At 41.3% G+C, this 57,671-nt stretch carries 57 protein-coding genes, 1 tRNA gene and 1 pseudogene (1 of these 59 cut by a window edge); 29 read left to right on the top strand and 30 right to left on the bottom strand.

The features are described 5' to 3' along the window. Positions 1-250 precede the first annotated feature (250 nt). Both SY85_RS25980 and SY85_RS15985 read left to right on the top strand, forming a co-directional pair. Complete coding sequence (locus SY85_RS25980) at positions 251-559, top strand: chromate transporter (RefSeq protein WP_226998852.1); 309 nt, start codon at positions 251-253, stop codon at positions 557-559. Beyond that, positions 502-1,488, top strand: coding sequence for a chromate transporter (locus tag SY85_RS15985; RefSeq protein WP_226998853.1), 987 nt, complete (start codon positions 502-504; stop codon positions 1,486-1,488). Before SY85_RS25980 ends, SY85_RS15985 begins: the two co-directional genes overlap by 58 nt. Here SY85_RS15985 and nadD read toward each other — a convergent pair. Both nadD and SY85_RS15995 read right to left on the bottom strand, forming a co-directional pair. Further along, positions 1,476-2,060 (bottom strand): nicotinate (nicotinamide) nucleotide adenylyltransferase, encoded by a 585-nt coding sequence (gene nadD, locus SY85_RS15990; RefSeq protein ID WP_066405894.1) that lies wholly within the window; start codon positions 2,058-2,060, stop codon positions 1,476-1,478. The two genes, SY85_RS15985 and nadD, sit on opposite strands and share 13 nt — an antisense overlap. Before the next feature lie 21 nt (positions 2,061-2,081). Then, positions 2,082-2,300, bottom strand: a complete 219-nt coding sequence (locus SY85_RS15995; protein ID WP_066405895.1) for a FeoA family protein — start codon at positions 2,298-2,300, stop codon at positions 2,082-2,084. A 60-nt stretch (positions 2,301-2,360) separates the two neighbouring features. On the opposite strand from SY85_RS15995, the gene ybeY reads away from it, so the two are divergent. Together ybeY and mnmG are read left to right on the top strand one after the other, a co-directional pair. After that, positions 2,361-2,813, top strand: a complete 453-nt coding sequence (gene ybeY / locus SY85_RS16000) for an rRNA maturation RNase YbeY (protein ID WP_066405896.1) — start codon at positions 2,361-2,363, stop codon at positions 2,811-2,813. A gap of 110 nt (positions 2,814-2,923) precedes the next feature. Continuing rightward, a complete protein-coding gene (gene mnmG, locus SY85_RS16005) occupies positions 2,924-4,786 on the top strand; it encodes a tRNA uridine-5-carboxymethylaminomethyl(34) synthesis enzyme MnmG (protein WP_066405897.1) in 1,863 nt (620 codons plus the stop codon). 358 nt (positions 4,787-5,144) lie between these two features. Here the strand turns inward: mnmG and SY85_RS16010 are convergent, their stop codons facing one another. The 4 genes from SY85_RS16010 to recQ form a co-directional block, all read right to left on the bottom strand. Further along, a complete protein-coding gene (locus SY85_RS16010; protein WP_082886505.1) occupies positions 5,145-7,376 on the bottom strand; it encodes a helix-turn-helix domain-containing protein in 2,232 nt (743 codons plus the stop codon). A gap of 140 nt (positions 7,377-7,516) precedes the next feature. Then, on the bottom strand, positions 7,517-8,386 hold the full coding sequence (locus SY85_RS16015; RefSeq protein WP_066405898.1) for an OmpA/MotB family protein: 870 nt from the start codon (positions 8,384-8,386) through the stop codon (positions 7,517-7,519). 204 nt (positions 8,387-8,590) lie between these two features. After that, positions 8,591-8,663 (bottom strand) — tRNA-Phe (locus tag SY85_RS16020). 106 nt (positions 8,664-8,769) lie between these two features. Further along, on the bottom strand, positions 8,770-11,037 hold the full coding sequence (gene recQ, locus SY85_RS16025; RefSeq protein ID WP_082886507.1) for a DNA helicase RecQ: 2,268 nt from the start codon (positions 11,035-11,037) through the stop codon (positions 8,770-8,772). A 233-nt stretch (positions 11,038-11,270) separates the two neighbouring features. Between recQ and SY85_RS16030 the strand changes: the two genes are divergently transcribed. From SY85_RS16030 to SY85_RS26085, 6 genes are all read left to right on the top strand, one after another. Then, positions 11,271-12,239: a KpsF/GutQ family sugar-phosphate isomerase gene (locus SY85_RS16030; RefSeq protein ID WP_066409876.1), complete on the top strand. Its 969-nt coding sequence runs from the start codon at positions 11,271-11,273 to the stop codon at positions 12,237-12,239. A gap of 8 nt (positions 12,240-12,247) precedes the next feature. Next, positions 12,248-13,351 carry a mannose-1-phosphate guanylyltransferase gene (locus SY85_RS16035; protein WP_066405899.1) on the top strand — a complete coding sequence of 368 codons (1,104 nt, stop codon included), beginning with the start codon at positions 12,248-12,250 and terminating at the stop codon, positions 13,349-13,351. A gap of 223 nt (positions 13,352-13,574) precedes the next feature. Continuing rightward, positions 13,575-14,303: a 3'-5' exonuclease gene (locus SY85_RS16040; protein WP_066405900.1), complete on the top strand. Its 729-nt coding sequence runs from the start codon at positions 13,575-13,577 to the stop codon at positions 14,301-14,303. Next, positions 14,284-14,682, top strand: a complete 399-nt coding sequence (locus SY85_RS16045) for a RidA family protein (protein WP_066405901.1) — start codon at positions 14,284-14,286, stop codon at positions 14,680-14,682. Before SY85_RS16040 ends, SY85_RS16045 begins: the two co-directional genes overlap by 20 nt. Before the next feature lie 72 nt (positions 14,683-14,754). Further along, positions 14,755-15,558, top strand: coding sequence for an aminotransferase class I/II-fold pyridoxal phosphate-dependent enzyme (locus tag SY85_RS16050; RefSeq protein WP_250647445.1), 804 nt, complete (start codon positions 14,755-14,757; stop codon positions 15,556-15,558). Then, complete coding sequence (locus SY85_RS26085; RefSeq protein ID WP_250647446.1) at positions 15,549-15,845, top strand: aminotransferase class I/II-fold pyridoxal phosphate-dependent enzyme; 297 nt, start codon at positions 15,549-15,551, stop codon at positions 15,843-15,845. Before SY85_RS16050 ends, SY85_RS26085 begins: the two co-directional genes overlap by 10 nt. Before the next feature lie 504 nt (positions 15,846-16,349). On the opposite strand, the gene nadA is transcribed toward SY85_RS26085, so the two are convergent. After that, positions 16,350-17,363 carry a quinolinate synthase NadA gene (gene nadA / locus SY85_RS16055; protein ID WP_066405902.1) on the bottom strand — a complete coding sequence of 338 codons (1,014 nt, stop codon included), beginning with the start codon at positions 17,361-17,363 and terminating at the stop codon, positions 16,350-16,352. Between the two features lie 565 nt (positions 17,364-17,928). On the opposite strand from nadA, the gene SY85_RS16060 reads away from it, so the two are divergent. The 3 genes from SY85_RS16060 to SY85_RS16070 all read left to right on the top strand — a co-directional run bounded on the left by SY85_RS16060 (position 17,929) and on the right by SY85_RS16070 (position 21,459). Further along, positions 17,929-20,058, top strand: a complete 2,130-nt coding sequence (locus tag SY85_RS16060) for a peptidylprolyl isomerase (protein ID WP_066405903.1) — start codon at positions 17,929-17,931, stop codon at positions 20,056-20,058. A 219-nt stretch (positions 20,059-20,277) separates the two neighbouring features. Further along, the gene (locus tag SY85_RS16065) at positions 20,278-20,784 is read left to right on the top strand and encodes a DUF2480 family protein (RefSeq protein ID WP_066409877.1); all 507 of its coding nucleotides are present in this window, start codon (positions 20,278-20,280) and stop codon (positions 20,782-20,784) included. Continuing rightward, on the top strand, positions 20,785-21,459 hold the full coding sequence (locus SY85_RS16070; RefSeq protein ID WP_066405904.1) for a hypothetical protein: 675 nt from the start codon (positions 20,785-20,787) through the stop codon (positions 21,457-21,459). It begins immediately after the preceding gene. Here the strand turns inward: SY85_RS16070 and corA are convergent. Beyond that, positions 21,437-22,543 carry a magnesium/cobalt transporter CorA gene (corA, locus tag SY85_RS16075; protein ID WP_066405905.1) on the bottom strand — a complete coding sequence of 369 codons (1,107 nt, stop codon included), beginning with the start codon at positions 22,541-22,543 and terminating at the stop codon, positions 21,437-21,439. The genes SY85_RS16070 and corA overlap by 23 nt on opposite strands. A gap of 97 nt (positions 22,544-22,640) precedes the next feature. Between corA and SY85_RS16080 the strand changes: the two genes are divergently transcribed. After that, entirely contained in the window at positions 22,641-24,071 is a 1,431-nt protein-coding gene (locus SY85_RS16080) for a rhomboid family intramembrane serine protease (RefSeq protein WP_066405906.1), read from the top strand. Between the two features lie 78 nt (positions 24,072-24,149). On the opposite strand, the gene SY85_RS16085 is transcribed toward SY85_RS16080, so the two are convergent. The 8 genes from SY85_RS16085 to dnaN form a co-directional block, all read right to left on the bottom strand. Next, positions 24,150-24,851 (bottom strand): hypothetical protein, encoded by a 702-nt coding sequence (locus SY85_RS16085; RefSeq protein WP_066405907.1) that lies wholly within the window; start codon positions 24,849-24,851, stop codon positions 24,150-24,152. A gap of 77 nt (positions 24,852-24,928) precedes the next feature. Beyond that, the gene (gene kdsB, locus SY85_RS16090) at positions 24,929-25,645 is read right to left on the bottom strand and encodes a 3-deoxy-manno-octulosonate cytidylyltransferase (RefSeq protein WP_066405908.1); all 717 of its coding nucleotides are present in this window, start codon (positions 25,643-25,645) and stop codon (positions 24,929-24,931) included. A gap of 20 nt (positions 25,646-25,665) precedes the next feature. Further along, a complete protein-coding gene (locus tag SY85_RS16095) occupies positions 25,666-26,421 on the bottom strand; it encodes an SH3 domain-containing protein (RefSeq protein ID WP_066405909.1) in 756 nt (251 codons plus the stop codon). 65 nt (positions 26,422-26,486) lie between these two features. Continuing rightward, positions 26,487-27,311 (bottom strand): sterol desaturase family protein, encoded by an 825-nt coding sequence (locus SY85_RS16100; protein ID WP_066405910.1) that lies wholly within the window; start codon positions 27,309-27,311, stop codon positions 26,487-26,489. A 330-nt stretch (positions 27,312-27,641) separates the two neighbouring features. Beyond that, positions 27,642-28,049 carry a putative signal transducing protein gene (locus tag SY85_RS16105; RefSeq protein ID WP_066405911.1) on the bottom strand — a complete coding sequence of 136 codons (408 nt, stop codon included), beginning with the start codon at positions 28,047-28,049 and terminating at the stop codon, positions 27,642-27,644. A 107-nt stretch (positions 28,050-28,156) separates the two neighbouring features. Then, positions 28,157-28,474, bottom strand: coding sequence for a hypothetical protein (locus tag SY85_RS16110; protein WP_066405912.1), 318 nt, complete (start codon positions 28,472-28,474; stop codon positions 28,157-28,159). Beyond that, on the bottom strand, positions 28,395-28,616 hold the full coding sequence (locus SY85_RS26235; RefSeq protein WP_071891014.1) for a putative signal transducing protein: 222 nt from the start codon (positions 28,614-28,616) through the stop codon (positions 28,395-28,397). The genes SY85_RS16110 and SY85_RS26235 overlap by 80 nt, the downstream gene beginning before the upstream one ends. A gap of 53 nt (positions 28,617-28,669) precedes the next feature. Next, positions 28,670-29,785: a DNA polymerase III subunit beta gene (gene dnaN, locus SY85_RS16115; protein WP_066405913.1), complete on the bottom strand. Its 1,116-nt coding sequence runs from the start codon at positions 29,783-29,785 to the stop codon at positions 28,670-28,672. A gap of 224 nt (positions 29,786-30,009) precedes the next feature. Here dnaN and SY85_RS16120 point away from each other — a divergent pair, with 224 nt between their 5' ends. The 7 genes from SY85_RS16120 (at position 30,010) to SY85_RS16150 (ending at position 36,896) form a co-directional block, all read left to right on the top strand. Continuing rightward, the gene (locus tag SY85_RS16120; protein ID WP_066405914.1) at positions 30,010-31,335 is read left to right on the top strand and encodes a type III secretion system chaperone family protein; all 1,326 of its coding nucleotides are present in this window, start codon (positions 30,010-30,012) and stop codon (positions 31,333-31,335) included. A gap of 62 nt (positions 31,336-31,397) precedes the next feature. Then, positions 31,398-32,498, top strand: coding sequence for a trypsin-like peptidase domain-containing protein (locus tag SY85_RS16125; RefSeq protein WP_066405915.1), 1,101 nt, complete (start codon positions 31,398-31,400; stop codon positions 32,496-32,498). A gap of 155 nt (positions 32,499-32,653) precedes the next feature. After that, positions 32,654-33,148 (top strand): regulatory protein RecX, encoded by a 495-nt coding sequence (locus SY85_RS16130; protein ID WP_066405916.1) that lies wholly within the window; start codon positions 32,654-32,656, stop codon positions 33,146-33,148. Positions 33,149-33,279: 131 nt separating this feature from the next. Further along, entirely contained in the window at positions 33,280-33,837 is a 558-nt protein-coding gene (locus tag SY85_RS16135; protein WP_066405917.1) for a hypothetical protein, read from the top strand. Positions 33,838-34,002: 165 nt separating this feature from the next. Next, positions 34,003-34,392 (top strand): hypothetical protein, encoded by a 390-nt coding sequence (locus SY85_RS16140; RefSeq protein ID WP_066405918.1) that lies wholly within the window; start codon positions 34,003-34,005, stop codon positions 34,390-34,392. Positions 34,393-34,622: 230 nt separating this feature from the next. Further along, the gene (locus SY85_RS16145) at positions 34,623-35,411 is read left to right on the top strand and encodes a DUF3108 domain-containing protein (protein WP_066405919.1); all 789 of its coding nucleotides are present in this window, start codon (positions 34,623-34,625) and stop codon (positions 35,409-35,411) included. 168 nt (positions 35,412-35,579) lie between these two features. After that, a complete protein-coding gene (locus SY85_RS16150; protein ID WP_066405920.1) occupies positions 35,580-36,896 on the top strand; it encodes a S41 family peptidase in 1,317 nt (438 codons plus the stop codon). A 71-nt stretch (positions 36,897-36,967) separates the two neighbouring features. On the opposite strand, the gene SY85_RS16155 is transcribed toward SY85_RS16150, so the two are convergent. Continuing rightward, positions 36,968-38,041 carry a tetratricopeptide repeat protein gene (locus tag SY85_RS16155; RefSeq protein ID WP_158512987.1) on the bottom strand — a complete coding sequence of 358 codons (1,074 nt, stop codon included), beginning with the start codon at positions 38,039-38,041 and terminating at the stop codon, positions 36,968-36,970. A gap of 525 nt (positions 38,042-38,566) precedes the next feature. Between SY85_RS16155 and SY85_RS16160 the strand changes: the two genes are divergently transcribed. After that, positions 38,567-39,487: a bestrophin family protein gene (locus tag SY85_RS16160; RefSeq protein ID WP_066405922.1), complete on the top strand. Its 921-nt coding sequence runs from the start codon at positions 38,567-38,569 to the stop codon at positions 39,485-39,487. A gap of 26 nt (positions 39,488-39,513) precedes the next feature. Here the strand turns inward: SY85_RS16160 and SY85_RS16165 are convergent, their stop codons facing one another. From SY85_RS16165 to SY85_RS16185, 5 genes are all read right to left on the bottom strand, one after another. Continuing rightward, positions 39,514-39,888, bottom strand: coding sequence for a hypothetical protein (locus SY85_RS16165; RefSeq protein ID WP_066405923.1), 375 nt, complete (start codon positions 39,886-39,888; stop codon positions 39,514-39,516). A 33-nt stretch (positions 39,889-39,921) separates the two neighbouring features. Then, positions 39,922-40,428 (bottom strand): hypothetical protein, encoded by a 507-nt coding sequence (locus tag SY85_RS16170; RefSeq protein WP_066405924.1) that lies wholly within the window; start codon positions 40,426-40,428, stop codon positions 39,922-39,924. Between the two features lie 300 nt (positions 40,429-40,728). Then, positions 40,729-41,550 (bottom strand): cysteine peptidase family C39 domain-containing protein, encoded by an 822-nt coding sequence (locus tag SY85_RS16175; protein ID WP_066405925.1) that lies wholly within the window; start codon positions 41,548-41,550, stop codon positions 40,729-40,731. Positions 41,551-41,805: 255 nt separating this feature from the next. Next, a complete protein-coding gene (locus SY85_RS16180) occupies positions 41,806-42,327 on the bottom strand; it encodes a hypothetical protein (protein ID WP_066405926.1) in 522 nt (173 codons plus the stop codon). A gap of 81 nt (positions 42,328-42,408) precedes the next feature. Then, positions 42,409-43,221, bottom strand: a complete 813-nt coding sequence (locus tag SY85_RS16185) for a class I SAM-dependent methyltransferase (RefSeq protein ID WP_066405927.1) — start codon at positions 43,219-43,221, stop codon at positions 42,409-42,411. A gap of 156 nt (positions 43,222-43,377) precedes the next feature. Here SY85_RS16185 and SY85_RS16190 point away from each other — a divergent pair, with 156 nt between their 5' ends. Further along, positions 43,378-43,812 carry a response regulator gene (locus tag SY85_RS16190; RefSeq protein ID WP_066405928.1) on the top strand — a complete coding sequence of 145 codons (435 nt, stop codon included), beginning with the start codon at positions 43,378-43,380 and terminating at the stop codon, positions 43,810-43,812. Positions 43,813-43,828: 16 nt separating this feature from the next. Here the strand turns inward: SY85_RS16190 and SY85_RS16195 are convergent, their stop codons facing one another. Next, positions 43,829-44,890, bottom strand: coding sequence for a sensor histidine kinase (locus SY85_RS16195; protein ID WP_066405929.1), 1,062 nt, complete (start codon positions 44,888-44,890; stop codon positions 43,829-43,831). Between the two features lie 269 nt (positions 44,891-45,159). Between SY85_RS16195 and SY85_RS16200 the strand changes: the two genes are divergently transcribed. Beyond that, positions 45,160-45,813: a response regulator gene (locus SY85_RS16200; RefSeq protein ID WP_082886511.1), complete on the top strand. Its 654-nt coding sequence runs from the start codon at positions 45,160-45,162 to the stop codon at positions 45,811-45,813. A gap of 58 nt (positions 45,814-45,871) precedes the next feature. On the opposite strand, the gene SY85_RS16205 is transcribed toward SY85_RS16200, so the two are convergent. Beyond that, positions 45,872-46,342: a hypothetical protein gene (locus SY85_RS16205; RefSeq protein WP_148661219.1), complete on the bottom strand. Its 471-nt coding sequence runs from the start codon at positions 46,340-46,342 to the stop codon at positions 45,872-45,874. A 157-nt stretch (positions 46,343-46,499) separates the two neighbouring features. Further along, complete coding sequence (locus tag SY85_RS16210; RefSeq protein WP_066405931.1) at positions 46,500-46,988, bottom strand: GNAT family N-acetyltransferase; 489 nt, start codon at positions 46,986-46,988, stop codon at positions 46,500-46,502. Between the two features lie 725 nt (positions 46,989-47,713). Between SY85_RS16210 and SY85_RS16215 the strand changes: the two genes are divergently transcribed. After that, positions 47,714-48,505, top strand: coding sequence for an amidohydrolase (locus SY85_RS16215; protein ID WP_066405932.1), 792 nt, complete (start codon positions 47,714-47,716; stop codon positions 48,503-48,505). Here the strand turns inward: SY85_RS16215 and SY85_RS16220 are convergent, their stop codons facing one another. The 5 genes and pseudogenes from SY85_RS16220 to SY85_RS16240 form a co-directional block, all read right to left on the bottom strand. Beyond that, positions 48,506-48,826 (bottom strand): hypothetical protein, encoded by a 321-nt coding sequence (locus tag SY85_RS16220; RefSeq protein WP_066405933.1) that lies wholly within the window; start codon positions 48,824-48,826, stop codon positions 48,506-48,508. It abuts the gene before it with no gap. A gap of 66 nt (positions 48,827-48,892) precedes the next feature. Next, entirely contained in the window at positions 48,893-50,311 is a 1,419-nt protein-coding gene (locus SY85_RS16225; protein ID WP_158512988.1) for a S41 family peptidase, read from the bottom strand. 90 nt (positions 50,312-50,401) lie between these two features. Then, a complete protein-coding gene (gene thiL, locus SY85_RS16230; RefSeq protein ID WP_066405935.1) occupies positions 50,402-51,436 on the bottom strand; it encodes a thiamine-phosphate kinase in 1,035 nt (344 codons plus the stop codon). 32 nt (positions 51,437-51,468) lie between these two features. Then, positions 51,469-51,752, bottom strand: a pseudogene (locus SY85_RS26240) (four helix bundle protein). Between the two features lie 114 nt (positions 51,753-51,866). Next, positions 51,867-52,649: an inositol monophosphatase family protein gene (locus SY85_RS16240; protein ID WP_066405936.1), complete on the bottom strand. Its 783-nt coding sequence runs from the start codon at positions 52,647-52,649 to the stop codon at positions 51,867-51,869. A 378-nt stretch (positions 52,650-53,027) separates the two neighbouring features. On the opposite strand from SY85_RS16240, the gene SY85_RS16245 reads away from it, so the two are divergent. The 4 genes from SY85_RS16245 to mtgA form a co-directional block, all read left to right on the top strand. Next, positions 53,028-54,971, top strand: coding sequence for a glycosyltransferase family 2 protein (locus tag SY85_RS16245; RefSeq protein ID WP_066405937.1), 1,944 nt, complete (start codon positions 53,028-53,030; stop codon positions 54,969-54,971). 60 nt (positions 54,972-55,031) lie between these two features. Further along, complete coding sequence (locus SY85_RS16250) at positions 55,032-56,579, top strand: GH3 family acyl-acid amido synthetase (protein ID WP_226998854.1); 1,548 nt, start codon at positions 55,032-55,034, stop codon at positions 56,577-56,579. A gap of 65 nt (positions 56,580-56,644) precedes the next feature. Next, the gene (locus tag SY85_RS16255; protein WP_066405938.1) at positions 56,645-57,280 is read left to right on the top strand and encodes a LysE family translocator; all 636 of its coding nucleotides are present in this window, start codon (positions 56,645-56,647) and stop codon (positions 57,278-57,280) included. Next, positions 57,281-57,671 carry the 5' portion of a monofunctional biosynthetic peptidoglycan transglycosylase gene (gene mtgA, locus SY85_RS16260; protein ID WP_071891017.1) on the top strand. 386 nt of this gene lie beyond the right edge of the window, so only the first 391 of its 777 coding nucleotides appear in the window; its start codon is at positions 57,281-57,283; the stop codon falls past the right edge of the window.

Consider the following 57,671-nt stretch of genomic DNA (forward strand, 5'->3'; position numbering starts at 1 on the left):
TAAAGCCCATTCACAGAGCAATACAAATTCTCTTGAAGACACTCCATGCCTTTGTATACCATAAATAATTTGAAAGGAAAAGGAAAGACTTATAGACTATTGATGGAACAATGAATGTGTTCAATTGAATGAATTTATTAGCAAGACCCTATTTCTTTCTTCCATTAAGAATTGCATTGTTCATGTTGTAGGACCTTCTAACCAGTCTCTAATTAGTGCCTTTATTCTTTTTGAGTAAATTTAAGCCGCTATGATGCTGCGTCACATTCCATTCCTCAAAAACGTATTTCTGTACAGCATTACAGCATTTGGTGGTCCGCAGGCACACATGGCTATGATGCTTAAAAACTTTGTGCATCAAACGCCTTATGTAACAGAAGAAGAATTACTGGAATACAATGCGTTTTGCAATTTATTGCCAGGCGCTTCCTCCACACAGACCGTTACATTAATTGGTTATAAAAGGGGTGGTATTTGGTTGGCCATCTTTACTTTATTGGTTTGGATCTTACCAGGGTGCTTTTTAATGGGCGCCTTTTCTTTTTACTTTCTTATATAGATCAGAAGACCCTGCATACTGACATCTTTAAATTCATTCCGTCACTGGCGGTAGGCTTTTTGGCGTATGCATCGGTGGCGGCCTTTCGTATCTCTATTAAGAATACAATCACCTGGTGTATCATGGCGTTTTGTGTGTTTGCTACTTATGCTGCCTTCCGATCGCCATGGATCTTTCCCTCTTTGATTGTATTAGGCGGTGCCATCACCAACCTAAGTAAGAAGCGCATCCCGCAAAAAGAGGTAGTATCAAAAAAGATAAAGTGGGGTAATATCTGGCTCTTTGCTGCTTTATTCTTAATAGCCGGGGTAACCAGTGAGGTAGCCCGTAAAAATGACTGGCCCAACCGAAAGCCCATTAACCTGTTTGAAAACATGTACCGGATGGGTAGCCTGGTATTTGGCGGTGGCCACGTATTGATGCCCATGATGTATGAACAGTTTTCAGTACGTCCGGAGGTAGTTAAACAAAAGAACCCGAATGTGGTTTCAATAAATAAAGAGGATATGACCACAGGGATGGGTATTGTTCGAGCTATGCCTGGGCCGGTATTTTCCATTGCTTCCTTTACAGGAGGCATGGCTTTAAAGAATCAAGGGCCAACTATGCAGGTCATAGGTTGTATCATTGGCACTATTGCCATCTTTTTACCCAGCGCATTATTGGTACTTTTTTTCTTTCCTATTTGGCATAACCTGAAACGCTATGCAGTGATCTACCGCTCATTGGAAGGGATTAATGCAGCAGTGGTAGGGATTGTGATTGCCTCTACCTTATATATCATGAAGGATATTACGCTGATTGACGGGAGCATTAACAGCTTGATTAATGTAGCAGTAATCCTGGCTACTTTCGGATTGCTACAGTTTACCCGCATTGCTTCACCCATTATAGTTGCTGTTTGCCTGCTTTTAGGCTACTTACTTTGAAGCTTTTTAAAGAAGCGATTAGTTACAATCTCACTTTCTACACTTTCTGGAACCAGGTACTTAATAGACTTGCCCTGCTGTATAGCTTCACGGATATGAGTAGCAGATATCTCCAACAAGGGAGCATTCATTACTTGTACAGATGCCCCCAAGGTATTTTCTACAGGAAAACCAGGGCGTTCATATACCAAGATAGGGTAGTGATTAATAACAGCTTCGGCATTCTTCCACTTTCCAAGGTTCTGAAAACTATCGCTTCCCATGATAATACTAAACTCATAAGCCGGATGCTTTTCTTTCAAATAAGCCAAGGTATGGGAAGTATAAGAAGGTTTAGGGAGAGAAAACTCGATATCAGAAGCCTTTAAACGATCATCTCCCTCTACTGCTTTTTGCACCAAATGAAGACGATCGAACTCGTTTAACAGGGTAGCCGAATGCTTAAAAGGGTTCTGGGGAGAAAGCACAAACCAAACTTTTTGAAGGTTGGTTTCATTAAGAATGTGGTTTGCAATGATCAGGTGCCCAATATGGATAGGGTTAAACGAACCAAAATAAAGACCCACCTTCATAGATTACTGCGTATTCTTGTTTTATTTCTCAATAATAATTTCACCAGCCTCGCTCTTCCTTAGGCTTAATGAATAACCAGCCACCCGTACAGAGATTGGATCTCCTAAAGGAGCTACCTGCTCTACTACAATCTCTTCACCAGGAATACAACCCATCTCCATCAACTTTAACTGCAAATCTGGACTCTGAAAGGCCTTAATCTTTGCTCTATCACCCTGTCTTAACTCAGATAACTTCATTTTAAAAGAATATTTACCAAAGCTATGGCAAGTAAGCGTACCCTTTCCGAATTTTGACCCATGCGTAAAGAAATTAACAACATTCACTTCCACTACCTAACCTCACGCTTTCATTTCACTAATCGCACCCAGCTTAAAGCCTACCTTAACAGGGTAGCTAAAAGAGAAAAACACACAATAGATACCATTAACTACATCTTTTGTGATGACGCTTACCTCTTAGAGATAAATAAACAATACCTTAAACACGACACCTATACTGACATTGTAACCTTTCAGCTCAACCTGAAAGGAGAGGCTCTGCTTTCCGACGTTTACATAAGTGTGGAAAGAGTGAAGGAAAACGCCCTACAACACAACACTACCTTTACCCATGAGCTTCACCGTGTGATCTTTCATGGACTATTACACCTCTGCGGGTACAAAGACAAGAGTAAAGCTGATAAAGATGAGATGCGCAGACAAGAAGACAAGTGCTTAAACAACTACTTTGTTCCACGTGGAACCAATTAATTCCACAGCTCAGGTATTCCACGACCCAACAACAACAGTGTTCCACGTGGAACTAGAAAGGGAAGCTTTAACAAGTTTCCCTTTCTTCATTATGATAACTTTGTAACCTTATGTTTCAAGCTTATGATATAATAGTGGTAGGTGCCGGTCATGCCGGTTGTGAAGCCGCCGCAGCTGCTGCCAATATGGGCTCAAAAGTGTTACTGGTAACCATGAACATGCAAACCATAGCACAGATGAGTTGTAACCCTGCCATGGGAGGAATAGCAAAAGGACAAATAGTTAGAGAAATAGATGCCTTAGGAGGTTACTCAGGTATAGTATCCGATGCCTCTATGATTCAGTTTCGTATGCTGAACCGTTCAAAGGGACCCGCTATGTGGAGTCCTAGAACACAGAACGATCGTATGCTCTTTGCACAGAAGTGGAGAGAGATGTTAGAGAATACGCCCAATGTAGACTTCTACCAAGATATGGTAAGAGAACTGGTTGTAGAGAATAACAAAGTAACAGGGGTTGTAACAGGGCTAGGTCATACTATAAAGGCCAAAGCTGTAGTATTAACCAATGGAACTTTTTTAAATGGGGTTATCCATATAGGGGAGAAGCGATTAGGTGGAGGCCGTGTAGCAGAAAGAGCTGCACAAGGATTAACAGAGCAATTAGTTAGTCTAGGCTTTGAAAGCGACCGTTTAAAAACAGGTACACCTCCAAGAGTAGATGGACGTTCTTTGGACTATTCTAAAATGGAAGAGCAAAAAGGGGATGAGGAGATAGGTAGCTTTTCTTACTTAGATGTAGAGCGTCCAAAAGAACAGCGAAGCTGCTGGATCACTTATACTAATCAAGAAGTACATGATTTATTAAAGACCGGCTTTGATCGCAGCCCTATGTTTACGGGAAGAATAGAAGGCGTGGGTCCTCGCTATTGTCCTAGTATAGAAGATAAGATCAACCGCTTTGCTGAAAGAGACCGTCATCAGCTATTTGTAGAACCAGAAGGTTGGAATACGGTGGAGATCTATGTAAATGGTTTCTCTACATCCCTTCCAGAAGAAGTACAATATGAAGCGCTGCGTAAAGTGCAAGGCTTTGAGAATGTACGGTTCTTCCGTCCGGGTTATGCTATTGAATACGACTTCTTTCCACCTACACAGTTGAGCTATACCCTAGAAACCAAGGCTATTGAAAACTTATTCTTTGCAGGCCAGATAAATGGCACAACAGGATATGAAGAAGCTGCATGTCAAGGATTGATGGCAGGTATCAATGCACATCAAAAAGTGATCAATGATGCTCCCTTAATCTTAAAGCGCAGTGAAGCATATATCGGTGTATTAATTGATGACCTGATTTCAAAAGGTACGCAAGAGCCTTACCGCATGTTTACCTCACGAGCAGAATTCAGAACTCTTTTACGCCAGGACAATGCAGACTTGCGCTTAACTGAGACGAGCTATCGTATGGGCTTGGCAACAGAGGGCCGAATGCAAAAGATGCTGAAAAAGAGGAGAGAAGTGGAAGAAGTAAAAACCATATTGAGCACTACGGCGATGGAACCAGCAGAAATAAATCCCTTCTTTGAAAGCATTGAAAGCGCGTCTATCAATGAAAAACAAAAGCTGGAGAAAATCATATTGCGCCCCAACGTACAGCTGCATGATATCATGAAGCAGGTGCCTAAAGTAGAAGAAGCCTTGAAAGGATATGAAGAAGAAGCTGTAGAGCAAGCTGAGATCCAGGTGAAGTACCAGGTATATATAGATAAAGAAAAAGAACTGGTGAACAGGATGAGTCAGATGGAGAACCTGGCCATACCTGAACATTTTGACTACAAACGCATTATAGCCTTGGGCGCAGAAGCGAGAGAAAAACTAACAAAGGCTAAACCAAGAACACTTGGTCAGGCCAGCCGGATCTCTGGAATTAATCCAAGTGATGTACAGATACTGATGATTTATATGGGGAGGTAGAACTGGGAGAATAGCTGCAAGCTACACGCTGTAAGCTGCAAGCCAAACAGCCGTGAGGGGAAGGGGTTTAGTAATGGAACAGGTTGAAAGGTTGGCTAGTTGAAAAGTTGATAAGGAAGAGAAGAAGAACACTTAGCTGTTGGAAGAAAGAAGAATGAACAGGGAAGAAGAACATGAATAATGAGTCTGAGGATTAGCAGGTGTTGAATTAATTAGTCCATTCTACTCTTCTATTTAAAGAGAACATTTGCAGGATATAAAATCATTTAAAAGAAAAATAAACCCCACAACAGTTATTGTTGTGGGGTTTTGCTTTATTTATATCATATAATATTGATTATCAATAATTTATGTCATATTATGCTGTTTCTTTAGCATTTTCCTGCTGTAATTTCCAAGTATGGTGGCCTAGGACAAGTTTAATATCAGAGAAGCTGAATTCATCACCCAGTTTGCTTTTGATAGCATTCATACTTTCGGCGCCTACTTCAGCAATAACAGATAAGATAGGCTGCACTTTATCTTTTTCAATTAAAGCTTCAACATCTAACTCTCCCTTAGCCACATAAGTAGACAAGTGACCAATGATAGTACTTTGAGCTAAGTTGCGTAGCGTTGCAATTTCTTCAACCGACTTACCATCTTTGAACAACTTAAAAGATTCTTCATTGGTGCTTCCTTTAACAGGTTTAGGTTTGACTTCTTTTATCTTTTTGGTAGGCTCTCCTGGTTGATACTTGTTATAATAATCTGCGTTTGTACTAAACCGTAAGTCGCCATATTTTGAAGACTGCAAACGTTGTAACTGTTGCCACAACAATCCTTCTATAGTTACTACCTCTTCTTTGTACTTCTTGATCTTAGTAGCATGTTGCAATGATTGAATATGTTGCTGGATCGGCTCCAGTAAATGAGTAGCCAATTCTTGTGAAAAGTATTCAACCGCCTTGGACATGCGCTCTTGCAATGATTTAGTTTCGCCTGAGGTATGTGCCTGTTCAACTAGTTTATCTAATTGCATTTTAAATTTTCTACCCACATCATTCAGTTCAATAGCTTTTTGTTTTGCGGCATCAGCCATCAACAAAGCAGCTTGCAAATAGGGAATCTTTTTACTTTCCAGTGTAATGACCCAATGATGTAGTAGTTGAACAGCTTTTGTAAAATCAAACAGCTTTTGTAAAGCCAATGACCAAGTGTGATACTTTTCTTTTTCGAGTACTTGTTCCAAAACAACTAGCTCTGTTTCCTGACGAGCATACTCCAACACTCGTTTATCGGTAGCAATACTATACGGCACAATCCGTGACTTCAAAACTATACCATCCATAGAAGTACAACGGCTTAATGCAACATACACCTGTCCAGGCGCAAAGGAAGAACCGGCATCAATAATTGCTTTGTCGAACGTAAGGCCCTGGCTTTTGTGAACTGTAATAGCCCATGCTAAACGAATAGGATATTGCGTGAAAGAACCTAATTCTTCTTCATCAATTTCATCGTTCTCTTTATTATAGATGTAGCGGATGTTTTTCCAGGTTTCCTTTTCCAGAACAAAGTTTTCATTGCTATCTGGAAAACGAATCGTTATCTCGTCTTTAAAAATGTTTTGAACAAAAGCAATCTTACCATTGTAATACCGCTTCTCTGAACTGGTATCATTTTTAATAAACATTACCTGGGCGCCAACCTTTAACTGAAGCGCTAGATCTGTGGGCAACGCTTTTTCAGAAAAGTCATCTTTGATGACAGCATTGAAGGTGTGAACGGGTCCTGACAAACGTTGCAGTTCCGTAGCGTTTATTGCATCTGCTGTTCTGTTGTGTGTAGTAATTGTAATATAAGTATCGTCCGGAACGAATGCAGGATTATAAAGTGCATTAAGATTATCAAAGTCTTCTTTATAAACTTGGTTATTACGAATACGATTTAAGATGTCAATGAAGTTTTGCTCACTTTGACGGTAAATCTTTTTCAGTTCAATATAAAGAGGCTTGGCATCGGCAATTGCTTTAGCACTAAAGAAAAAAGGACTCTCGTAATAGTCTTTTAAAATATTCCATTCCTGTTCCGGCACTACTGGCGGCAATTGAAACAGATCGCCAATATAGACTACCTGCACACCACCGAAAGGTGTATCAGGTTGTTTGCGGAAATGCCTTAGGATAGTATCAATAGCATCTAACATATCGCAGCGCATCATACTTACTTCATCTATAATAAGCAATTCGGCTTCTTGTAATAGCTGCCGCTTGTTGGAAGTAAAATGAATGTTTTTGAATAAGCTATGTTTATCATTGATCTCAACATAACCAATGACACCATCTCTTTGGATGTGACCAGGAATAAATGTACCGCGTGGTAATTGAAAAAAAGAATGCATGGTAACACCACCGGCATTAATAGCTGCCACACCTGTAGGTGCAACAATTACTGCATTCTTTTGCGTATGTTCCTTAATGTAACGAAGGAATGTGGTTTTACCGGTACCAGCTTTTCCAGTAAGAAAAATATGGCGTGAAGTGTCATTTACAAGATTAACTGCCAGCTGGAAAAGGGTATTTGTTTCGTCGCTTTTTTGCATACTCATCTCCTATAAATTTACTACAACCCTAGCAGAAAAGCTGTTGATAAATACCTAATTAAGAAGAGTTTAAAATGTGTCTGCATATCATAAAAAAAGCCACTTCGTAATGTGAAGTGGCTCAATAATTATTAAGAAAAATATGATTAGCTCTGTGGCTTTTCTAACAATTTAAAGAACTGATCCAGTTGTGGTAAGATCACTATTCTAGTACGACGGTTAGCTGCTTTACCAGCGGCTGTATCATTACTTTGAACAGGTAAATATTCACTACGACCACCCGCTGTCATACGCCTAGGTTCGATCTTATATTGGTTTTGTAATACGCGTACAATTGAAGTAGCTCTTTTTGTACTAAGATCCCAGTTGTCCTCAATACCTACAGATTTCATAGGTACATTATCTGTATGACCTTCAACTAAAAACTCAATATCTGGCTTGCTGTTCAGTACTTGAGCCACTTTACCTAACACACGTTGTGCATCTGCGGAAAGGGCATAGCTACCGCTTTTGAACAACAACTTATCAGAGATAGAAATATATACAGCGCTCTTCTCTACTTTGATTTCGATATCGCTGTCATTAACATCGTTCAAAGCACCTTTTAGGTTCATTACTAACGCCATGTTCAATGAATCCTTTTGCGCCAAAGCTTTTTGTAGATCCTGGATGTAAAGATCTTTTGAACCTATATTTTCCAGTGATTTCTTAATGCTTTCTGCTTGTGTAGAAGAAATAACTGAAAGATCCTTCAACTGGTTTATAACTACGTTGTTGTTTTCTTTTAAGAAGGCCACTTGCTTATTCAAGTCTTCAATATCCTTTTCTAACTGTGCCTTCTTACGTGCTGCAGCTTCCTCCTCTTCTCTACACTTTTGCAAGTCGGTTTGAACCTGCTTATAAAAAGTGTTTAACTCTGCATACTTTGATTGCTCGGCTTGCAACTTCTTTTTACTAACACAAGAGCCCATTGAAACAACCAGGGCTGCAGCAATTGTTAAGTGTGCTACTTTCATCTAATTTGATTTAGGTTTAGAAATAGTGGTCTTGCCATATTTAATGGGCCTCAAAGATAGGCGGTCATTACAGCTGAGCTCACTTTAAATGAGGTTCTAATGAAGTATTAATGCTTTTTTAAGGAATTGTTTGCAAGCATAACACAAGGAAAGGCCTTAAATGGATAGACAATAAAAAAGCCCCAGATAATTCTGAGGCTTTTGTGGTGTGGGGCGGGATCGAACCGCCGACACAAGGATTTTCAGTCCTTTGCTCTACCGACTGAGCTACCGCACCATCTTTTCGCTATTGCGGGTTGCAAAAATAAGGAAACGATTGATATAAAAGGAAAAAGAGAAAAAGAGTTTTAATTTTTTTTCTCTTTTTCTCTTTTCAACTATGCTTAGTTACCATAAACACTTAAAAACTTGATGCGCATTATCTTTAATTGCTCCCAATTGTAGTTGCCATCGGCTAATTCCTCCTGGGCTACTTGTAAAGAAGATGTTTCACAACCTTTAAAGTATTCAATGATTTCTTCTTGTTCGTATTCATCTAACATATCGGAGATAGCGTAATCCAAATTCAGCTTGGTACCACTTGCAGCAATGGTTTCCATTTCTTCCAATAAAGCATCTAAACGCAGATCTTTATTTTTAGCAATGATCTCTAAAGGAATCTTTTTATCGACCTGCTGAATAATGTGTACTTTATTACTACTCTTATTCACAACGCTCTTCATAACGAAGTCGTCTGGACGCTCGATATTGTTTTCCTCTACATATTTTACAATAACATCTAAAAACGGCTTACCGTAACGAATAGCCTTACCCTTGCTTACACCCTGACATTTTTCAAGCTCTGCTGTGTTAGTAGGGAACATGGTAGCCATATCTTGTAGGGATGACTCAAGAAATATTACAAAAGGAGGTAAGTTCTTTTTCTTTGCTTCCTTTTGACGTATTTCTTTCAACATATTGAAAAGCTTATCGTCAGTAACACCAGCATTTCCAGCAGCTTCAGCAGCTTCATCATCATCTGCATTAGCTTCTTCAAACAAGTTGTTCAATACGATTGGGAAAGCTTTTGGTTTTTTAAGGAAGTCTTCTCCCTTCTTCGTGATCTTCAATACACCGTATTCTTCAATATCCTTCTGAAGTATACTTTCCAGCAACATTTGACGGATCAGTGAATTCCAGAAATGGGCTGGTTTTTCTTTACCTATACCAAAATCAGCCAATCCTTCATGGCGATACATCTTTATTTGTGGTGTTAGATGACCAGTAATGATCTGCACTACATATTCTGTAGCAAAGCGTTCATCTAAAGCCTGGATTGTTTGCAACAGCTGAACTACTTCACCTTTTGCTTCAATCTTCTCTTTTGGATGTTTACAGTTATCGCAGTTCTTACAACTTTTATCGCCGTAATCTTCACCAAAATAACTCATCAATACTTTACGACGACAAACACCACTTTCAGCATAACCAACGGTTTCATTGATCAGCTGTGCACCTACTTCACGCTCACTTAATGGCTTGTCGCGCATTAAATGTTCCAACTTACTTACGTCTTTATGAGAATAATAAAGGATACATTTTCCTTCTAATCCATCACGGCCAGCACGTCCTGTTTCCTGATAATAATTCTCTATTGACTTTGGAATATTATAGTGTATAACAAAGCGGATATCTGGCTTATCGATACCCATACCAAAAGCAATTGTAGCTACAATAACCTGAACATCTTCATTCAGGAATTGATCTTGCCGCTCAGCTCTGATCTTAGCATCAATACCTGCGTGATAAGCTACTGCTTTAATATTGTTTTGGGTCAAAAGAGCAGCTAACTCTTCTGTAGTCTTTCTATTGGTAGTATAAATAATACCGCTCTTGCCTTTATTCTGAACAATAAACTTTACAATGCTTTTCAGCGTATCGTCCTTTTTTATCTTAGGCTGAATCTCGTAGTAAAGATTTGGACGGTTGAAAGAAGAAAGAAAGACTTTAGGTGTGCGTAGGCCCAAGTTCTTGACAATATCACTCTGTACTTTAGGCGTAGCAGTAGCTGTTAAAGCAATTACCGGTACATTAGGATTGATCTGATCCATCATATCGCGCAGACGGCGGTATTCAGGACGAAAATCATGCCCCCATTCAGAAATACAGTGTGCCTCATCAACAGCAAAGAAAGATATCTGAAGATTAGAGAAAAAGTCCAGATTGTCTTGCTTGGTCAATGTTTCAGGAGCTACATACAACATTTTAGTACGGCCAGATTGCAGGTCGTCCTGAACGACTTTAATTTCTTTTTTTGTCAGTGTAGAATTTAAGAAGTGAGCTACATCATCTTTACTGCTATAGCTTCTTACCAAGTCTACCTGATTTTTCATCAAGGCAATCAACGGACTGACAATGATAGCCACCCCTGGTAGCATAGAGGCTGGCAATTGGTAACAAAGACTTTTACCGCCACCAGTAGGCATGATAACAAATGTATCAATTCCAGCTAAAACAGATTGAATGATAGATTCTTGCTCACCTTTGAATTTATCAAAGCCAAAATGCTCATTTAGAGCTTTATGTAATTGTTCAGAAGAATACGCGGCAGGCACTTCAGACTCAATTTTCACAGCGGATTTTTTGGTTGTGGTTTTTTTTACGGTTCCCATAGACGTCATTTAACAGCTTTTGATAAAGCATTTAACTAATTACACAGGTACCATTCGGTAGAATTATACTCGAAATTTACTTAGGTAGGGAGACGGGTTAGTACCGGATGGATACTGTGATTAAAATATCAAGCGAATTTAATACAAGCTATGTGTTTTCTATAATCAAAAAGGTTAAAATAGTCCTTACTAAGTATATATGTGGATTAACTGAAAGAACTAATTTTGACCGCTTGAAAAACGAATCTTCCATAATAAAAGCGGCGCGGCGTACCATTGAAATGGAGGCTGCAGCCTTGTCCAACCTGTCATCTCTATTGGATGCACAGTTTGAAGAATGTATCAACACATTGGCCGTCTGTACGGGCCGTATAGTAATCAGCGGTATAGGTAAGAGCGCCATTATAGCTCAAAAGATAGTTGCCACCTTAAACTCCACCGGAACTCCATCCATCTTTTTACATGCAGCAGATGCCATACATGGTGACCTGGGAATGGTGCAAAGTGATGATGTAGTGATCATTATCAGCAAAAGCGGTGAAAGTCCTGAAATAAAAGTGTTGTTGCCTTTGATCAAGAACTTTGGAAACAAAGTGATTGGTATGGTAGGTAATATGTCATCGTTCTTAGCGCTGAAAGCTGATTATATATTAAATACTACCGTGGAGCAAGAGGCTTGTCCTAATAACCTGGCCCCAACAACCAGCACTACGGCGCAACTAGCCATGGGTGATGCCGTAGCGGTGTGCCTGATGGAAAGGAAAGGCTTTGCTGTAGAAGACTTTGCTAAACTGCATCCGGGCGGTGCCTTGGGCAAAAAGTTGTACCTGCGTGTATCTGACCTGTGTGGTGAAAATGAGAAGCCGGCTGTACAAGCTGAACAAACGCTGAAAGAAGTGATCATGGAAATGACACGCAAACGACTAGGTGTAACAGCTGTACTAAGCACAGAAGGTAACCTGCTGGGTGTAATTACCGATGGTGATTTACGGCGGATGCTTGAAAAAACCGATAATATTGAGGAAATTAAAGCAAAAGATATCATGACCACACATCCTAAAATCATTGCCTCCAGCGAAATGGCGGTAAATGCATTGGATGTGATGCGCCAAAATTCTATTACCCAATTAATTGTAGCCGACGACAATACTTATAAAGGAGTAATCCATTTACATGATCTTGTTAAAGAAGGCCTGATATAAAACTAAATATGACTGAACAATTGACCAAGCACAATCAACATACCTATGTAGCTATTATGGCCGGAGGTATTGGCTCTCGCTTTTGGCCCGTAAGCCGTATGAATTATCCAAAACAGTTTTTAGATATTCTGGGAACAGGCCGTACGTTAATTCAACAAACCTTTTTACGGTTTGCGAAGTTTGTACCGAAAGAAAACATATTCGTTGTTACCTCTAATGAATATGTAGACCTGGTAAAAGAACAACTGAGTGAGATTCCCACTGAAAATATCATTGGCGAACCTTTTAGAAAAAATACAGCTCCTTGCGTAGCCTATATTTCCACCAAGTTGTTACAAAAAGATCCTGAGGCCTCGTTAATAGTAGCGCCATCTGATCACCTGATCTTAGAAGAACAAACCTTTTTAGATGTATGTGCAAAAGCGCTTGACTTTGTAAATCATTTCAACGCTTTAGTAACAATTGGAGTTCAACCAACTTATCCCAACACAGGTTATGGCTATATACAACATGAACCATTAGAAGCCGCACCTGAAGTATATAAAGTAAAAACGTTTACAGAGAAACCGAATAAGGAACTGGCGCAAACCTTTATAGACAGCGGTGACTTTTTATGGAATGCCGGCATATTTGTGTGGCAGGTAAAACGGATCATGGATGCCTTTCATCATCACCTACCTGAAATGTATGAGCTTTTTGCAGCGGAAGCACATAAGTTCAACACCGAAGAAGAAAACGAATTGATCAATACCATTTATCCACAATGTACCAGCATATCCATTGATTTTGGTATAATGGAAAAGGCACGCAATGTATTTGTGATCCCTGCATCGTTTGGCTGGAGTGACTTAGGTACATGGAATAGTGCCTGGGAAAATATGGAAAAAGATTATTTAGGTAATGCTGTAGCCGGTAAAAGAGTAATGGTTATTGATGCCACTCGCTGCGTAGTACATACATCTGACGAAAAGCTGGTGATCTTACAAGGACTTGATGACTTCATAATAGTAGATACAAAAGATGCGCTATTGATCTGCCAGAAAGAAAAAGAACAAGACATTAAAGAATATGTGGCGGATGTAAAGCGAAATATTGGGGATCAGTATTTGTGAGGTGAAAGAAAGGTTCACAATCGACAGACGACAGTCCACAGGAAGAAAGTCATTAGTCAGTAAGTCATTGGGAAATTAGAGAAGATGAATAATGAGTGAAGAATAATGAATAACCGTGAGGCGACAAGCATGAGCGCGTTTTACGAGATATGAGGGCATATAATTAATTTAGATGTAAAGAGGATGTTTGATACATCCTCTTTACAAATCAACATCCTGGCTTATGAACTTTAATAACATCTTATTCCTAGATATTGAAACGGTTTCGCAATACGAAACGTACAATCACTTACCTGAAGACTGGCGTGAATTGTGGGATTTGAAAGCGGGTTTATTACTAAGAAATAAAGAAGCTGATACCCCGGAAACCATTTATGACCGCGCTGGCATCTATGCCGAATTTGGTAAGATCATTTGTATTTCCTGTGGCTATATTCAAGGTACTAAAGAAGACCGCAAACTGGTATTGAAATCTTTTTGTGGAGATGATGAATACCGTATACTCACAGACTTTGCTGATATGCTACAGAAGTGGTCGGGCGATACTGATAAATTTTTATGTGCCCATAACGGGAAAGAATTTGATTATCCCTATATCTGTCGCCGTATGATCATTAACGGCATAGCTATACCAGAAGCTTTAAAAATAACCGGTAAAAAACCTTGGGAAGTGCGTCACCTGGACACCTTAGAGCTATGGAAATTTGGTGATTATAAAAGCTTTACATCGCTGAAATTATTAGCTAAGACATTGGGCATTCCATCGCCTAAAGATGATATAGATGGCAGCATGGTAAACTCGGTATACTGGAATGAAAAAGACATTGACCGCATTGCTATCTATTGTCAAAAAGATGTGATTACACTAGCACAGGTATTGTTACGTTTTCATTGTGAGTCCTTCATCAAACAAGAAAACATTTCTATAAAATATGTCCAGCAACAGAACTAATTATTCGTCTGGTGCTAAATGGGAGGATATAGTAGGCTATAGCCGTGCTGTGAAGATCGGCAATGTGATAGAAGTTACCGGTACGGTGGCTGTAGATGAACATAACCAACTCATTGGCGAAGGCGATGCTTACCTGCAAACTAAGTTTATTCTGCAAAAAATAGAGTCCGTATTGCTACAAGCAGGTGCTTCATTGAAAGATGTAGTGCGCACACGCATGTTTGTAACCGATATAGCGCAATGGGAAGCGTATGGTAAGGCCCATGGAGAAGTGTTTAAAGACATAAAGCCCTGTACGACCATGGTGGAAGTAAGCAGATTGATAGCTCCGGAATACTTAATTGAAATTGAGGCCACCGCTGTACTTTCTAATTCTTAATTATTTTTCATTTTGTCGACAATACAAATACAATCGAAACTACCGACAGTAGGCACAACGATATTTACCCTAATGAGTTCACTAGCGGTAAAGCACAATGCTATTAACCTGGGTCAAGGCTTTCCGGACTTTGCCATGAGTGAAGAATTAATAGCACTGGTTAATGAAGCCATGATTAGCGGTGCTAACCAATATGCTCACATGAATGGTTATTTACCACTCAGAGAAACGCTGGCAGAAAAAGTACAATCGCTGTATCATACCATCATTAATCCGGATACACAAATTACAGTAACGCCTGGAGGAACCTATGCCTTATACACCGCAATGACCACTGTATTGCAACCAGGGGATGAAGTGATTGTTTTTGAACCAGCGTATGATAGCTATATACCTGCTATTGAGCTGAATGGTGCAAAAGCTGTTACGATTGAACTAAATTTTCCGGATTATTCGATAGATTGGAATGTAGTGCGAAGTAAACTTACTGATCGCACACGCATGATTGTCATTAACTCTCCACACAATCCCACAGGTGCTGTTTTAAGTAAGCAGGATATTGATGAATTGCAAGCTATTACAAAAGATACTAACATACTTATCCTTAGTGATGAAGTGTATGAACACTTAATCTTTGATGGATTGACGCATGAAAGTATTTTGAAGTATCCAGCCTTGTTGGAAAGAAGCTTTGTATGCTTTTCGTTTGGAAAAGTATATCACTGTACAGGCTGGAAAATGGGATACTGTATTTCTGCGCCTCTGTTAATGCAGGAATTTAGAAAAGTACATCAGTTTAATTGTTTTAGCTGCGATACGCCTAAACAAGTAGCATTGGCCCATTTTCTAAAAAGAAAGAGAATTATTTGGAACTAGGTGCCTTGCTACAACAAAAACGTGACTACTTCCAAGATTTAATGCATCAAACCAAGTTGAAACCTTTACCCAGTCATGGTAGTTATTTTCAAACGTACTCCTATGCAGATGTGAGTAATGAAACAGAAAAGGTGTTTGCCATTCGTTTAACCGAACAATTTGGCGTAGCTACTATTCCTGTATCGGCTTTTTATCAACAGGAAGTAAACAACCAGGTGTTGCGCTTTTGCTTTGCTAAAAAAGAAGCCACATTAGAAGCAGCCGTTGAACGACTGGTAAAACTCTAATTATAAAGATTCCAAATACTTTTTACAAGAAAGCGCCTTATTAACAGGGCGCTTTCTTGTATTTCTAATCTCCTTTATTCATCAAAAAAAGCATAACCCAGTAGTTTATTTGGAAAACTTGAACCTAACTGGAAACCAATAAGACAACTGTACTCTGAAAATTGTATAAAATAAAAAGAAGCAAACTTCAACCCATCAAAATAACCAGTTTTACCAGGTTTGACTGTACACTCATTTAAATTTGGTTTTGTTCGGGACTTCTTCGGGACTTGTTCGAGACTTGTTCGAAACTTGTTCGAAACTTTCCGAAGAAGTCCCGAACAAGTCTCGAAGAAATACAAAAGATCAAATAACGGAGGGATCGAAGGCTTCGATATAAAATCAATAAAACTTTCTTATAAAGGATTTACATCTCCCGGGCTTCAGACATAAAAAAAGAACCTGCTATAAAAACAGGCTCTTTACTTTCTTCAGACTAATATGTGAATAACTCAGGTTAGGTCTTTAAATCAAACCAGCTTTTTCACTGATCTCCAACATGCGATCCAATGATTTTTTGGCTTGTATCCGCAAACTTTCCTCCATCAATACTTCAGGTTGCTCGTATTTCATGCATAAATACACCTTCTCGAGCGTATTTCTCTTCATGTGGGGACAATCATTACATGCACAGCTATTGTCCGGTGGAGCGGGTATAAATGTCTTTCCGGGGGCCTGCTTCACCATCTGGTGGATTATGCCCGCTTCGGTGGCCACAATGAACTCTTTTTCTTCACTTTTCTTCACATAGGCCAACAACTGAGTGGTAGACCCGATAAAATCAGCAATACGCAGTACCGGTTCTTCACATTCTGGGTGAGCGATCAACTTAGCCTGTGGATGGCGAACCTTTAAGCGTGTGATCTTTTCCAGGCTAAAGATCTCGTGTACCATACAGGCACCATTCCAAAGTAGCATATCTCTACCTGTGGTACGGTTTATCCAGCCGCCCAGGTTTTTATCCGGTGCAAAGATGATCTTTTGATCCTTGGGGAAGCTATCCACAATAGCCTTTGCATTGCTGGATGTACAAATGACATCAGTAAGAGCCTTTATACCAGCTGAACAATTGATATAAGAGATTACTATATGATCGGGGTGCTGTTCGCGGAACTTTTTAAACAGCGGCGGTGGACAACTCTCACTTAAAGAGCAACCCGCTTTCAGATCGGGGATCACCACTTTCTTGGAGGGGTTGAGGATCTTGGCGGTCTCAGCCATAAAATGCACACCAGCAAACACTATCATGTCGGCATCTGTTTGTGCCGCCTTTTGCGCCAGCCCCAGGCTATCCCCAATATAATCGGCTATATCCTGAATATCTGGCTCCTGGTACAGGTGCGCCAGGATAATGGCGTTTTTTTCTTTTTTCAATTTTTCGATTTCTGCAAAAAGATCCAGCGTGGGGTCTATGTCCACATCCAAAAATCCTTTCTCTTGAACATCGTTAAATGCAGCTGTTAACATTTCCGTATCCATATAATAACTAATAATATTCTATAATTTTTAAATAAACCCTATTATTATTAGGGCTGTGGATTAGTGGATAACCTCGATTTTAATTTTTAGTACTTGCAAAATTGATGCAGTTATTCACACTTGTTCCCCAGTTGTTCACAGCAAAGGTATTAATCCATAGGGCATTAGGCGTGGTTTTTCACACAGATGTGAATTTGAGGGAAAGAATAAGTTTTTGAAATTTTGGTTTTTGCAAACATGTGAATTGAGGTCTAATAAATTGAGAGAAACACACAACCGGGAGGGGTTGATCGGTTGGTCGAAAATTTCTTTTCTAAGAATTCACGTTTCACTACCCGTTCCACAGGCAGTTATTCACATTTTAAGTGGGAAATCCACAGGGAAAGGTGAATTTTGAGAGTAGGACAGGAGCTCAAAACTTTAAAACGCTCTTAAAACTGTTATCCACGGTCTTGAATTCCCACTAAACCCTTGATTAATATGGTTTAGAGGGGTTTTCCACAATTTGTGGATATAGTCAATTCCCCTATTTTTGCCCACTACTATAAAATTAGAAACTCCACCTATGTCAGTCATTCAGCAAATTAGAGACAAGTATGCGCGTTGGGCAGTGGTTGCTATTGCCGTTTCGCTATTGGGTTTTATCATGATGGATGCCTTCTCGGGCCGCTCCGGATTTGGCCGTAATTCTACTACTATTGGTAAGATCAATGGAAAAAAGATCGACTTCCTTGATTTTGACCGTAAAGTAAAGAGCCAGGAAGAAATGTATAAACAACAAGGGTACGATATGGGTGAAGCCGGTCGTCAGCAGGTGTTGGAAAGTGTTTGGGAAGGTGAAATTTCTCAGCAGTTGATGCAAGACCAATTTGATGAGCTGGGTATGACCATTGGTAAAAAAGAGTTGACCGACATGTTGTTTGGTAATAACCCACCCCAAGATCTGAAACAACGTTTTACAGATCCAAATACTGGTGTGTATAATGCTGCAGCCGCACAACAAGCTATTAATGAATTAAGAAAGAGTGCAAAGCCAGAAGACAAAGCCCAATTCAATGAATACCTGGGTAGTTTGGAATTTGGCCGTATGGTGGAGAAGTATACCTCTTTATTAACTAATAGTACCTACTTCCCTAAATGGTTTGTAGAAAAGCAAAATGTAGATAATAGTTTATTAGGTAGCGCTTCTTTTGTTACTGTTCCTTATGCTTCAATTGTTGATAGCGCTGTGAAAGTGAGTGATGATGATATTAAAAAATACATCAACGAGCATAAAAAGGATTTTGAACAAAAAGATGAAACTCGTTCTATTAATTATGTAGTGTTCAGTGCAGCACCTACTGCTGCTGATACAGCTGCTACATTAGCTCAAGTAGAAGCGTTGAAAGCACAATTTGCTTCAGCTACTGACCCTGGTTCATTTGTAACACAGCAAGGATCTACTATTCCTTATTATGATGCTTATGTTGGTAAGTCAAAAATTCAGGTACCTAATAAAGATACCATCGTTGCCCTGCCTAAAGGTGCTGTGTATGGGCCTTACCAGGATGCTTCCAGCTTTGTAGTGGCAAGAATGGTTGATGAAAAAGTAATGCCGGATTCAGCGAAAGTGCGTCACATTCTAGTTCAAACGCACAACCCTCAAACTGGCCAGGTAATGTTAGATGATAGCACAGCGAAAAAGCGTATTGACTCAATATTCCTAGCTCTTAAAGGTGGTGCCAATTTCGACACTTTGGTTGCACGTTTCTCAGATGACGCTGGCAGCAAAGAAAACGGTGGTCTTTACGATTACTTCCCACAGGGAAAAATGGTAAAAGCATTTAACGATTTTGCTTTTGAAAAGCCAGTAGGTTCTCGTGAAATAGTAAAAACAGAATTTGGTTATCACCTGATTGAAGTATTAGGGCAAAAAGGTCAGGAACCTCATTATAAAATTGCTTACCTGTCTAAAGCAATTGTTCCAAGTTCTGAAACAGATGCAGCTGCTGCCAATGCTGCTAACCAGTTTGCTGGTGAAAGCACAAACTTGAAAGCATTCAATGCTAATTATGATAAAAACCTGAAAGCAAAAGGTATCAATAAACTGGTAGCTCAGGATATCCGTCCAATGGATTATCAAATTACAGGTGTAGGTGCAAGCCGCCAAATGGTGAAGGCTATTTTTGAAGCTGACAAAGGTGATGTGATCCAGCCAGAGCGTATAGGTGATAATTATGTAGTAGCTGTAGTAACAGACGTAAACGAAGCAGGTGTACAAAGCGTAAACCATGCACGTGCCACTGTAGAACCTATTTTGCGCAATCAAAAGAAAGCAGCCCAGATCAAACAGCGCTTAGGCAATGTTACTACGCTGGAAACTGCTTCTACGGTATTGGGTCAACCAATCCAAAATGTTGATAGCTTACATTTTGCAGGACCAAACAGTGCACTGGGCTTTGAAAGCAAAGTAATTGGTGCCGTATTCAATGCAGCTAACAAGGGTAAAGTAGTAGCTGATGCTATTGAAGGTCAGTCAGGTGTGTTTATAGTACGTGTAAACAACACAGCTACTGCGCCAATTGGTAATGCTAACGTAGATGAGCAGCGCCGTATGATGGTGATGCAAGCACGTCAGGCAATGATGTACCGCTCGCCAATTGAAGCCTTGAAGCAAAATGCTGATATTAAAGACAACCGCGCTAAGTTTTATTAAGAACTGGCAGTAAGATTAATAGAAAAAGCACCCCACATGGGGTGCTTTTTTATTTGGGTAAATAAACTGATAGCTGAGCTTTGGTTATTAAAAGCCCATTAGATTATGGTTATTGCAGAATTATAGGTATGCATAACAGCTATGTTTGTAAAGAAGCAGGCTGAGTTTCTTCACAAATCGTTGGTGCCCGGCTACAAATGGTTCTATTACCTTTGTAGTATGAGTGACCTGATTGTGAATAAAGTAGCTAATAGTGGTCTGATTACACTAGACCTGGAAACCTATTTTCCCAAGGAAGCTATTATTCCTTTTGATTTGAAGGCTCACCTTTTTATGGGGTTGATCCTAAAAGAGAAGGAGTTTAGGGAAGCATTGAAAGCTACGGACTGGCAACAATATGCCGATAAATACGTGACTGTTATGTGTAGTGCAGATGCCATTATTCCCATGTGGGCTTATATGTTGGTAAGTTCTTATCTGCAACCAGTGGCTAAAGACGTCTACGTAGGAACAGTAGCCGAAATGCAGAAGCATTTGTTTTTAAAAAACCTCAATGCCATTGCGGTACAGGAGTTTCAAGACCAACGGGTAGTAGTGAAAGGCTGTGGTGATGTAGCTATTGACAGCTATGCATATGGAGAAATCACCAAACTATTAGTACCGGTGGTTAAAAGTATAATGTATGGCGAGCCCTGCAGTACTGTACCTGTTTATAAAAAGAAGTAAATGAAAAAACTTATTCTGCCAATTGGTTTGTTATGGCTTGTAGCCTGCAGCAATAATGCTGATCAAAAAGCTACGCCAACAGAAAGTAGTAAGGGTACTACTGTTGTAACAGATGAATTGCCAGATAAAGACGAACTGGCGCCGGTTACTCAAGTATTTACTAATCTGGATTCTAATTTTAATACCGGTAGTTTTTACCCATCGGGTATTGATTCTGTACAGTATGCCCAATTAGTAAAAATTGACTCTGGCAGTATGAAAGAGTTCATCCCTTATTTGATTTATAATGCAGATAGTTCTTTAGCTGCCGATCCTTATTCTTATAATTACATTATTCACCAACAAAAAGGCAAAACCAAGGTGAGCGAGGCTGGTCCAGATGTGGAAATCGGGTTAGTAGATCTAAAGCAGAATTCCCGCCGCCGTTTGTGGTTTAGCGGTCCTTCTTCCTTAATTCTGGATGCCAAGTGGAAAAGTAAAAATGAATTATTGCTGGGCGGTGTGGAACAAATAGATACTTCTGGCTATCAGCCCTTTGTTTTAGTTATCAATGTTACCAATAATCATATTGACCGTTGGCAGTCGGATGAAATGATAACAGGCCAGCTGAATGATGTATTGAAGCAAAAATTAGAAGCGCAACTCAACGCCACTAAAACCACCCGCGCTTTTTAAACATAATTAACATGATTACAGGAATGACAAGCATGGCTGCAACCGCTGAATAAAACCCCCATTGGTTATGTAGCGTGGGGATAACATCGAAGTTCATTCCGAAAATACCGCCAATAACAGTAGCCGGAGCCAACAGGCAGGTTACAATGGCCATTACCTTCATTACCTCGTTCATACGCAGGTTGACGTTGTTTATATAAAGGTCTTGCATGCTCACCATTACATCGCGGTAGTTTTCACTCAGGTCGTGTGCTTGAATGATATGATCGTGCACATCTTTAAAATATTTAAGAGTGCCTTCTTCTAATAATTCGTTTTCACTGCGCATAATAGAACCAATCAGATCTCGCACAGGCACCAGGTTGCGTTTTAAAACAATCAGCTCTTTACGCAGGTGAGTGATTTTGGCTAACGTTAATTTATCGCTGCAGCGAATGACTTCTTCTTCTAAGAGTTCAATACGTTCTCCTAGTTTCTCCATCACTATAAAATAGTTGTCTACTATTATATCCAACATGGAGTAACAGAGATAATCGGCACCACGTTGGCGCAACCTGCTATTGGCCATGCGTAATTTTTCACGGATGGGATCAAAAACGTCGCGGCTGGCATCTTCTTGAAACGTAATGACAGTATCTTTTCCTAAAACAATACTTATTTGCTCATATTCAACGGCTCCCTCCTTGGGATTAAAATAGAGCATGTTGAGCAGGCAATACAGTATGCCTTCAACTTCATCCATTTTGGGCCGCTGGTTCATGGAAGCGATGTCTTCCATGAGTAGTGGGTGGATGCCATAATAGGTTCCAATCTTATTCACAATATTGCGATTGATACCATCTACATTGATCCAGGTGATGCGGTCATTATCCTTGAAGCGAAAACATTCTTCGGTTACCTGTACTTCATGTTCTTCTAGGGTGGCAGCGTCGTAATCGTAAATAGTAATAAATACTTTTTCTGCGTCTTTACGCACAGCCGATACGGCTGTACTGCCTTTAACAATTTGCCGGGTTCGTTGGGTGCCAAATAATGCTTCCGGAACAAGATAGCGTAACAGTTTAGCAGAGGTGCGACGTACCATATACGCAAAGTACCACCAAATGTTTAAATAAATTATTGCGCAGCTAATCGAAATAATTGCAGATAAATTGAATATTTTTCCTACTCAATCACGGCTTATGGAAAGCCTGTCACAAGATACCCCTATTCTTATTTCTACATCTGCTGATGAACAATTGATCATTGCCTATGGGGCTATGAAACGCTTAGGTTGGGAGCCTCAATACGCTGGTCCCTACCGGTTAATAGGCTTTACACCTAAAAAAAAGCTGCTCGCTAATGAAGAAATAATGGTAGAAGTAACTGAAGACAAAATTGCCTTCAGCAGTAAGCTAAATTTTGATAAAGCCAATTGGAACGCTGCCCGTAAGGATAAAAAGAATGTCAAAGCTTTGCAGGAAGCTTATGAACAAACACAAAAGGAGGCAACGCTAGAACAACAAGAGGAATGGCTAAAAGCAGTAGAGCAACTTCGGGAGCAGACGAATGCGATTCTTACAGAACAAAAGAAGGAGGATGAAGAACTGGAGCAGGTAATGCACATTTCAAATGGCAGTCGCTATGTAACTATGAGTTTGTTGGCGATTAACATTCTATACTTTGTGATTATGGCCATTGCCGGTGTGGGCATCTTTGAACCCAGCAGTGATGGCTTGATTAATTGGGGAGCCAACTTCTCACCCTATACACTAAGTGGTGAATGGTGGCGGTTGTTTACTTCTATGTTTATGCATATTGGTGTTATCCATCTTTTGCTTAATATGTATGGACTGTTTATGGTTGGTGCTTATTTGGAGCCTATGCTAGGTGCACGTACATTTTCTATAGCCTATATCTGCACCGGTATTGCGGCTACATTGGTAAGTATTGAATGGCACGATAGCAATATGGTAGGTGCCGGCGCATCGGGAGCCATTTTTGGAATGTTTGGTGTGTTTTTAGCCTTATTGTTGACTAACCTTATTCCGGCAAAGCCTAGAAAGGAAATGCTTACCAGCATAAGCATATTAGTAGGTTATAATCTAATTAATGGTTTAAAAGATGGTGTGGATAACGCTGCGCACGTGGGTGGATTAATAAGTGGCTTAGTAGCTGGCTTTGTGATATACTTAAGCATTAAAAAGCCTTCATTAAAAACAGCTGTTATATTACTTCTATTGGTAACTACTGGATTGGGTAGTGTTTCTTTTCTAAAGATCCACCGCAATGATACGCTGACATTTGAAACTACATTAAAGCACTTTTACGCCTTACAGGCTCAGGCACTGGCACCATACGATCTGGAAGAAGGAAAGCGATTAGCAGCTATAAAGACAGTTTCTTTAGATGCCTGGCAAAATGCCAAGAAAGAAATGGATACTGCCAAATCCTATAAATTGGATAAACGACAACAAGCACTTTCTACACTGCTGAATGAGTATGCTGTATTGCGTATACAGGAAACCAGACTGATCATACAAGTAGCAGAAGGTGACAGTACTAAAGAACAGGAGTTAGAAAATGTAAAAGCAGCTACCAACGCAAAGGTGGACGCGATTAATAAGTTCTAAAAATAGTAGTAAGCTTTTACTGTTATTGAAAGCTTTTCAAATTGAAAAAAGAACGCTTGCTAAAGATCAATCAGTAAGCTATTTTACCAATAAGGAATTGTAGTAAGTAACTGTTTCTATTAACCTGTTTTCAAGCGATTGCTTTTTGTTCTGTGCTTTCATGAATGTTTCTATCGCCTCTTTTTGATCTATAAGAATAGAAGGCAGTTCCTTGTCGCTTTTTAGGTAAAACGGTTGTTTATTATAAATAAGAATGTACTTCTCTTTTGTTAGAATGCTTTGCTCGGAAACAGCCGAACCGTAGGGTTTATTTTCACTAAGTGTTTTATCAAATGTTTTAAACAAAGAAACTTTTCCTTCTACCAGGGGTACATACCAGCCACCCTTCAACATTGGCAAACTAAAGGAGCTAATGAAACGATAGTTCTTGTTTTTTAAAGAGTCTTTTAAAGTAACTTCTTTGATTGACGTAGTAGCAATAAACTCCATTCCCTTTGGATCTAAGTAATGAAGTTGTCCATCCATAAGATCCAGCTTTACGGGTATATTACTATATACCCTGCCCATGGGCGTTATGATGGTGCTTTTTAACCATTGGTCTAAAAAGAAAGGCGTTCCATCTACCAATCGTACAAACTTTGCTTTTACAACGGGTTCTCCACCCACGTTTAAAAATAAGTTTGCAGCATTGTATTCGTCTTTGTCAACATTAACCACTTGCTGTGATAAAGCAATAATAGTAATGAAAGAGAAGCAGCAAATACAGAAGAACGACTTCATATGCATTGGTTTGGCTCATTAAGTTACTACTTTAAACAGATTTTAAAAGTAGTAGCCATTCTTTGATGAACTAGAGCTTATAAAAGATGTCGTGCTTTTGCTAGATCCTCCGGTGTGTTGATATCTACACCCATAGGCGAGGTTAAAGCCATACGTAGAGAAATGCCATGTTCTAAAAAGCGCAGGCATTCTATTTTTTCAGCATCTTCTAAAGGTGTAATAGGCCATTGGGTAAACTGCAGTATAGCTGCTTTACGAAAACCATACACTCCAATGTGGCGGTAGTGAGAAATAGCAATAGCTGTATTGCGTGGATAAGGAATAACGCTCCGACTGAAAAACAAAGAATTCATTTGTTTATCCACACACACTTTCACTACGTTAGGATCTTGCAACGCTTCTGCATCGCTGATCACATCCATGAGCGAGGCTACTTGTACAGATGGATCATCAAATAAAGCCAGCAGCTTTTGTAAAGCCGGTCCGTTAACAAAAGGCGTATCGCCCTGCACATTCACAATAACTTCTACATCCAGGTTGGCAACGGCTTCGGCTATACGATCCGTACCGCTTTCATGATCGCTACGGGTCATCACTACTTTTCCACCCTGTTGCTGAATTTCATCACGAATAATCTCGCTGTCGGTGGCTATCACTACATCGTCAAAAAGCCCGGTGGCAACCGTAGCCAGGTAGGTACGTGTAATAACGGTTTTATCACCCAACAATTCCATCAACTTACCGGGAAAACGCGTAGCGTCGTAGCGAGCCGGTATAACAGCGATCTTTTTCATACCGCAATGTTAGGTTATAATTAAACACCGCCACTGACAGAAACCACCACCTGATTACCCAGTTCAAATACTTCAATGTCGTAAAGGGCGCCTTCTTCATAAGAGAGCTTTAAGCGCACTACTCTTTTATTACCATCGCCATAATCTTCTGTTTCTACTTTTACAGTTATTTCTGTTTCCCCACGCTTGATAGTGGTATTAGTAGAGGGTAGCACATCATTAGCGCCCAATGCTGTTTTATATTCTGATAAAAAGCGCAAGAGTACAAAAGCCTGTTGCAGATTATAATCGGGTAGAAAGAAGGTGTACGTATGTGCTTCATACCCATTCTGCAAATGGTACTCAGCACCGTTTTTAAAAAGTTGTTTTTTCACACTAATACTTCCACCTTCCAGTTCAGCAATAGAACGCTTGATTTCTAACGGCGCGCCTGTGGTGGGACTTAGTTGCTCTAAGTACTGTTTTAAATCATTTACACCAGCTTTTGGCGGTGGTGTGGGCAATAAATAGTTATCAACAATATAACCGGTTTGACCATTATAAGTAACCGATACCCACATGCCATCCAATCCTTCAGCGTTGTATTTATAAACATTGTCGGTAATGTACTTGATAGTTACCTGCTGACCATAGGGTATTTTGGTAATTGACTTAGAGGAAGCGTTGGGTTGCTCACGCAGACTCAGGCCATTTCGGGCAGCAATATAAAACACGCCATCCTGTGCCCATAGTTGTATAGTACTTAATAGTAGTAAAATGAAGAACCCTTTTTTCATAAGACCTATTTTGATAAAACAAACCTATACGAAAAAAGGGCGTACAATAAACACATTCGGTTGAATTACTCCATTTTGCCGAAGGGCTTCTTTAACAGCAGCATGAAGTTCTCATCCTGCTCGTTTGGATAGTAGCGATCCAATCCATAACGGATCTTGGAAGGCTCCAACTGGCGATAAGTTCCAAACAAGCGATCCCATACAGAAAGTACAGCACCGTAGTTACTATCCGTGTACGGTTGTTGCCAGTGGTGATGTACTTTGTGCATATTGGGTGAAATAAAAACAAAACTTAAGAGGTAATCAACTTGTTTAGGCAAACGAATATTGGCATGTGTAAATGCGGTGAAGAGTACAGTAATAGTTTGAAAGATCATCACGGCGTACATAGGTGCTCCTGAAATAAAAATGGCAATAAAAAAGAACAGTCCACGTAACACACTTTCTATAGGATGGTGACGAAGCCCGGTAGTAACATCTACATTATTATCAGCGTGATGCACCACATGAAAACGCCAAAGGAATGACAGCTTGTGTTCTGTAAAATGCGCCAGCCAGCTACCAATAAAATCTAATAGTAAAAACGAAATAAGAACAGTAGCTAGAATTCCTGCGTTGGTCCAATACACCAGGCCAAAGCCAGCCATTTTGCACCAGTCGGACAGTAATACAATGAGAATGGCCAAAAAAGTGTGGATAACCAGGTGCATTACCGTAAAGGAAAAATTCACGACCGCATGACGCAGCTTGTTTTTCTTGTATGCCGGCTGAATCAGGGGTATGGCACCTTCTATGATCCAGAAAACTAATAAGCCTCCCACTAAAAAGGCCATGCGTTCCAAGGGGCGCTGTTCCAGGGTTTGGAAATATTGGATGAGTTGGTTCCACATGTTTTAAAGTTAATGAATTAACCAACCTGAAGGCTTCTGTTAGGTATACAGGCCATACTTGATCGAGGATTTGAAAACTTCAGGATTTCAAGGTTTCAGATTGCCTGTTTTAGGTTGCATTCTCTTTCCTTCAAGCTGTTTTACCCTTTGTCTGTGGTTCAGCAGCCCCTTCTTCGAAGTTTGTTCGAGGCTTCTTCGGAACTGCTTCGGGCCGCTTCGAAGAAGTCCCGAAGCAGTCCCGAAGAAATCCCAACGGTGAGGACAGCCAAGGGTAGAAAAACACTGAATGCATACAGTATACAGCGTGTAGCTTGCAGCTATCTTCTAACCTTACTTCTGCTGGGGTAATTCTTTAAAATCGTAACCACAAGCGGTACATTTATACAGCTTGGTAATTTCAACAGAGTGCCCGTTTACTAACATGCTGGCCAAGGCAGCCAGTTTACATTTATGTTCTTTGGTAACACTTATTGTTACTAATGCATGAGCTTTACAAATGGGGCAGGGAATGTGTTTTAAGTAGGTTTCTTCTGCTTCTTCCAGCAGATCCCAGGCTTTTTCCACATGTGCGGGGTGTACCATTAGCTTCATACCGCCAATAGCTGGGCTAAGAAGGGGGTCAATTGTTACCGTATTCTCATCCTTTAAATGACAATTGACCTCAAAGGATTGAAGCATTTTCAACACAATGTTAGCTTCTATATAATTGTCAAACGACCGTAATTCAACAAAGTACATAGGCTATAAATTTCACAATTCACAATACTCAGCCTTAGGTGGCAGCTAAAAAAATGCCGAATCCTGGGATTCGGCACGGAATAATTCTATATGTTCAATAGTTTAACCTAATTCAGCTCTGTGCTGTTAACAATTGCATCAGCACTTTCATGCCCGCAATCAAAACAATGATACACTTTATCCGGAGCAATGGCATAGTCTCCAAAGAAAAACGAAGCTATCGCACTGAACCAATTACTAGCTTTACGCGGGGTACTTACATACTCTATATTATTACTGCCGCAGTTGGTACAAGCCCTGCTGTTTTTACGCGCTGCATCAAACTCCTGCAAAAGAGAAACGGCTTCATTTTGTTGTTCTTCTGATACCATTAGTTTGATACCGCCTACCGCATTGGTCCAAATAGGTAGTAACCGTATGCTCATCCTTTAGCCAGCAATCAATACCAGCCTCTTCCAATCGGCCTTTAATGATATGTGCATCAACATAATTCTGGTACACTTGAACAGGGACGAACTTCATAATGCAAAGAACCTCTATTTCTTGCATAAATAAAAGAGGCTGCATTAATGCAGCCTCTTTTCCTATTAATTTAATAAAACCTTATCGATCCTGGTTCTCTATTGGTTTAACATCAATGGCATTACCAGCATTAGCAGGTCTTCATTTTCTTCAGCTTCAATCGGACGTAAAATACCAGCCTTAGTAGGGGTAGATAATTCAATACGCACCTCATCACCTACAGAAGCGCTTAGCATTTCAATCAGGAAACGGGCATTAAAAGCAATGGTCAGGTCTTCACCGTCGTACTGGCACTTCATGCGCTCATTACCTTCAAAAGAAAAATCCACATCCTGTGCAGCCAAGCCTAACTCGCTACCGCTGATGTTCAGGGCAACTTGGTTGGTGCTTTTGTTACTAAATACGCTTACACGGCGCAGTGCGCTTTGAAACTGTGATTTGTTAACGATCAGCTTATATGGATTATCAGCAGGTATTACCACTTTATAATCAGGGAAACGGGCATCAATCAATCGACAGCTCATCTGCGTAGTACCGTGTTTTACAAACAGGTGATTGCTGTTGTAGTTGATGATGATCTCATCTTCGTTATCAGGTAATGCCGACTTTAAAAGATTCAAAGGCTTACGAGGTACAATGAAAGAATCCTGGCGTGGGCAGGCTACATCGGTTCTTTTATAACGTACCAGGCGATGCGCATCGGTAGCTACAAACTGAATGGCGTCTTTGTTGAGTTCAAAGAAAACACCGGTCATAGCTGGGCGTAAGTCATCATTACTAACAGCAAACAAAGTTTTATTGATAGCCGTTACCAGCGCCGATGAGGGCATGGTAAAAGAAGTGGTATCGTCAGCAGCAGGCTCTTTCGGGAAGTTGTCTGGGTTTTCGCCCATTACTTTATACTTACCATTATCAGAGGTGATCTCAATACCAAAGTTCTTGTCAATACTGAAAGTCAATGGCTGATCAGGAATATTCTTTAACGAATCCATGAGGATCTTGGCCGGAATACACACTTTACCGCTTTCACGGGCTTCAATATCTAGTTGGATACGCATTACCGTTTCCAGGTCGGTAGCCACTACAGTTAGCTTACCTCCTTCTACTTCAAACAGGAAATCTTCTAAGATCGGTAATACCGTATTGGCGTTGATAACGCCAGATATTTGTTGCAATTGCTTCAGCAATTGGGAGGAGGAAACAATAAATTTCATCTGAATTACTTTATTGAACTGCGGCGAAACTAAGCAATTTTAAAACACGGCTTTCGTTACGGCCGGGCTGTGGAAAAGTATTGATGCGCAAAAGATTATGCCAAGCAGTCTTTGAAACGGCCTATATTTTGAAGAAATTTACTACCAGCGAAGCAGGTTGTGCAGCTAAATAAGAAGAACACTACGTTTTGTATCGGAAATTTGTTAATTAAAGAAAGGGATTTATGTTGTCAACACTTTTTAATTGGACAAAAAAGAAAGATGGAGAAGTACTAATAGAGCCGGATATACAATTCGGGCGCTACTCCGACAACAACAAGCCGGTGGAGAAGGTAGACAAGTGGAATGAAGCCGACACGTTATTTAAAGACAAAAAATACTATGAAAGTATTTCGGCCTTCTTTGATTACCTCTGTGACGAAGCGGCTAATAATGTAGTGCATAAGCCAGAAGGCCAAAAAGGAACCTTTCTTTTTTACCAGGGGTCCAAAATTATTAAGGGCTTTTATAATGAAGAGCGCTTAGAGGCTGAAGTAAGCCTGGCTAGTATGCCCACTCCCAGTGTGCCTGTCATGCGCCGATTGCTGGAAATGAATTTTACCCTCTATTACTCACGCTACGCACTGAGTGAGGACAGACTAGCCATGATGTTTGATAGTGATATTGAAACGGCAAACCCCAGCAAACTCTACTATGGCTTAAAAGAACTAGCTACCAAGGCAGATAAACAAGACGATCTTTTGGTGCAGGACTTTACAACACTTAAACCAGTAGAGACAGATCATATTCTTGAAATACCTGTAGCGGAAAAAGAAATAAAGTACCGCTACATGCAAAACTGGATCAAAGAAACACTCGACCTAATAGAAACGGTAGATGCTGATAAATACTCTGGTGGTATAGCCTATTTACTACTGGCGCTGGCTTACCGTATCGATTACCTGTTGGTTCCAGAGGGACGGTTGCTATTAAACCTGGAAAAGATTGTGGATATCTATTTCCGGAAAGACGACCGGCCGGTGAGTGAAAAGAACGCCGAAATGATCGATGAATTTCACAAGCTGCAGGCAAAAACAAAAGAAGAAGTTTACCCTCACCTCTTCCGATCCCGGTACACCTTTTCTATTGTTACACCACAAAATCATAAAACAATTGCGGATGCTATCTACAATGCCAATCAAAATATAGGTTGGTACAAAGACAACAAGCACCCGGATATAGCCGCCAAGATCAGTGAGTATGGAATTGCTTACTGTCAATACTCATATAGCTTACCACGACCCTTGACTGAATTGTTTCAATTATTTATGATGGTCAACTATCCGGACTATTTTAAAGAACTGGGTTTTAAAACTTCATATTACAATTCTGAAACAAAAGAATTTAATAAAGAAGCCATTACAAAGTCTATTGAGAGCATACAGGAGCATTGGAAACCCAAATACCCTGATTTGAAGTTTCCCGTTGACAAACTGAAGTTTGACGACATGGTGTCATTCAACCAAACCTTTACATCGGAAGTAGAATTCTTAAACTTAGAAACCAAATAAAGCTGATGAACACAAAGAATCAAAATCCTGTTAATCCAACAAATCCTTAAAAATCCGCGGTCATGGGAACACAACAGATAATAGAATTATATAGACCCGCTATTATTCAAATAGCTACACAAACCAGTACCGGTACGGGCTTTTATGTAAAAGAGTTTGACCTGATTGTTACCAACGAACATGTAGTGGGTAAAAACACGGAGGTAACGATAGCCGGCCGGTTATTTGAACGCCGTATTACGCGGGTATGGTACCTTGACAAAAAGCACGACCTGGCATTTTTGCAACCACCAGAAGGAGTGCAGCTACCAGAAGTGCAGTTGGGCGATTATACACAGATGAACGATGGTGATGTAGTAGTAGCTATTGGTCACCCCTACGGATTAAACTATACAGCTACGCAAGGTGTGATCTCCAAAGTAGATCGCATTCGCGAAGGCATTAAATATATTCAGATCGACGCAGCTATTAACCCGGGTAATAGTGGTGGGCCCTTGGTAAACAAAGGCGGTGAAATTATTGGTGTCAACTCTTTTATTATTCGTGGTGGCGATAACCTGGGTTTTGCACTGCCCTCTTCTTACTTGCGCGAGGCGTTGACCATGTACGCGCCGCACCGTGGCGAGCCTTCTACCCGCTGCCATAGCTGCGAAAATCTGGTAACACCCGGTAATATTGAAGCTGAAAAATATTGTCCGTTCTGTGGCACCGAAGTAAAGCTGCCACAGCTGCCCGAAAAAGAAGCCAAGCCGGTGGGCGTAGCAAAAACAGTAGAAGAAATTTTACGTGAGTTGGGTAAAGACGTAAAGCTGGCTCGTGATGGCACTAACAATTGGACAGTAAAAGAAGGTGCTGCTAAAATCAAGATCAACTATAATCCCGATAACTTCTTTGTAGCCGGCGACGCCTATCTCTGCCTGCTACCTGGTGATACTACCCAGATCAGGCCCTTATACCAGTTTCTATTGCAGGAGAATTACAAGATGGACAGCCTGGTGTTAAGTTGTGTAAAACAAAGCATTGTGCTTTCCTGTATCATGTATGATCTGGACATGACTAAAGAAACCGGTGTAGATATGTTTCGCATGTTGTTTCAAAAAGCCGACTTCTATGATCAATTGTTAGAGAAGGAGTTTGGGTGTAGAGAGTTGTTGGAGGAATAATAGCCCTGCATCCTAAAGGGGGAACTTAGCTCTGTACAGCTTTTTGTATTGTAACTTTACTTATTGAAAAGCAGATAAGGCAGCAACAACAGCAATACTATTAAATAGTAAAATAATCATCACCGCTATCTGCGTCATCTGCGGGAACAACAGCCATGCAAAAGAAATTTCACACCAAAGAAGCAGCCTTACAAAAGCTGCGGCATTATTGCGGTTACCAAGAGCGCAGCCACAGCGAGGTGCAGCAAAAGCTGTGGGAATTAGGTGTACGCCGGGCAGAACACGATGAGATCATTACCTCTCTGATTGAAGACGATTACTTAAACGAAGAACGCTTTGCCCAACAGTTTGCCGGTGGTAAGTTTCGAATGAATGACTGGGGGCGTAAGAAAATTTATTACGCGCTCAAAGAAAAAAAGGTAAGCGAGTACAATATCAAAAAAGCCTTGAAGGAAATAGATGAAGAGGATTACCAAAAAACACTAAATAGCCTGGCTGAAAAAAAATATGAATCCCTGAAAGACGAGCAATACCTCGTACGCAAAAAGAAAACAATTGACTTCCTCATGCAGAAAGGCTTTGAACCAGAACTAATCACCAAAGTTGTAAAAAAACTCGCAGACCCTAAATCTTCTGAAGAGGAAGGGTAGAAAGAAATTGTGCGGAGTAAGAATTCACGTTGCTGGTTTCTAGTTTCATTCTTCTGTTCTCCACCAACCTGCTATCTGTAAAACTTTTTATAGCAATAGGGTATGTATATTAGATCGCTACATGTAATTAAATGCAAAGAGCATTAGGTAAAATACTGCTAAGCGTTGGGTTATTTATTTTTGTATTCTTCCTTTATTATAGGGGTGATGCTATTCCTATTAAAGAACTTTGGTTTGCTCTAAGTTTCTTTGTTATGGCCACAGGTGCTTACCTTATTATTAAGCACAAACTTTATCAAACAACATCACAAAGCAGTCATTCTGACAATAAAGTTGATGAGATCAAGCATCTTATTCTTAACGGAGAAAAAGTAAACGTGACTTTAGATAACAGCGAAGTCAAGTCCCGGAGTTATCAACAGGAACTAATTAAAGATGGGATACCAAGTAAAATTGAAATGTTAAACGCTGTTATAAACAACGAACGTAACTACAGCCAAGAGGTTATCGTGCAGACTTATATTGTATTTCTCAAGGAGTATAATGACCAGACATATAAGTTTGTCAGTCCGGTAACATCATGGAATGAAGTGGCTGTAAAGATGTATATGGATAGAAAGGGTGGCCTTGACTTGTATGTTGATAAGAACAATCCAGCCAACTATTACTTCGATTTTCCTTTTTTATAAGAGCATGATAGTTAAGACTTCTCAGCTGAAATGGTGCGGCTATACTTACACGCTACAAATTTCTATTGAACACTATATCTTTAACTCAAATAATGGATGTGCGGACCGCCACTAAGCGTGTAATACAAGTTCGCATTATACAACCCTTAATCCAAAACTAACACTATGCAATTCAACTTTGAGAAGACAATGAAGGACGCTGCTGATGCAGAACTGATTCGCATTGTCATTACTAACCGAGATGAATATCAGGAAGCAGCTATAGCGGCAGCCGAGGCGGAACTGTCGCGTAGAAACCTTTCAGAAGATAAGTTGGCCAAACTCAAAAACAGGCAGCAGTGGCAAAATGACGAAAAGGCTTACAAAGCAGGTATTCCACTTGAACTACATTGGAAAATAATCGCTTTTCTGATTCCTGGATTTTTCCAGCTCATTATAGCTGGATCTTTTAAATCCGGCGGATATGATCGGAAAGCCAATGAGGTTGGTAAATGGACGATATATGGCATTAGCTTTTATCTGGTTATACTGATCTATAATTTAATGGAAGAATGATTTTGCTTCAAAACGTTGGTTATGTCCAACGTTTCTTTTTGGCTTTTATAAAAGAGGAAGAGAATTATTAAGAATGCATATCCTTTTGCTAAAGGCCAGCTAATCCTACCAATCTCACTAATCTCATAATCCGAGGTCACCGCTCACATAATCAACAACCCTTTCATCGCATTTCCCTACAACTGCGCATAGTCATGTGCTCTAGTTTTACGCCAAACGAACACCTTACGATGAAAACAAGAACACTCGCTATAGCAGCCATGGTGCTGCTGTTAGGCATTAGCATGCGTGGCTTTTCTCAAAACACAGACACCGTAACCATTGATGCTTCTAAAGTAAATACCCGAGTATTAAAGCCCGGTACCCACCGCTACCTGGTCTATTTTAAAAATGGTAAAGACAGCTCTCGAAAAAACTACCAGGTATGGTCACGCACCATCGACCTAATTAATTACAAAGACAAACCTGCTATCAGCATTACCCAGGAGTGGGAAAACAATGACACTGTGGTGCATAAAGTATATTCTGTTAGTGACCGCAAAAGCTTTGCACCCCTGTTCCATGAATCATGGTGGCGAGGCAGAGGCAGCAGCAAGTTTGATTTTACTACCAAAGAAGGATATTTCCAGGATGCATTGTTAACAGCTGCCGATACTGCCCGCATAAAGAAAACAATGTATGAAGCTTTTGTAAAAGCACAGGATCAGTATGTACTCAATTGGCATCTGGATCTGGAAACCTTCCCCATTCTGCCATATAAAGATGGCGTTACCTTTAAAATCAACTTCTATGATCCGGGCTTTTCTGCACCACAGTACGTAGCCTATACAGTTACTGGCAGTGCACAACTAATTGGTTACAATGACCAAAAGATCGACTGCTGGCTGTTAAAGCATACATCTGGCACTAATACTGAAACCTTCTGGATCAGCAAGGCTACCAAGGAAGTGTTGAAGCTGGAACAGGAATACGCGCCCGGCCGTTTCCGCTATAAGATCAAAATGGGTTATAGCGTGTAAGCCCATCAGTTGCTTTTACAAGAACAAAACCAGTGTGTAACCGCCGCTAGCCTACAGCAGTCTAATAAAACGGATCAACAAATGAACCGTTCTTATTAACAGTTGAAAACGCATTAGCTATAATAAGCAACGGGTATATATAAATTTTGTTCTTGTAAAAGCTAAATGATGAAAAACAGAATCTGGCTGCCTTTGTTAGCCTTTCAGTTATTAAGCCTGGCATCTTTTGCCCAGCTAACCAAAGTACAAAGAGACCAAACCATAGATAGCGTACTGAAAGTAGTAACCGAGCGCTATGTGTTTCCCGACATGGCCAAAAAAATGGAAGCCTATGTGCGCAAGCAACAAGCCGCCAAAGCTTACGATGCTATCACTGATGGTCAACAATTTGCCGCCCGCCTCACCCAAGACCTGCGCACCATCAACAACGATAAGCATATCAATATAGAATACTCTCCTGAAGCTATTCCGCCAGAAGAAGAGCGTGAGCTCATGACCATTCCCCCCGCTGAAAAAGAAGGTTATGCCCAAATGATGAAGCATTTGAATTACGGCATACGGAAAGTGGATGTATTAAAGGGAAACATCGGCTACCTGGATTTTGAATTTATGTGCTCTCCGGAGTTTGCTGGCGATACCTATGCTGCAGCTATGAACTACCTGGCGCATACCGGTGCATTGATCATTGACCTGCGTAACTGTGGAGGCAGCATGTCGCCCGACGCCATTCCTTTTTTATGCAGTTACTTCTTTGAGAATCCTGTACATCTGGTAGATTGGTACTGGCGTAAAAACAATGCTGTTAAGCAGGCCTGGACCTATTCCTATGTATCTGGAAAGAAATATCTGGACAAGCCTATTTATATTCTTACCAGCAATAAAACTTTTTCAGGTGCTGAGGAAATGGCCTACGATCTGCAAAACCTAAAAAGGGCTACTATTATTGGGCAACCATCAGGTGGCGGCGCTAACCCTGGCGGGTTTCTAAGAGTTACAGATCATTTCCGCATGTTTGTACCTATTGGTCAAGCCATTAGCCCTATTACCAAAACCAACTGGGAAGGCGTGGGTGTAAAACCCGATACATTGATCAATACCAAACTGGCCTTAACAAAGGCGCATATGATGGGTATTACGCATACTATGAACACCACCGATATCCAACCATGGAAGGAGGCGTTGCAAAACTGGTTAAAAGAACTGGAAAACACCAAGCTGGTGTTAAAACCAATAACCTTTGAACTAAAGGATTTCCCCAACGCCAAAGAGGTGTATGTAGCAGGCTCGTTCAACGAATGGAATGCTGGCTCTCACAAAATGCAACGTAAAGGCAACAGCTGGGTGCTTACTACGGAAGCAGAACCCGGCAAGGTGGTGTACAAGTTTATTGTGGATGGCAAATGGATCACCGATCCGGACAACACAGCTACCGAAACCAACGGCCCCAATACAGACTCAGTAAAATTTATATCAAAAGATTTTTAAACGGCAAATAACTGTTTACTAACAACAAAAGCCGGTATTACCGGCTTTTGTTGTTATGTAGAAGAAAGTGTTTAATTAGAGCCAACGTACTTGGCAGTCCACTTCAATTTATAAGTATCGTATTCTCCTCCGGCAAACGCACATCGGTAAGAACCTTCGGCCGATGTTGCTGTGGTAAAGCGTCCAATAAACTCCCACCACATCCGCGACTTTTCTACCCGCTGCACCGCAGAAAAATTGCCCTTGCTAACACCAAAGGGATTAGGCGGATCCAGGTTTATCAACACCTCGGTGCGCGAGCTACGGGAGCGCCAGTTACCAATAAACTCCACATTCTCCACACGCTTGCCATCGGCCGATACAGTAAAGGTCAGCTTATCGCCCTTATAGCCATTAGAAACAACAGCTAACCACTTGCCAGCTTTAGGCGTAGCACCGGGTAAGACGCTTGCAGCTTCTACTTCCTTTTTGTCGTTGTTGGTAGTATTAGTATTGGTTGATGTATTCTTATTATCCGTTTTTGCTGGGCGATCAGTAGTGCCTTTTGTTGGATTGTTTTTAACGGGTACTGTTGTTTGTTCTTCAACCTGAGGTGCGGTTAATGTAGACAGGTCGGCCCACTGGCTCAATGGTGGTACCGCTTGGCCAGCCTTTACTTGCTGCATGGCTTCTTTAGCTGGCTTAAAATCTACCGGCTTGCTGTCTTTTAAATTAACCAGCGCATCATTTAAATAATTAATGGCATCGTTTGTATTACCCAGCTTCCACCACGATAATGCTTTCAGATAATCGGCAATAGGCTCCCATTTGGAGTTCCCATAACACTTGCGCCAGGCCGCCATCGCTTCATAAGGCTTCTTATTGCCTTCTAGTGCCAGCCCCAACCAAAGATTGGTAAGAGCATCATTGGGATTTGCTGCAACGGCTTTTTGTAGTTGTTCCAGAGCATCCTCATACTTGCCTTCTTTATAAAGGGTAATACCCCGGCTTAGTGGGGTGTCTTCTATTGGTAGTACAAATAAGCGTGCTGTATATCCTTCAGGCTTTTCACCGGCGGCTAATGCTGTATTAGAAAGAGCAGTAGAAACGGCCAGGCACAACGCCATGCCGTACGTACATAAACGGTAGTTGGTTAAGCGCATCATTTTCATTGTGTAGTATAATATAGCTTAAGTGTGTAGTGTAATATAGATTATATACAATAATAATATTATTGAGCCAAAGGACAATGTAAGCCTAATCAAAGTATTAGGGTGTTACTGTGCGCGGGTACTCCCCTTTAGGGGCTGGGGGCGTGCGATGGCCCTGCTACTTCACTGCCACGCCTCTGTCCCTTCATGGCCACGCCTCTGTCCCTTCATGGCCACGCCTCTGTCCCTTCATGGCCACGCCTCTGTCCCTTCATGGCCACGCCTCTGTCCCTTCATGGTTACTCCGTATGGAAGACTAGGTTACTCCGTATGGAAGCCTACTTAACTCCGTATCTCAACCGTACCTTGACCCGTACTAAGCTATGCGGCCACCGTTGCAAAACTCCATAAATAAGAAGGAAAAGAATAATATAAATGCTTGGGAACCAAGCTAAAGAGAAGAATGCTAAAGATACAAAAACGCAATGTCTTTACGGTTTAAGTTGTAAACTTTGCAAACGAAAAAGTCAAAGTTGAATTATGATCGTAAGGGAGAAAGAAGGCTGGTTCCGTATGCTGTTTGTTTGGCGGGGTTCTGTATTGGTAAACATTTTTCCCCGATTGCTGGCACTATTACTGATATCTGTGGCAGTCGTTTATTTTCACGGTACTTTCTTTTCGTATAAGATCCCGCTGAATCCAGCCCCATTCACCTTGTTGGGTGTTGCGTTAGCTATCTTTCTGGGGTTTTATAATACTACAAGTTATGAGCGTTATTGGGAAGGACGAAAGCTGTGGGGCGCCATGCTCAACGACACTCGTTCCTTAGCCCGCCAGGCCCTGACCATGAGCGGCCCCCAGCAAAACTCTGACGACCAACGCTACTTTGTTCGTTTGCTCATTGCCTTTACCCATTCCCTAAAACACCAATTACGCAATACGGATGTGCAGCCAGATTTAGAAAGACTACTCCCCTTAGAGCAGGCCCAAGAACTGGAGCCGGCCCGGTATAAACCAATCATGATTTTAATGATGATGGGAAATTGGGTGAAAAAAAGGGTAGAAGCTGGTAATATAGACACCATCACTCAATCGGCCTTTGACCGGAACCTTAATAAACTCTCTGATATTGTAGGCGGGTGTGAGCGCATTGCCTCTAACCCCGTTCCCTTTACTTATAGCGTACTCCTGCACCGAACCGTTTATTTATATTGTTTCCTTTTGCCCTTTGGACTAGTGGATAGCATTGGTTGGATGACGCCGGTAATGGTAGTGTTTACTGGCTATACGTTTATGGCGTTGGATGCTATAGCCAACGAGATTGAAGAACCTTTTGGCAATCAGCCAAACGACCTTGCTCTCAATGCAATGAGCCATATGATCGAAACTACACTTTTAGAAATGGCGCAGGAACCTCTTCCCGATAGCTTGCCGCCTGCAGATAATTATGTAGTGGATTGAAAAAAGCTGGTATTATAACATGTGCTTTATTCAAGCTCCCATTCATTTAATTGGTCTACTGGATTGGGTAGTCTGCCTTCCAGCCATTGCATTAAGGATGTTGGACTAAAGTCTTTATCCTTTGTTTCAATAACCCATGATAAATATTTGTCAGGGCCTCCGTTTAAATAGGGAGCAGGAGAAACTGGGTAGAATATAGTAGGAAGGCGTTCATCTACGGACAGATAGTTAACAACACAGCCAAGCTCTTGTACTACATTCCAGGAAAGAGGATTACTTATGTCAATTCGAAACTTTACCCACCAAAGTCCATCATCATCAATTCCTGTCCCAAAAGAGGGTAGAATTGCAGGTACTTTAGTCAAATAATCAGTTAATGGTTGAAACAAAGAATCTTTCATAGAATGTAATATCACTCAATGGGGTAAGCACTATTAAACTCTTTTGCTTTTACCTTCAATATAGGTTATAAACTTTTCTCCGTCTCGTGACATTTCAAATTTTGTATTGATGAAATTATTGTCAAGTAGTGTATAGGTTAAGCGGAATACCGGAGTGTTGGAGGTTTTGTCGCTTACTAAGATAATTGTGTTGTCTGCGTAGTTAATGCTGTAATTAATAGTATGCCCTTCGTTGTCAAAGTAAATGGCTTTTGAAGGATTGCCTGCTACATCTAAATAAACAATCATGAGATCATCATGAATGACTTTTGGTTTATTGGCAGTTGCGGGATACTCTGAATGACTTTTTCTTACAATAACTTTTTTATCAAGGTCAAAAGAGAATGCAAACGTTCCGCCACCTTGCCCGGGCTGTCCACTTCCTTCTCCTTTCCATTGTCCTAGCAACCAATTCCATTTGTCCCAATTTGTAGGCTGTTGTGCAAAGCTGGAAGCCGTTAAAGCAAGGCAGGTTATAGTGATCAGCAAATGTTTTTTCATAAAGAAACCGTTTTACATTGTTGCGCAAAACTATGGTTTGGTCTGTCAACAAAAGTGGGTAAACAATGTATAGTAAAAATACCTCTCTTCCCAGCCGAGTGTAGGATACCTATTTAGATGGTCAGAAGAATTAAGTGCATAGCATAGAAACAAACTTGCCTCTTATTTAAGAGGCAAGTTTGTTTCTACAATCCACTGGTCTTATTCCTGTAGGTGTATGGAATTTGTGATTTGGAATTTGATTTTTAATCCTACCATTCGAATTTCGATATTTTACTTTTCGGTTTTTCCAATGCGGTCTTATTGCTTCCAAATGGCAGCAAACATTTCGGCAGTCCCGTGCGCTTTGGCCATATGTCCTTCAGTCAGGGAACCACCCCAAGCCTTTTTCAGTTCATCCCAAGTCATCCGGTTGTTAGGGAAATTGGTAACATATACATACTTGGAGTCATAGCCATAGGCTACTACCCAATGCCCTGTCAACCATTTATAGCCATACTGTGGAAGGGTGCCCGTATCAAGCATGATCAGGCAAACCACATTCTTTCTTAACTCATTCTTTAAGGCATCTATTCCTTTCTGCCAGTTGTACCGGATTCCTTGGCCTTTATAACCATCCAAACCATAATTAAGCTGGCGCCAGTCAGAACCTAAAGAGCCTTTTATTTCTACCAAACCGGCAACGGTGATTTTTGGCGGAGCATAGTTGTAAAAGCTCCTGGCTAATTTTTTAGGATCGTCTGTGGCTTTAAGACCTGCCTGCCACATGGCCGTTACCACAGCGGCTTGCCCACAGGTGTTGCCTGAAGAAGGAAAATCAGAATTGATAAACTCTCTAATGGCGCACAAACCATAATAACCACTAGTGCCACACTTGCCCGCGGCTTGGTTATCAGCAACCACCAAATTGTTGTTATTATTAAAGGCTATAATGTAGCTTTTCAATTGGTCATAGCTATTCCATGAGCCATTGTTGTAGTTAGAAATACTGCATTCATAAGCGTTAGGTATCCTGCCATATAATTCGCTGTAAATTTTCACTATCCAGGGGTCGCAGTTTTGAGCATTACTGCTAAAGGCCCAGCATAAGGCAACGAAAAGAAAAAGGGATTTTGTTTTCATATCAAGTGTTTGGTTTTTTGGCAACGGAATGCGACCAACGTAGTAATCTTACTACTTATTATATCAAGAAGCTGTTACTAGCTTGTCACAGAAAAGATTACAAAAGAATAGAATGTAATGGAAGATTGCAATACTTCTATGTGTAATTATTTGTAGTAATTGATCTAGATATTTCCAAATCAAAACTCAAATTGACTGCGTAGGATTTGCGCACAGCAACTTGTCAAAATTGAGGTCTTCTCGGCGCGCTCAAATCTATAGACCAATTTCAAGTTTTAAAATTGAATTGAAATTGTTGCCATAAGAAGAATTTCTTTTGTATGTTATTCGAACAGCCTGTCCATTGTAAATGACATTATTGTTTGTTTTTGTAAATGAATTAAACCTACCCAATAGCGCATCTCCATATGCGAATTGAACGCTGTCTACGGTAAAACTCTCAATTATTTCGCGACCATTCCGATATGTCCGATGAAAATTGGAAATCACGCCTTCAACCATTGCTACCGACGGTGAGTTGAGCATTTTTAGAGTTTCGGCGTCAGAATTGTCTTTGTAGATAAATGTTAATAGGAAAAATAGTAGCAGTCCTAAAAAAGCAAACGCTCCTGTACCCCATAATAAAATAGCCTTATCACCATTGTCTTTATCCCTTTTCATTTTTTTTACTAATACCCAAAGAAGCCCGGCACTTAGAAAAATAATTAGGGCAATGAAGTTTGATTTAATGGTGTGTGATGGGGAGTCAAGAATAGACCAATAGGTTGCATACTTCATTTGCAATTAGCGTTTTTTCATAACAATTAAATATACACAAGAGTACTTCCTAAACTAGTTGCAAACTCTAAATAGCAAGGTTTACGCTTTATGCGCTACCGCCATTATATGCGGACTCATAGCCACCAGATCCTCCTGCTCTTCCACAACCCGTATGCTGTTCAACAGCTTTTCCATATATGCCGGGTCATTTTGCTTTTCCTGGAAATTGGGAACAATCCAGCCAAAGCTTTCAATGGCTATCAGTTTTTCTAATGCCAACCCGCTTTCTGCTATCTCTTCCTTGATGGCTGTAGGTGTATGAAAATAGGCCGTGGTAAAATAGTCGAGGTTATCTGTTTCATTAACGTGTACGCCTGATGCTAGGTCGTCTTTTAAGATGCTGTAAAACGGCGCATCCAATACTAGGTCTCTTTGAAAACCATCAAACAAAGAAGCGTAACGAGAGATGACAGCACTTAACAACAACCCGCCAGGTTTGAGAACACGCCTGGCTTCGGTTAGTGCACGCATCCGATTCTCTCGCTCTATTAAATGATAAAGCGGACCAAACATCAGTACCACATCAAACTGCGCGTCTGAAAAATCAAGCTGCCTGGCATCGCCTTCAGAAATTTGATGTAAGGTAATGCCGCTGCTGGCTGCGCGTTTTTGCGCCAGCTCTATATTGGTTGGCGATAGATCTACCAATGTTACCTGGTGCCCTTGCTCTTGTAACCAAAAGGCATAATAGCCGGCGCCACCACCTATATCTAGCACTTTAAGGCTAGGAACTGAAAGATAGCGGCCTAGTAATTCTTTAGTGCGTATACCTTCCAATTTGAAAACAGGAGTTTCTAAGCGATAAGCTTCTATTTCATGAGCATAATAAGCTTTGATTGTTTGATTTTCCATACTACATGAAAGTGGTTAAGGCTTGTGCATAAATATACTAAATAGCCAAAGCACCGTTGCCGGTTATAGGTGAGCTTGTAGTAAAATCAAGACATTTTGAAACATTAACCTGACAAAAATGGGTCAGTCTTTTTAAAGCCAATAGATTTATAGCTGATGGAGAAACTGAATAAAGTGTTGCACATATTACATGCAGATGATGATGCGGAAGACCGTTGGATCTTTCAAGATGGGTTAACAGAATATGATGCAACTATAGGGTTGACACAGTTTGAAGATGGCTGCCACCTACTTACTTATATTGAAACATTACAGCCAGACGCGCATACTCAGTATACGATTGTTTGCGATATGCAAATGCCTAACATGAGCTGTCTTGATGTATTGAGCCGGATTAAACAACTACACGTTTGGAAAGAGGTTCCGTTTATTATTTTCAGTACCTCTTCTCTGATCGAGGATATTCAGAAATGTATGGGTAGCGGCGCATTAGCCTTTTACTCCAAACCCAACACGTTTGCAGAGAACCTGCGTGTTATTAGTGAAATGATATTGCGTTGCAGGCAGAATAATTATTCTACTACTTCTTAATTATAAATAAAAGCAATCAGCTTACAGGTAAAAAAACCTGTATCACACAGCCATCACCAGGATAGGAGGTGATGAGTACCCGGCCATCCATAATGGCTGCACGGCTTTTTATGTTTTGAAAGCCCTGGCCTGATTTATTTGTTTTCATGTCAAACCCTTTGCCATCGTCCTTGATAGTAAGCTCCAGGTTGCCATCTTTGAAGTTCACCCCAATGTATACGTTTTTGGCTTCGGCATGCTTTACTACATTGGTAAGCTGCTCCTGTAAAATACGGATGATGGTAGTTTTTACTTTCGATTCAATCAACGATTCATCGGGTAGCTCTATGCTTTTGGAAATGTTAAGCTGATTCAATTCACCTATTTGTCCCAATATTTCTTCCAATACATCTGTTAATTGTCTTTCTTCTTTTGAAAATTGACGCAAGGATTGAGATAGGTCTTTTACCTCATCAATAGCTTTTTCTACCAAGGCGTGCCCGTATTTTACAAACTCCTGTTGGGAAGTAGAAGTAAGTGTAGCCTTTTCCAGGTAAAGGCGTGCGGTATGCAAAATCTGGTTCACATTATCATGCAGCTCTTGGCTGATTTCCATGCGCTCCATTTCCTGGGTGGTTAAAATAGCATCCCTGATATGATGTTGGTTCAGGCTATCCTGTTGTTTCATACCTTTTCTTAGAAGCATAACGTTTGTAACTTCTTCAACCGAGTGTATGATACATTCAACAGTTCCATCGTTGGCTAACACCGGAATATTTACCGGTTTCCAGTAACGAATAGTGAAGTTGTTCTGGCCGGGGCGCCGCGTGTCGTAGCGCTGAATGGCCATTTCATGCGGCTTTCTGGTTTTTAGCACCTGTTCTAGCGAAGCTGTTAAGTTTTTTACTCCAGAAGCTTCTGGGTCATCAGGATTATCTGGAAAAACTTCAAATAACGGTTTGCCAATAATATCTCTGGTAGAATGGCTAACAGCTAAATAGGCATTATTAACATCTAAGATGATAAACTCAGGCGCTTTTGGTGATAAGATCAGATAGCAACCTGGCAAAAAGTCAAAAATGCGGTGGCTGACTTTCATTAGCAAAGCTTGAAAGGTGTCTTAATAAGGAGAAGGATTAGGATAGATATGGTTGCATGAGGCTCTATAACTAGTAGTATTTGATTCATTAAAAGTAATGCCAGTATTGGCTTTGAGATGAAAACTAAGTTTCAGAACTTTGTTTTTACCCGTGATACCCGAATTTTTGCCAAAGGTTAAATAACAAGAGATTGGAGTTTGTAGATAGAAAACGACATTTCATTCGAACAATATAGACAGATGTATTGGTCGATTTTAAATTGATTCGCATGGAGATGAAAAATGTGCTTATAGCCGACGACCATGCAGTTGTACGTACGGGTTTAAAATTGCTGCTACAAGATTTTTACCAGGGTTTAAAGATCTATGAGGCCGGAAATGGTGACGAAGTGTTGCGGCAGTTCAAACAACACAAGATCGACCTGCTGGTTATGGATATCCATATGACCGAAACGGACAGTATCGGCCTGGTAGAGTTAATTTCCATTAAGTATCCTAAAACTTATACTCTGGTCTTTTCAATGCTGCCTGAAAAGATCTATGGCAAACGCATGCTAAAAGCAGGTGCCAGAGGATATTTACCGAAAGAGTCTTCACTGGATGAGCTCAAAAAAGCCTTTGACCTGGTGCTTCAACATAAAACCTACCTGAGTCAAGACTTTATTGAGATATTGGCGGGTCACGTATCCACCGATAATACCCTCAATCCCTTTGAAACTCTGTCTCACCGGGAGTTTGAAATTGTAAACCTCTTATTGTCGGGCTTAAGCATTAATGCAATTGCGCAGACGTTGAATCTAAAACCCTCTACAGTAGGTACTTATAAAACCCGGGTGTTTGAAAAGCTAAAAATCAAGTCGGTGTTTGAGTTAAAAGACCTGGCTATGCTTTTCAACTTCAATCATCATTCTATTGATTATTAGCCCAGGCGTTAGTACACAAGAGCAACATGCTACTTATCTATAGAAAGATAAGCCAGCCCTACTTTGTATTAGACGTAGCTTTTATATTGATAAAGCGTTCGCTGCTATTAGCATCTTCTGCGTTCTGCCAGTATCGGTCGGTAGTTATTTCAACCGTCTGAATTTCGCTGGCTTCAGCAACAATCAGCTCTGGCTGGCGCACCAGTGTTTTATTGATGCATACGCGGAGTTTTCGGTCAGCCTCTGGTATGTTATATTTATCTAAGATCTGATTCAATTGCAGTAGCGTAGTGCCTGGTTTTGTGGTGATGATCACGGCGCCATGCTCAGCTTTGTCGCCCAATTTTTTAACGGCATTGGTTCCCTTCAAAACAGAAACCTCTTTGATATGTTTGGGACCAATCACCAGGTGTTTAATATCGGTAGTAAAATTATCAATTACTACATAAGGTGTTGGCTGTGTTTGGTTTTGTGCATGTACAGTAAGAACAAGAGCCCAACCAAACAAGGCTAGAAGAAAACGCTTCATAAAAGGAAATAAAAAGGTGTCATACATGTGTGCTTTTAAAGCACCCGTGTATCATTAAAACTAAGCCCTTATTGCCATTTGGCCAATTCTGAGCACCAGTATTGATTCTATATAAGTGTTAAATACTTTCCTGAAGTAAGATGCGCACTAAAAGTCTTTACCTGATGTCAAGTCGCATTTTGTGTATAGGGTGGGTTTTGTTGCCCACCACCAACAGGATGTTAGCATCCGGCAGTCTATAAAAGCCTACTTTTTCATAACACCGCTGTGCGGGTATATTGTCAGATAATACGTAGAGTTCCACTTGATGGCAATGAAACAGCCGCTTGCATTCATCTACCATCAACTGCACGAACATAGTACCAAGGCCTTTGCTGCGATTCTTAGTATCACCTACTAGTAATCGACCTAGGCGGGGTGTATTGTTCGCTTGCGGAATGATCTCTCCAAAGGCAAAAGGTTCATTATCAAACAGGCAGGCAATAAAGAAAAGGCAGTCAGGATGAGTTGTTTGGTATTGCCCTATTTGTTCTGGAGTAAGAGGAAAGGAAAAGTCGGTACCAGCAAACTGAAATAAAACTGAGGGGCTAGTAACCCATTGCGCTAATAAAGCAAAATCAGCTGCCTTGAATCTTCTTAAATGCATCTGCTTTTCTTAAAAGATCACAAACAATATACAACCACTTTAATAAAAGTGCCCCTTATCTCAAGTGTTCGAATGTTTCAATTGTTACTTAGAGCTGCATTATAACAGCACTTTGCCTCACACCCGCACCATAATGCAAAGCCCTCAACCCCAAGCTACTAACACCTAAACAAATATGGTAGGGTGGTCCAGCGCCTTATATTACGCCCTGCGCTTACCGCCTCACCGTACTATCAGAGTCGGGCGGAATATACAGCGCCTGCCGTTTCTCCGGATAGTAGCTCTATCTACTGTCTTTGTTCACCGCACCCACCGTTGGGAAAAATACACACTAAGCGACCAGCCTATCCTAAACAATGCTCAAAACAGCAGAGTGTTGCTGTGCGCGGGTCGGCCCGGCAGCCGGAGGCGCATTGGCGGTCCCGCACGTGCGGGATTGATTTTTTTGCTCCACCCTGAGCATGTCGAAGGGTTTCATCAAGGAAAAAATTGAAAAGACAAATAGTAAAGGAAAATGATGCAATAAAGACAAATCACATCTTACCCAAGCGGGTCGCCACGTAATAGCCCATATCATGCAAGCCTCGCTTAAACAATGATAACCCTCTCTGCGTTTATCTGCGTAATCTTTGGGAGACACCCATGGGCAGACGTTCTGGGGCATGCTGGGACCTTAAGATGTAAAACCCGAAACAACATGATTGTTCTTATACTAACTTGCAAACATGTCATCACTTTCCGTCACGCTGATTCAAACCGCCCTTCACTGGGAAGACAAAGCCTCTAACCTGCAAATGCTGGAACAGAAGATCAACAGTATTACTGAAAAAACACACATTGTTGTTCTTCCTGAAATGTTTAGCACCGGCTTTAGCATGCGCCCGGAAGCATTGGCAGAAACCATGCAGGGCGAAACAGTGGCCTGGATGAAACGGATAGCAACAGAAAAGCGGATAATCCTTACTGGTAGTGCGATCATTGAAGAAGAAGGCCAATACTACAACCGGCTGATCTGGATGCTGCCGAACGGGCAATATGGCTATTACAACAAACGCCACCTCTTTGCTTTTGCTGGTGAAGACCAGCACTATAGTGGCGGCGATCAGCGGTTTATTGCTTCTGTCAACGGCTGGAAAATCAACCTGTTGGTTTGTTACGATCTGCGCTTTCCGGTATGGGCGCGCCAGCAGTATACAGCAGAAGGATTTGAATACGATGTACTTATTTATGTGGCCAACTGGCCCGAGCGCCGCAACACTGCCTGGAAAACGCTGTTACAGGCACGTGCCATCGAAAACCAGTGTTATGTAGTGGGTGTGAATAGAGTAGGAAAGGATGGCAATGATATCTACCACAGCGGCGATAGTATGGTGGTAACGGCACTTGGAGAGGTGCTGTATCATAAAGAGCATGATGAAGATGTGGTAACCATTCAATTAGAGAAGGAAGCCCTTCAAGCCGTGCGTGAAAAACTTCCTTTCTGGAAAGATGCCGATCAATTCGATCTCTTTATTTGATCACTTCTTTTTAATAGAAGTAATAGCATATTTATAACGAACAACATCTACCGGGCAAAAACACATCACCCGTTCAGTTGTTTTATAGACACAAGCATTAACTGGTAACCCCGATTCTTGAAAACTATTGGGTAGGTCTACTAAAACAAAAACCCTAGCTGTTTGACTCTCATTGTCTTCAACCAATACCCAGCCGGTCCTGTCAGCCGCAGGATCGCCTGTCCACTCAATGTGTCCGTTTACACAAATGGAATCTTGCTTTTCCTTTTTACAACTGACAATTAGTACAAACAGGGCCAGTAAACAAACTAGTTTCTTCATAAGTCAAGATGTATTAGCTTGACCGCAGATCAGGTAAAGACGTTGCACTACTATATAAAAGAGTAGCTAATAGCTCTTCTTGTTGTTTTTGATCAATTCAATCACTGTATCCATCTTAAAGTCGGCTAGGCGACGGATAGCTGGCGACGTGGGCAAGGAGTAGATTTCAGGTTGAACACCATAGCCTTTGTGCTCATTTTTATCAATGACCAGCCGGAAGAGTGGCAGGCGAAAGCGAACGCCTGTATGTGGCAAGGTAACTTCGGGGATCAGCCAGGCATTATTGCCATAGGCGCCACCGCCGCTTTCTTCACCTACAATGGTCACATTTGTTTGGGGACGCAGACTTTGCATAACCAGCGTAGCGGCCGAAAAAGTATTACCGCCACTAAGTATATAAACCTGGCCATCAAAATGGAACTTCTTCTTGGGCTTAAAATATTTGCCTTCAAAATAGCGGAAATGGTAATAGCCATCCTTCTTTTTTCGCGTCATCAGGTTGAGGAACAACCAGTTCGTAAACCGGGTTTCCTGGTAACGTCCATACGGGCTATGACGACTAACCGCAAAAAGGGTATCGGCTATTTTGAACTTTTGTTGAGCAATGTATTTTGTCAGCAGGTTTGAGTTGGTCACACTGCCCCCTCCATTGGCACGAAGGTCTATCACCAGGTTTTGAATATTGTTTTTATCCAGTTGCTTAAAAGCCTTTTTGAAGAAATTATGCAGTTTGGCATCTCTGGTAAACGTATTCAAATCCATAAAGCCTGTGGAAAGGGCAGTGTCAATTCGTAAACTGCGGGCCGCATAAATATTTAGCTGTTTTCGCTCTTTATGGGTTAGGCGACCCGGTGGTGGGGGAAACTCGCCTATACGCATAGAGGTATCCTTAATAGGTTTGTATATGGGCAAAACAGCATGGCGCTGGTTACCTAACGTATCTATAAAATCAACGGCAAAGGAGGGTTTATAACCAAACCGCGACAGGTATAAACTACTGAATACACCCCGGTTGCTAAGGGTTTGGTATTTATGGGTAAGGTTATAGCCGTCGGCAGAAAGGAACTCAAACAAAGAGTCGACAATCTGTTGAATGGGCAAACCATCAATAGCTGTTATAAAGGCACCTCGCTGAATGTTGGAGTCACGACGATTAAGATTGGCCGTAACCATCGCTGTATCGGGCCACAGCTTTAAGTTAAGAGGAAACTGGTGGGTACGCAGACTATCCCGCCCATTGAAATAATCCCTTGAAGCTCGAACCGTAGTATGGCCGCAGCGGATTTTAGCGGTGATATAACTCAGCAGGTAGCGAAACTGCACCTCCGTCATGGAGTCTTTGATCTGGGCCCTGCCTGCTTTGAAATAATACTCTACACTGTCGGCGGGGGCATACCAATAGAGGCCCGGGTGCTCGGTTTTAAGCACCCCTTCAAAAATAGTGTAGTCTTTTTCAAGCTCGGATGCTGCGTATTTTTTATACACAGTATTTGTTTTAGAAGCACTGAACGGGCGGTTGACCGCGCAGCTGCTTACTAAGACCATTATTCCGAAAAAGACCAATAGCCGCATAGCTTATTGCTTATTGAATGCATTCCATCCTTGTGCAGTAATGGGAAACTTGTTGCCACCTTTGGTATAAATATGAGAGCCAGCTTCTGCTTCAGCCATGTAACCAATAACGCTAATATCGGTATTCGCTGCAATCTTATCGTAATCGTCTTGTTTGACGGTAAACAGCAGCTCATAGTCCTCGCCGCCGCTTAAGGCACAAGCAGTAGGATCAAGGTTGAATTTGAAGGCAGCCTGTCTTGCATCTTCGGCAATTGGTATCTTTTCTTCATAAAGAACACAGCCCAATTCGCTGTCCTTACAGAGGTGAAGGATCTCGGAACTCAGCCCATCGCTAACATCAATCATAGAGGTGGGCTGAATACCGTTTTCTGCAAAAAACTGGATAATGTCTTTGCGGGCTTCTGGTTTGAGAATGCGGCCTACAATGTATTTCTCGCCTTCCAGGTCTGGCTGTACGCCGGGACTTTCCAGGAAAATGCGTTTTTCTCTTTCCAATAAAGTTAAACCCAGGTAGGCGGCGCCTAAGTCGCCACTTACACACAATAAGTCGCCTTTCTGCGCGGTGCTTCTTTTTACATAGGTATCAGGAGTAACTTCTCCAATAGCCGTACAGGAAATGATAAATCCTTTTTGAGAAGAGGAGGTGTCGCCACCAATTAGATCTACACCATAGTGGTCGCATGCCGCATGTACACCCTCGTAAAATTCATCGAGCGCCTCCAGGCTAAAGCGGTTGCTGAATCCCAGTCCCAGGATGATTTGCGTAGGTGTGGCATTCATAGCGTAGATATCGCTAACATTGACCACTACAGTTTTATAGCCCAGGTGTTTGAGCGGGGTATACATTAAGTCAAAGTGTACACCCTCAATTAAAAGGTCGTTGGTAATAACGGTTTGCTTGCCAAAGTGGTCAATCACGGCCGCATCATCACCCACACCTAAAACACTAGACACATTTTGTATTTCAAAATTCTTAGTTAGGTGGTCAATAAGACCGAACTCACCTAATTCAGCTATTTCAGTTCTTTCAGACATTCGATTGCGGATTTTAGATTGGCGATTGCAGATTAATGAAGAGACTTTAAAGCTGTATTGATTGAACTTACTGTAACAGAAAGTAACTCATTTGCCTCTTTATATAAAATAACAATTTCATCTCTTTTATCTGGATGAAATTCGCAAATGAATTCTAAAAAGTACATCGTTTCATCAGCCTCCTCTTCTACAATACGCATCTTGTTTATAAAATCGGGTTTGGATTTAGCCCTGCAGCGGCTCTATAATTAGCGCCCACTGAAGCAGAGCTCCTTATAATTTGATCTTCGTAATGTTTAACTACATCAAAGGGCAACGACTTGCATAGCTTTGCAACATTTATGGCTAATGCTTTCGTCCGATTTTAAACTCCGTTTTATCCATGAGCTAATTTAAATCGGCATTCTGCAATCGCCAATCGGCAATGGCTTTATATCGCCGGCACATTGCCTTTTATCCACTCTAAGAGCTCATCGTGGATAAAGCCATTGCTGGCCACAATACCGGGTTGGTAAGGAGAATAGGGGTCGCCTTTTAGGTTGGTGACTTTTCCTCCGGCTTCTTCAATAATAATAAAACCCGCAGCGCTATCCCAAGCTTGTAGCTTGTGTTCATAAAAGCCATCAAAGCGGCCACTAGCCACCCAGCACAGGTCAATAGCTGCTGAACCCAGGCGACGTACAGGAATACCGCGGCGAATAAATCGTTCAAACACCTGCAGCGGACCGTTAGGCTCATCTAAATAGGTATAAGGAAAACCGGTAACCAGGCAAGAAGTAGCAACCTTTTCTTTTTTGCTTACGAAGATGGGCTTGTTGTTTAACGTAGCCCCCTGACCGCGCTCGGCAAAGAAAAACTCGTTCATGAAAGGGTTATACACGGCCCCCATGATCATCTGGCCATTATGTTCAAGACCAATAGATACACAACAAAGAGGAATACGGTTGGCAAAGTTGACTGTGCCGTCTATAGGGTCAATGATCCACTTGTATTCAGAGTCCTGCACAATCTCCCCGGCCTCTTCACTTAAAATATAATGATCGGGAAAATGCTCCTTAATCACTTCTATAATCGCTTTTTCCGAAGCATGATCCGCTTCTGTTACCAGGTTATTGATCCCTTCTTTATTGGAGATCTTAAACTCCATTTCCATAAACCGCCGTATTTCTTCGGCACCAGCATGCGTAGCTTGTAACAGGGCATCTTTAAACATAAGCAAAGATATGACTAAGAGAGGCTAGGAGGAAAAAGAGAAAAGGAGAGAAGCGTTTCGCACAGCGCTAAGGGGGAAAGAAAGGAATTTGAAGATTTCTGATTTCAAGCTTTCACCATTCTCTTCCCAAATCCCAACCAAGAAATCCCAACTTCCCCTAATCTATCCCCTCTTACAGAGGATATCATACCTTCACTAAACCTTAACTCCTTACTCATTCCTCATCACTCCTTACTCATTCCGCACCATTCACCACTGACTAATGTCTATTGACTTTCCTCCCGTGGACTGTAGTCTGTCGACAGTTGACTCTCCGAGCTTTCACTTCTCACAGACTCTATTATCACGTATATTGGCAACCTGTAAACACCCTGTGTATTGACGGTTTCTATTATCATAGTTAGTTATAATGTCAAGTATTTCCTGGAGCAATGCCTGTGCAGTGTGGAGAAAGCCATAAAAGGCCTTGATGCGGAAGTAATTGTAGTGGATAACGCCTCAGTAGATGGCAGCGTAGCTTACCTGCAGGAGAGCTTTCCAACAGTCCGTTATATAGCCAGCCAGCAGAACCTGGGTTTTGCCAAGGCTTGTAATCTGGGCTTGTCGCAGGCTCAAGGTTCTTATATCTTGTTCCTAAACCCCGACACGTTGCTAGCGGAAGATACGCTTGCTATTTGCCTGGATTTTTTCAACACTCATCCGCAGGCAGGGGCAATAGGCGTCCGCATGATTGATGGCAGTGGCCAGTTTTTGCGGGAGTCAAAGCGATCGTTTCCTGCTCCGGTCACATCTTTTTATAAACTTACCGGTTTAGCACGCATTTTTCCACACTCCCGGCGCTTTGGAAAATATCATTTAGGCTATCTGCCCCAACATACCAATCATGAAGTAGATGTATTGGCGGGCGCCTACATGCTCGTCTCCAAAGCGGTATTAGATGAAGTCGGCTCCTTTGATGAAACCTTTTTCATGTATGGCGAGGATGTGGATCTAAGCTACCGCATACAAAAAGCCGGCTATAAAAACTATTATGTAGCCGATACTACCATTGTGCACTTTAAAGGGGAAAGCACAAAGCGAGGCAGCCTGAACTATGTAAAACTATTTTATCAGGCCATGAGCCTGTTTGTACGAAAGCATTATGGCGGTACAAAGGCAGATATCTTTACTTTTTCTATTCAACTGGCCATTGGCGTTAGGGCTATGTTGACAGCGGTAGCCAAACTGATTCGTAAGATTGGCCTGCCAGCTATAGATGCCATTCTGATTCTGGTTTGTTTTTGGCTGGTGAAAAGCATTTGGGCAAACTACGTCCGCCCGGAAGTTCCTTACTCCGCCAAGCTGGTAGGTGTATCGTTCCTGGTTTTTACATTGATATACTTAACGGTGTCTTATTATGCGGGTTTGTATAACCGCTATTATCGCAAGGCCGTTCTTGTGCGTTCTACCTTTTTGGCTACACTGGTAATTTTAGCTGCTTATGCCTTATTGCCAGAGCACTTACGGTTTTCCCGGGGCATCCTTGCATTTGGTGCCTTGTTGGCATTTGGGGTATTAAGTCTTTGGCGCTGGATGTTAATAAAGGCCGGCCTTTTGCAACAACAAATTGAAGACAGGGATAAACCCTATTTATTAGTAGCCGGTACACCTGGCGAATATGAGCGCATACAACAGTTCTTGAATGCCCACAAATTGGGCGATAAACTGATTGGCCGAGTGGCGGTTAACGGTGAGGATCCAACGGCGCTGACCACTATTGACCGGGTATCAACAGTAACACTGCCGCTACACGCTACCGAGCTTCTGTTTTGTGCCGGCACCTATTCTTATAAAGATATCTTGATGCAACTGCCCAAAATAAAAACCAACCTTCGTTTCAGGTTTCATGCCGTTGGTAGCAGTAGTATAGTGGGCAGCGACTCCAGCAGCAACAGCGGTGAGGTACTGGCCACCGGATCACATTTTAAACTGGACCGACCCGCCGAGCGGCGCATTAAGCGACTGGTAGATGTAATGACCAGTGTTTTATTTCTATTCACCACACCACTGCATTTTTTATTTGTTGAAAAGCCAGGTACCTTTTTATATTATTGTCTTTTGGTGTTGTTTGGCCGTCGTACCTGGGTAGGGTACGGTACCTGTGCAATGGGTTTACCTCCATTACGGAAAAATATTTTACTACCCAACGGATGGCCCAAAAACAAGGCTAATGCAATGCGGGAAGAAAGTATGGCGTTGATAGATCACTATTATGCAAGTGATTATGATGCCATGCAGGATTTGGCGCTAATTATGAAAAATTACCAGCATCTTGGCAATTAATAGGGGTTGCTTCCATAGCAGTGCCTAACTTTATCGTCTTAAACACATTAATCAGGATTAGTGGCAAGTATTCGCGACTTCAATATTTTCGATTTCAAACTACCTAAGGCTATTGCAGGAGCTTTGCGGCTTGCAGACAATGACCCAAGGAGCCAGCAGTTGCGTGTGTTGAAAAAGCTTCTAAAAAAAGCACGTTTTACAGCCTTTGGCCAACAGTACCGTTTCGATGAAATTTTATTAAGCAAGCATGCTGGTAAAAAGTTTCAGGAACTGGTACCTGTTCACGATTACAACAAAATTTACGAGGAGTGGTGGCAGAAAACATTGGACGGTGTGCCAGATGTAACCTGGCCAGGTAAGATCAAGTTCTACGCCTTAAGCTCGGGCACCTCGGAAGCAGCCAGTAAATATATACCGGTAACTAAGGATATGTTGCGCAGTAACCGGATCAACTATATCCGCCAACTCATTTCTTTAATAAGTTATGAAAAGCTACCCCGCCATGCAGTAACCAAAGGGTTCCTGATGCTGGGTGGTGCCACAGACTTGCAAAAGGGCAAGGCCGGCTGGTATGCTGGTGACCTGAGTGGCATTTTGATGAAGAACCGCCCTTTCTGGTTTCAAACCTTTTATAAACCAGGCGGCCGCATTGCCAAGATCAAAGACTGGAATGAAAAGCTTAATGAGATTGTGGAAAAAGCGCCAGACTGGGACATTGGCTACATAGTAGGTGTGCCCGCATGGTGTCAGATGTGTATGGAGATGATCATAGAGCATTACAAAGTAGAAACCATACATGATATATGGCCAAACCTGGGCTTCTTTGTGCATGGCGGCGTGGCATTTGAACCATATAAGAAAGGTTTTGAAAAACTATTGGGTAAGCCCATTGTTTATATAGAGAACTACCTGTCTAGCGAAGGCTTTATTGGCTACCGCGATCGTGAGCATGCTAAGGGCATGAAGCTCATTTTGAACAACAACATCTTCATGGAGTTTGTGCCGTTTAACGACAAAAACTTTGATGCAGATGGCAAGATGGTGGAAAACCCCGAAGCATTGATGATCCATGAAGTGGAGGAGGGGAAAGAATATGCGCTGCTAATGAGTACGAATGCCGGTGCCTGGCGCTACCTGATTGGCGACACCTTACGGTTTGTTAACCTGGAACGCAATGAGGTGGTAATTACTGGTCGTACCAAACACTTCCTGAGCCTGGTAGGCGAGCACCTGAGTGTAGACAATATGAATAAGGCCATACAAGTGGTAAGTGAAGAACTGAATATTTGTATACCAGAATACACTGTGGTGGGCTTCCCGCATGAAAACTTCTTTGCGCACAAATGGTATGTGGCTTGTAACGACCCCGTAGATGAAAATGTGCTGCGCGAAAAGATTGACAAATACCTCTGTCAAATAAACGACGACTATGCTGTAGAGCGTACCAGCGCTTTAAAGGATGTATTCCTGCAAAAACTACCGGAGTCCTATTTTTTTAAGTTCATGGAAACAAAAGGAAAACTGGGTAGTCAGCATAAGTTTCCCCGCGTCTTAAAAGGAAAGATGTTGCAAGATTGGAATGATTTTTTAGCCTCGCAATCAACTTAGTTTTTTGTCTTTTGACAAATGACTTTGTTGGAGTGAGTTGTGAGTTCTATTTTTAGCCTCTTTGTATGGATGTATTCGTAAAAGGTATCACGTTGGGTTTGCTGCTAAGTATAGCGGTTGGACCGATCCTGTTTACGATTATCAAGCAAAGCATCAATAATGGCATCAAGGGCGGACTGGCCTTTGTGCTGGGTGTATCCTTGAGCGATATCTGCCTGGCAGTAGCCTCTAATTTCTTTACCGAACTATTCAATACCCTGCTGGAGCGGAGAGCGCTGGTGGCCTTTACGGGTAGTGTATTCCTGATTTCGTTAGGCATCTACTTCTTGTTTTTTAAAAAAGTTAAGGCCAATGAAGAAGGCCAGCAGCTGCTGGTGTTTCGAAAGCGCGATTATGTCAAACTGCTTTTAACAGGCCTGTTAATGAACCTTTTAAATCCCTTCTTGTGGGGATTCTGGCTGGCCACGGCTACTACGTTTGCAGATCATGTCATCAGGCAGCGTTTCATTATTTTTGCTACCGCATTATGTATTGTACTCACCGCCGATATCTTAAAAGTGTTGTTGGCTAATAGGATCCGGCAGCGCCTTACGCTAAAGAACATCCAACTCATTAACCGGCTGAATGGGCTTATTTTGATTGGGTTTGGAATAGCCTTGTTAGTGAGTTTATTGTTTTATAGTGATAAATTGCCGCAGTAAATGAGCAAGAAGAAACCGGCTGCAAAACCAAAATCCTCTGGAAACCGTTTTTGGTATTGGACCAAACGCATTGTCCTATTCCTTTTTTTATCCCAGCTGTTTTATATCATCATTCTAAAATGGGTGAATCCTCCCATTACGATTACCCAGTTAAGTAGTTGGGTAAGTGGCGATGGCCTCAAACGTGATTATGTAGGTGGCGATGAATTGTCGTTACAAATGAAGCTGGCCGTGATAGCTTCAGAAGATCAATTGTTTCCCGACCATGGTGGCTTTGACTGGAAGAGCATTAACAAAGCCGTAACACACAACGAAAAAAAGCCGCAACGCATACGCGGGGCCTCCACTATATCACAACAGGTAGCTAAGAACGTATTTCTCTGGCAAGGAC

The sequence above is a fragment of the Flavisolibacter tropicus genome (assembly GCF_001644645.1).
GTDB classification, from domain to species: domain Bacteria; phylum Bacteroidota; class Bacteroidia; order Chitinophagales; family Chitinophagaceae; genus Flavisolibacter; species Flavisolibacter tropicus.

What these genes read in the sequence shown, in the direction of transcription:
- recQ (WP_082886507.1), bottom strand. Translation starts at nt 11,037, where the DNA reads ATGGGAACCGTAAAAAAAACCACAACCAAAAAATCCGCTGTGAAAATT.
- mnmG (WP_066405897.1), top strand. Translation starts at nt 2,924, where the DNA reads ATGTTTCAAGCTTATGATATAATAGTGGTAGGTGCCGGTCATGCCGGT.
- SY85_RS16160 (WP_066405922.1), top strand. Translation starts at nt 38,567, where the DNA reads ATGATCGTAAGGGAGAAAGAAGGCTGGTTCCGTATGCTGTTTGTTTGG.
- SY85_RS15995 (WP_066405895.1), bottom strand. Translation starts at nt 2,300, where the DNA reads ATGAAGTTATCTGAGTTAAGACAGGGTGATAGAGCAAAGATTAAGGCC.
- SY85_RS16175 (WP_066405925.1), bottom strand. Translation starts at nt 41,550, where the DNA reads ATGAAAACAAAATCCCTTTTTCTTTTCGTTGCCTTATGCTGGGCCTTT.
- SY85_RS16015 (WP_066405898.1), bottom strand. Translation starts at nt 8,386, where the DNA reads ATGAAAGTAGCACACTTAACAATTGCTGCAGCCCTGGTTGTTTCAATG.
- SY85_RS16155 (WP_158512987.1), bottom strand. Translation starts at nt 38,041, where the DNA reads ATGATGCGCTTAACCAACTACCGTTTATGTACGTACGGCATGGCGTTG.
- nadA (WP_066405902.1), bottom strand. Translation starts at nt 17,363, where the DNA reads ATGGATACGGAAATGTTAACAGCTGCATTTAACGATGTTCAAGAGAAA.
- SY85_RS26235 (WP_071891014.1), bottom strand. Translation starts at nt 28,616, where the DNA reads ATGCAGCCTCTTTTATTTATGCAAGAAATAGAGGTTCTTTGCATTATG.
- SY85_RS16070 (WP_066405904.1), top strand. Translation starts at nt 20,785, where the DNA reads ATGAAAAAACTTATTCTGCCAATTGGTTTGTTATGGCTTGTAGCCTGC.
- SY85_RS16120 (WP_066405914.1), top strand. Translation starts at nt 30,010, where the DNA reads ATGTTGTCAACACTTTTTAATTGGACAAAAAAGAAAGATGGAGAAGTA.
- nadD (WP_066405894.1), bottom strand. Translation starts at nt 2,060, where the DNA reads ATGAAGGTGGGTCTTTATTTTGGTTCGTTTAACCCTATCCATATTGGG.
- SY85_RS16060 (WP_066405903.1), top strand. Translation starts at nt 17,929, where the DNA reads ATGTCAGTCATTCAGCAAATTAGAGACAAGTATGCGCGTTGGGCAGTG.
- SY85_RS16135 (WP_066405917.1), top strand. Translation starts at nt 33,280, where the DNA reads ATGCAAAGAGCATTAGGTAAAATACTGCTAAGCGTTGGGTTATTTATT.
- SY85_RS16170 (WP_066405924.1), bottom strand. Translation starts at nt 40,428, where the DNA reads ATGAAAAAACATTTGCTGATCACTATAACCTGCCTTGCTTTAACGGCT.
- SY85_RS16210 (WP_066405931.1), bottom strand. Translation starts at nt 46,988, where the DNA reads ATGCATTTAAGAAGATTCAAGGCAGCTGATTTTGCTTTATTAGCGCAA.
- thiL (WP_066405935.1), bottom strand. Translation starts at nt 51,436, where the DNA reads ATGTCTGAAAGAACTGAAATAGCTGAATTAGGTGAGTTCGGTCTTATT.
- SY85_RS25980 (WP_226998852.1), top strand. Translation starts at nt 251, where the DNA reads ATGATGCTGCGTCACATTCCATTCCTCAAAAACGTATTTCTGTACAGC.
- SY85_RS16050 (WP_250647445.1), top strand. Translation starts at nt 14,755, where the DNA reads ATGAGTTCACTAGCGGTAAAGCACAATGCTATTAACCTGGGTCAAGGC.
- SY85_RS16130 (WP_066405916.1), top strand. Translation starts at nt 32,654, where the DNA reads ATGCAAAAGAAATTTCACACCAAAGAAGCAGCCTTACAAAAGCTGCGG.
- SY85_RS16010 (WP_082886505.1), bottom strand. Translation starts at nt 7,376, where the DNA reads ATGAGTATGCAAAAAAGCGACGAAACAAATACCCTTTTCCAGCTGGCA.
- SY85_RS16100 (WP_066405910.1), bottom strand. Translation starts at nt 27,311, where the DNA reads ATGTGGAACCAACTCATCCAATATTTCCAAACCCTGGAACAGCGCCCC.
- SY85_RS16190 (WP_066405928.1), top strand. Translation starts at nt 43,378, where the DNA reads ATGGAGAAACTGAATAAAGTGTTGCACATATTACATGCAGATGATGAT.
- SY85_RS16180 (WP_066405926.1), bottom strand. Translation starts at nt 42,327, where the DNA reads ATGAAGTATGCAACCTATTGGTCTATTCTTGACTCCCCATCACACACC.
- SY85_RS16125 (WP_066405915.1), top strand. Translation starts at nt 31,398, where the DNA reads ATGGGAACACAACAGATAATAGAATTATATAGACCCGCTATTATTCAA.
- SY85_RS16080 (WP_066405906.1), top strand. Translation starts at nt 22,641, where the DNA reads ATGGAAAGCCTGTCACAAGATACCCCTATTCTTATTTCTACATCTGCT.
- SY85_RS16045 (WP_066405901.1), top strand. Translation starts at nt 14,284, where the DNA reads ATGTCCAGCAACAGAACTAATTATTCGTCTGGTGCTAAATGGGAGGAT.
- SY85_RS16105 (WP_066405911.1), bottom strand. Translation starts at nt 28,049, where the DNA reads ATGTACTTTGTTGAATTACGGTCGTTTGACAATTATATAGAAGCTAAC.
- corA (WP_066405905.1), bottom strand. Translation starts at nt 22,543, where the DNA reads ATGGTACGTCGCACCTCTGCTAAACTGTTACGCTATCTTGTTCCGGAA.
- ybeY (WP_066405896.1), top strand. Translation starts at nt 2,361, where the DNA reads ATGCGTAAAGAAATTAACAACATTCACTTCCACTACCTAACCTCACGC.
- SY85_RS16205 (WP_148661219.1), bottom strand. Translation starts at nt 46,342, where the DNA reads ATGAAGCGTTTTCTTCTAGCCTTGTTTGGTTGGGCTCTTGTTCTTACT.
- kdsB (WP_066405908.1), bottom strand. Translation starts at nt 25,645, where the DNA reads ATGAAAAAGATCGCTGTTATACCGGCTCGCTACGACGCTACGCGTTTT.
- SY85_RS16040 (WP_066405900.1), top strand. Translation starts at nt 13,575, where the DNA reads ATGAACTTTAATAACATCTTATTCCTAGATATTGAAACGGTTTCGCAA.
- SY85_RS16095 (WP_066405909.1), bottom strand. Translation starts at nt 26,421, where the DNA reads ATGAAAAAAGGGTTCTTCATTTTACTACTATTAAGTACTATACAACTA.
- SY85_RS16165 (WP_066405923.1), bottom strand. Translation starts at nt 39,888, where the DNA reads ATGAAAGATTCTTTGTTTCAACCATTAACTGATTATTTGACTAAAGTA.
- SY85_RS16085 (WP_066405907.1), bottom strand. Translation starts at nt 24,851, where the DNA reads ATGAAGTCGTTCTTCTGTATTTGCTGCTTCTCTTTCATTACTATTATT.
- SY85_RS16150 (WP_066405920.1), top strand. Translation starts at nt 35,580, where the DNA reads ATGAAAAACAGAATCTGGCTGCCTTTGTTAGCCTTTCAGTTATTAAGC.
- SY85_RS16255 (WP_066405938.1), top strand. Translation starts at nt 56,645, where the DNA reads ATGGATGTATTCGTAAAAGGTATCACGTTGGGTTTGCTGCTAAGTATA.
- SY85_RS16145 (WP_066405919.1), top strand. Translation starts at nt 34,623, where the DNA reads ATGAAAACAAGAACACTCGCTATAGCAGCCATGGTGCTGCTGTTAGGC.
- SY85_RS16220 (WP_066405933.1), bottom strand. Translation starts at nt 48,826, where the DNA reads ATGAAGAAACTAGTTTGTTTACTGGCCCTGTTTGTACTAATTGTCAGT.
- SY85_RS16110 (WP_066405912.1), bottom strand. Translation starts at nt 28,474, where the DNA reads ATGAGCATACGGTTACTACCTATTTGGACCAATGCGGTAGGCGGTATC.
- SY85_RS16140 (WP_066405918.1), top strand. Translation starts at nt 34,003, where the DNA reads ATGCAATTCAACTTTGAGAAGACAATGAAGGACGCTGCTGATGCAGAA.
- SY85_RS16215 (WP_066405932.1), top strand. Translation starts at nt 47,714, where the DNA reads ATGTCATCACTTTCCGTCACGCTGATTCAAACCGCCCTTCACTGGGAA.
- SY85_RS16035 (WP_066405899.1), top strand. Translation starts at nt 12,248, where the DNA reads ATGACTGAACAATTGACCAAGCACAATCAACATACCTATGTAGCTATT.
- SY85_RS16195 (WP_066405929.1), bottom strand. Translation starts at nt 44,890, where the DNA reads ATGAAAGTCAGCCACCGCATTTTTGACTTTTTGCCAGGTTGCTATCTG.
- SY85_RS16065 (WP_066409877.1), top strand. Translation starts at nt 20,278, where the DNA reads ATGAGTGACCTGATTGTGAATAAAGTAGCTAATAGTGGTCTGATTACA.
- dnaN (WP_066405913.1), bottom strand. Translation starts at nt 29,785, where the DNA reads ATGAAATTTATTGTTTCCTCCTCCCAATTGCTGAAGCAATTGCAACAA.
- SY85_RS16240 (WP_066405936.1), bottom strand. Translation starts at nt 52,649, where the DNA reads ATGTTTAAAGATGCCCTGTTACAAGCTACGCATGCTGGTGCCGAAGAA.
- SY85_RS16185 (WP_066405927.1), bottom strand. Translation starts at nt 43,221, where the DNA reads ATGGAAAATCAAACAATCAAAGCTTATTATGCTCATGAAATAGAAGCT.
- SY85_RS16200 (WP_082886511.1), top strand. Translation starts at nt 45,160, where the DNA reads ATGGAGATGAAAAATGTGCTTATAGCCGACGACCATGCAGTTGTACGT.